The 55710-nt window shown below is 72.7% G+C and carries 45 protein-coding genes and 2 pseudogenes; 20 read left to right on the top strand and 27 right to left on the bottom strand.

Features of this window, described 5'->3' with window-relative positions; translation table 11 throughout:
* Positions 1-206: 206 nt before the first annotated feature.
* Positions 207-1586, bottom strand: coding sequence for an FAD-binding oxidoreductase (locus AB0J67_RS13190; protein ID WP_363480787.1), 1380 nt, complete (start codon positions 1584-1586; stop codon positions 207-209).
* Between the two features lie 146 nt (positions 1587-1732).
* Between AB0J67_RS13190 and AB0J67_RS13195 the strand changes: the two genes are divergently transcribed.
* Positions 1733-2386 carry a hypothetical protein gene (locus AB0J67_RS13195; RefSeq protein ID WP_363480790.1) on the top strand — a complete coding sequence of 218 codons (654 nt, stop codon included), beginning with the start codon at positions 1733-1735 and terminating at the stop codon, positions 2384-2386.
* 1 nt (position 2387) lies between these two features.
* Here AB0J67_RS13195 and AB0J67_RS13200 read toward each other — a convergent pair whose 3' ends face one another.
* Together AB0J67_RS13200 and AB0J67_RS13205 are read right to left on the bottom strand one after the other, a co-directional pair.
* Complete coding sequence (locus tag AB0J67_RS13200; protein WP_363480793.1) at positions 2388-2684, bottom strand: hypothetical protein; 297 nt, start codon at positions 2682-2684, stop codon at positions 2388-2390.
* A complete protein-coding gene (locus AB0J67_RS13205) occupies positions 2678-2986 on the bottom strand; it encodes a hypothetical protein (RefSeq protein ID WP_363480796.1) in 309 nt (102 codons plus the stop codon). Before AB0J67_RS13205 ends, AB0J67_RS13200 begins: the two co-directional genes overlap by 7 nt.
* Before the next feature lie 149 nt (positions 2987-3135).
* Between AB0J67_RS13205 and AB0J67_RS13210 the strand changes: the two genes are divergently transcribed.
* Positions 3136-5964, top strand: a complete 2829-nt coding sequence (locus AB0J67_RS13210) for an AAA family ATPase (RefSeq protein ID WP_363480799.1) — start codon at positions 3136-3138, stop codon at positions 5962-5964.
* 170 nt (positions 5965-6134) lie between these two features.
* Here the strand turns inward: AB0J67_RS13210 and AB0J67_RS13215 are convergent, their stop codons facing one another.
* Complete coding sequence (locus AB0J67_RS13215; protein WP_363480802.1) at positions 6135-7385, bottom strand: LCP family protein; 1251 nt, start codon at positions 7383-7385, stop codon at positions 6135-6137.
* 157 nt (positions 7386-7542) lie between these two features.
* Here AB0J67_RS13215 and AB0J67_RS13220 point away from each other — a divergent pair, with 157 nt between their 5' ends.
* The gene (locus tag AB0J67_RS13220) at positions 7543-7749 is read left to right on the top strand and encodes a CsbD family protein (protein WP_363480805.1); all 207 of its coding nucleotides are present in this window, start codon (positions 7543-7545) and stop codon (positions 7747-7749) included.
* Positions 7750-7849: 100 nt separating this feature from the next.
* Here AB0J67_RS13220 and AB0J67_RS13225 read toward each other — a convergent pair whose 3' ends face one another.
* Positions 7850-8029, bottom strand: coding sequence for a hypothetical protein (locus AB0J67_RS13225; RefSeq protein WP_363480808.1), 180 nt, complete (start codon positions 8027-8029; stop codon positions 7850-7852).
* A 131-nt stretch (positions 8030-8160) separates the two neighbouring features.
* Here AB0J67_RS13225 and AB0J67_RS13230 point away from each other — a divergent pair, with 131 nt between their 5' ends.
* On the top strand, positions 8161-8565 hold the full coding sequence (locus tag AB0J67_RS13230) for a hypothetical protein (protein WP_363480811.1): 405 nt from the start codon (positions 8161-8163) through the stop codon (positions 8563-8565).
* A gap of 92 nt (positions 8566-8657) precedes the next feature.
* Positions 8658-8798, top strand: coding sequence for a DUF6131 family protein (locus tag AB0J67_RS13235; RefSeq protein WP_363480814.1), 141 nt, complete (start codon positions 8658-8660; stop codon positions 8796-8798).
* Between the two features lie 62 nt (positions 8799-8860).
* Here the strand turns inward: AB0J67_RS13235 and AB0J67_RS13240 are convergent, their stop codons facing one another.
* Together AB0J67_RS13240 and AB0J67_RS13245 are read right to left on the bottom strand one after the other, a co-directional pair.
* On the bottom strand, positions 8861-9973 hold the full coding sequence (locus AB0J67_RS13240) for a hypothetical protein (protein ID WP_363480816.1): 1113 nt from the start codon (positions 9971-9973) through the stop codon (positions 8861-8863).
* 64 nt (positions 9974-10037) lie between these two features.
* Positions 10038-10484: a hypothetical protein gene (locus tag AB0J67_RS13245; protein ID WP_363480818.1), complete on the bottom strand. Its 447-nt coding sequence runs from the start codon at positions 10482-10484 to the stop codon at positions 10038-10040.
* A 115-nt stretch (positions 10485-10599) separates the two neighbouring features.
* On the opposite strand from AB0J67_RS13245, the gene AB0J67_RS13250 reads away from it, so the two are divergent.
* On the top strand, positions 10600-11238 hold the full coding sequence (locus AB0J67_RS13250; RefSeq protein ID WP_363480821.1) for a TetR/AcrR family transcriptional regulator: 639 nt from the start codon (positions 10600-10602) through the stop codon (positions 11236-11238).
* A 94-nt stretch (positions 11239-11332) separates the two neighbouring features.
* Here AB0J67_RS13250 and AB0J67_RS13255 read toward each other — a convergent pair whose 3' ends face one another.
* Together AB0J67_RS13255 and AB0J67_RS13260 are read right to left on the bottom strand one after the other, a co-directional pair.
* The gene (locus tag AB0J67_RS13255) at positions 11333-12208 is read right to left on the bottom strand and encodes a diacylglycerol kinase family protein (protein WP_363480823.1); all 876 of its coding nucleotides are present in this window, start codon (positions 12206-12208) and stop codon (positions 11333-11335) included.
* Positions 12208-13818: an FAD-binding oxidoreductase gene (locus AB0J67_RS13260; protein ID WP_363480910.1), complete on the bottom strand. Its 1611-nt coding sequence runs from the start codon at positions 13816-13818 to the stop codon at positions 12208-12210. The genes AB0J67_RS13255 and AB0J67_RS13260 overlap by 1 nt, the downstream gene beginning before the upstream one ends.
* A gap of 57 nt (positions 13819-13875) precedes the next feature.
* Here AB0J67_RS13260 and AB0J67_RS13265 point away from each other — a divergent pair, with 57 nt between their 5' ends.
* From AB0J67_RS13265 to AB0J67_RS13280, 4 genes are all read left to right on the top strand, one after another.
* Positions 13876-15390 carry a glycerol-3-phosphate dehydrogenase/oxidase gene (locus tag AB0J67_RS13265; RefSeq protein ID WP_363480825.1) on the top strand — a complete coding sequence of 505 codons (1515 nt, stop codon included), beginning with the start codon at positions 13876-13878 and terminating at the stop codon, positions 15388-15390.
* Between the two features lie 95 nt (positions 15391-15485).
* Positions 15486-17069: an FAD-binding oxidoreductase gene (locus tag AB0J67_RS13270; protein WP_363480828.1), complete on the top strand. Its 1584-nt coding sequence runs from the start codon at positions 15486-15488 to the stop codon at positions 17067-17069.
* Between the two features lie 164 nt (positions 17070-17233).
* Complete coding sequence (locus tag AB0J67_RS13275) at positions 17234-18115, top strand: DUF4132 domain-containing protein (protein ID WP_363480831.1); 882 nt, start codon at positions 17234-17236, stop codon at positions 18113-18115.
* Complete coding sequence (locus tag AB0J67_RS13280) at positions 18112-22869, top strand: hypothetical protein (RefSeq protein ID WP_363480834.1); 4758 nt, start codon at positions 18112-18114, stop codon at positions 22867-22869. The genes AB0J67_RS13275 and AB0J67_RS13280 overlap by 4 nt, the downstream gene beginning before the upstream one ends.
* 160 nt (positions 22870-23029) lie before the next feature.
* On the opposite strand, the gene AB0J67_RS13285 is transcribed toward AB0J67_RS13280, so the two are convergent.
* Positions 23030-24709, bottom strand: a complete 1680-nt coding sequence (locus AB0J67_RS13285; protein ID WP_363480837.1) for an AbgT family transporter — start codon at positions 24707-24709, stop codon at positions 23030-23032.
* 40 nt (positions 24710-24749) lie between these two features.
* A complete protein-coding gene (locus AB0J67_RS13290) occupies positions 24750-26282 on the bottom strand; it encodes a leucyl aminopeptidase (protein ID WP_363480839.1) in 1533 nt (510 codons plus the stop codon).
* A 258-nt stretch (positions 26283-26540) separates the two neighbouring features.
* Between AB0J67_RS13290 and AB0J67_RS13295 the strand changes: the two genes are divergently transcribed.
* The 4 genes and pseudogenes from AB0J67_RS13295 (at position 26541) to AB0J67_RS13310 (ending at position 30720) form a co-directional block, all read left to right on the top strand.
* On the top strand, positions 26541-26708 hold the full coding sequence (locus tag AB0J67_RS13295; protein WP_363480842.1) for a hypothetical protein: 168 nt from the start codon (positions 26541-26543) through the stop codon (positions 26706-26708).
* A gap of 394 nt (positions 26709-27102) precedes the next feature.
* Positions 27103-27462, top strand: a pseudogene (locus AB0J67_RS13300) (cellulose binding domain-containing protein); the annotation flags it as partial.
* Between the two features lie 681 nt (positions 27463-28143).
* A pseudogene (locus AB0J67_RS13305) lies at positions 28144-29439 on the top strand (glycoside hydrolase family 6 protein); the annotation flags it as partial.
* Between the two features lie 306 nt (positions 29440-29745).
* The gene (locus AB0J67_RS13310) at positions 29746-30720 is read left to right on the top strand and encodes an MEDS domain-containing protein (protein WP_363480845.1); all 975 of its coding nucleotides are present in this window, start codon (positions 29746-29748) and stop codon (positions 30718-30720) included.
* Between the two features lie 5 nt (positions 30721-30725).
* On the opposite strand, the gene AB0J67_RS13315 is transcribed toward AB0J67_RS13310, so the two are convergent.
* Complete coding sequence (locus AB0J67_RS13315) at positions 30726-31769, bottom strand: LacI family DNA-binding transcriptional regulator (RefSeq protein WP_363480848.1); 1044 nt, start codon at positions 31767-31769, stop codon at positions 30726-30728.
* 77 nt (positions 31770-31846) lie between these two features.
* The gene (locus AB0J67_RS13320; protein ID WP_363480851.1) at positions 31847-32386 is read right to left on the bottom strand and encodes a hypothetical protein; all 540 of its coding nucleotides are present in this window, start codon (positions 32384-32386) and stop codon (positions 31847-31849) included.
* Positions 32387-32616: 230 nt separating this feature from the next.
* Between AB0J67_RS13320 and AB0J67_RS13325 the strand changes: the two genes are divergently transcribed.
* Positions 32617-33870, top strand: coding sequence for an MFS transporter (locus tag AB0J67_RS13325; RefSeq protein ID WP_363480854.1), 1254 nt, complete (start codon positions 32617-32619; stop codon positions 33868-33870).
* Positions 33871-33937: 67 nt separating this feature from the next.
* On the opposite strand, the gene AB0J67_RS13330 is transcribed toward AB0J67_RS13325, so the two are convergent.
* The 3 genes from AB0J67_RS13330 to AB0J67_RS13340 form a co-directional block, all read right to left on the bottom strand.
* Positions 33938-34768 (bottom strand): alpha/beta hydrolase, encoded by an 831-nt coding sequence (locus tag AB0J67_RS13330; RefSeq protein ID WP_363480857.1) that lies wholly within the window; start codon positions 34766-34768, stop codon positions 33938-33940.
* Between the two features lie 266 nt (positions 34769-35034).
* Complete coding sequence (locus AB0J67_RS13335) at positions 35035-37869, bottom strand: CHAT domain-containing protein (RefSeq protein WP_363480860.1); 2835 nt, start codon at positions 37867-37869, stop codon at positions 35035-35037.
* Positions 37870-37967: 98 nt separating this feature from the next.
* Positions 37968-38120 (bottom strand): hypothetical protein, encoded by a 153-nt coding sequence (locus AB0J67_RS13340; RefSeq protein WP_363480863.1) that lies wholly within the window; start codon positions 38118-38120, stop codon positions 37968-37970.
* A 169-nt stretch (positions 38121-38289) separates the two neighbouring features.
* Between AB0J67_RS13340 and AB0J67_RS13345 the strand changes: the two genes are divergently transcribed.
* Positions 38290-38631 carry a metalloregulator ArsR/SmtB family transcription factor gene (locus AB0J67_RS13345; RefSeq protein ID WP_363480866.1) on the top strand — a complete coding sequence of 114 codons (342 nt, stop codon included), beginning with the start codon at positions 38290-38292 and terminating at the stop codon, positions 38629-38631.
* A 3-nt stretch (positions 38632-38634) separates the two neighbouring features.
* Positions 38635-39120, top strand: a complete 486-nt coding sequence (locus AB0J67_RS13350) for an SRPBCC domain-containing protein (protein WP_363480869.1) — start codon at positions 38635-38637, stop codon at positions 39118-39120.
* 181 nt (positions 39121-39301) lie between these two features.
* On the opposite strand, the gene AB0J67_RS13355 is transcribed toward AB0J67_RS13350, so the two are convergent.
* From AB0J67_RS13355 to AB0J67_RS13380, 6 genes are all read right to left on the bottom strand, one after another.
* The gene (locus AB0J67_RS13355) at positions 39302-42064 is read right to left on the bottom strand and encodes an ATP-binding cassette domain-containing protein (protein ID WP_363480872.1); all 2763 of its coding nucleotides are present in this window, start codon (positions 42062-42064) and stop codon (positions 39302-39304) included.
* 3 nt (positions 42065-42067) lie between these two features.
* Positions 42068-43225, bottom strand: coding sequence for an OmpA family protein (locus tag AB0J67_RS13360; protein ID WP_363480875.1), 1158 nt, complete (start codon positions 43223-43225; stop codon positions 42068-42070).
* A 111-nt stretch (positions 43226-43336) separates the two neighbouring features.
* Positions 43337-44218, bottom strand: coding sequence for a hypothetical protein (locus AB0J67_RS13365; protein ID WP_363480878.1), 882 nt, complete (start codon positions 44216-44218; stop codon positions 43337-43339).
* A 2-nt stretch (positions 44219-44220) separates the two neighbouring features.
* Positions 44221-44607, bottom strand: a complete 387-nt coding sequence (locus AB0J67_RS13370; RefSeq protein ID WP_363480881.1) for a hypothetical protein — start codon at positions 44605-44607, stop codon at positions 44221-44223.
* Positions 44604-45416 (bottom strand): hypothetical protein, encoded by an 813-nt coding sequence (locus AB0J67_RS13375; RefSeq protein WP_363480884.1) that lies wholly within the window; start codon positions 45414-45416, stop codon positions 44604-44606. The genes AB0J67_RS13370 and AB0J67_RS13375 overlap by 4 nt, the downstream gene beginning before the upstream one ends.
* Positions 45417-45438: 22 nt before the next feature.
* Positions 45439-47361 (bottom strand): hypothetical protein, encoded by a 1923-nt coding sequence (locus tag AB0J67_RS13380; protein WP_363480887.1) that lies wholly within the window; start codon positions 47359-47361, stop codon positions 45439-45441.
* A gap of 517 nt (positions 47362-47878) precedes the next feature.
* Here AB0J67_RS13380 and AB0J67_RS13385 point away from each other — a divergent pair.
* Positions 47879-48928 (top strand): macro domain-containing protein, encoded by a 1050-nt coding sequence (locus AB0J67_RS13385; protein ID WP_363480890.1) that lies wholly within the window; start codon positions 47879-47881, stop codon positions 48926-48928.
* A 900-nt stretch (positions 48929-49828) separates the two neighbouring features.
* Complete coding sequence (locus tag AB0J67_RS13390; protein WP_363480892.1) at positions 49829-50488, top strand: GNAT family N-acetyltransferase; 660 nt, start codon at positions 49829-49831, stop codon at positions 50486-50488.
* Positions 50489-50979: 491 nt separating this feature from the next.
* Here AB0J67_RS13390 and AB0J67_RS13395 read toward each other — a convergent pair whose 3' ends face one another.
* The 5 genes from AB0J67_RS13395 to AB0J67_RS13415 form a co-directional block, all read right to left on the bottom strand.
* The gene (locus AB0J67_RS13395; RefSeq protein ID WP_363480895.1) at positions 50980-51492 is read right to left on the bottom strand and encodes a hypothetical protein; all 513 of its coding nucleotides are present in this window, start codon (positions 51490-51492) and stop codon (positions 50980-50982) included.
* Positions 51489-52838: a hypothetical protein gene (locus tag AB0J67_RS13400; protein WP_363480898.1), complete on the bottom strand. Its 1350-nt coding sequence runs from the start codon at positions 52836-52838 to the stop codon at positions 51489-51491. The genes AB0J67_RS13395 and AB0J67_RS13400 overlap by 4 nt, the downstream gene beginning before the upstream one ends.
* Positions 52835-53173 carry a type VII secretion target gene (locus AB0J67_RS13405; protein WP_363480901.1) on the bottom strand — a complete coding sequence of 113 codons (339 nt, stop codon included), beginning with the start codon at positions 53171-53173 and terminating at the stop codon, positions 52835-52837. Before AB0J67_RS13405 ends, AB0J67_RS13400 begins: the two co-directional genes overlap by 4 nt.
* The gene (locus AB0J67_RS13410; RefSeq protein WP_363480904.1) at positions 53163-53492 is read right to left on the bottom strand and encodes a YbaB/EbfC family nucleoid-associated protein; all 330 of its coding nucleotides are present in this window, start codon (positions 53490-53492) and stop codon (positions 53163-53165) included. The genes AB0J67_RS13405 and AB0J67_RS13410 overlap by 11 nt, the downstream gene beginning before the upstream one ends.
* Positions 53493-54036: 544 nt before the next feature.
* The gene (locus tag AB0J67_RS13415) at positions 54037-54498 is read right to left on the bottom strand and encodes a hypothetical protein (protein WP_363480906.1); all 462 of its coding nucleotides are present in this window, start codon (positions 54496-54498) and stop codon (positions 54037-54039) included.
* A gap of 405 nt (positions 54499-54903) precedes the next feature.
* Between AB0J67_RS13415 and AB0J67_RS13420 the strand changes: the two genes are divergently transcribed.
* A complete protein-coding gene (locus AB0J67_RS13420) occupies positions 54904-55287 on the top strand; it encodes a hypothetical protein (protein ID WP_363480909.1) in 384 nt (127 codons plus the stop codon).
* Positions 55288-55710: the final 423 nt, after the last annotated feature.

Consider the following 55710-nt stretch of genomic DNA (forward strand, 5'->3'; position numbering starts at 1 on the left):
GCCTGCACGGCGACCCCGAGATCGACCTCAAGCCCATCAAGGGCAACCCGCCGAGCCTGATCAACGTGCCGCCCGGCTGCGCGTTCCACCCGCGCATACCCATACGCACGTGCGTATTGGTAAGCAGAGCAAAGCCGGCTGAAGAGTCCCCCGAAACCGCGGCGGGCCCTCCCGGCGGAACGGGGCGATGCGGCGAGTGCCCTCGCCTACTTCTCGGGGCGGATGTTGGGGTTGAGGTGGAAGACGTTGTCGGGGTCGTAGGCCGCCTTGACCTTGGCCAGGCGGCGGTAGTTCTCCAGGCCGTAGCCGGCCACGACGCGCTCGCGGCCCTCCTGGCCGATGAAGTTGCTGTAGACGGCGCCGGTGGACCACGGTTTCATGTCGGCGCGCAGGTCGCGGGCCCAGCGGATGCCGCGGTCGTCGTCCTCGGGCTCGGTCCACAGGCCCAGCGGGTGGACCACCCAGGGAGCGCGCCGCCACGGCACCGGGTATCCGGACGGGCCGGACGCGACGGCGCCGCCGTACGGGAAGAGCACGTGCTGGGACGGGGACGGGCAGACCATGTCGCGCGCCCGCGCGCAGAACAGGTCGACCGCCTTGTCCGGCAGCTCGTCGAGGTGCTCGGCGGACCAGTAGTTGCGGTAGCCGGGCGGGTCGTCGAACATGCACTGCAGCTCGGCGTAGGGCACCTCGGCGATCAGCTCGCCCTCGTGCCCCAGCGACAGCAGCGGTCCGAGCACCTGGCGCGCCCGGGTCAGCTCCCCGGCGTACGTGATGAGCATGGCGCAGGCCAGCGAGTTCACCAGGTGCGCCGGGACGAAGGGCTCGGCCGGGCCGGTGAGGTAGATGATGCCGCCGCCCACCTCCTCCGGCGCGTTCTCCATGAAGTCGCGGTAGGCGCGGGTCACCTCGGGGCCGGCCTCGGGCCGCCACAGCAGCAGCGCCACAGCGGCCGTGGGCAGCGGGTGCAGCCGCAGCGTCAGCGAGGTGACCACGCCGAAGTTGCCGCCGCCGCCGTGCAGCGCCCAGAACAGCTCTGGGTGGCTCTCCTCGCTGCACACCACGGTGTTGCCGTCGGCGGTGACGACCTCCGCGGCGAGCAGGTTGTCGCAGGCCAGGCCGAACTTGCGCTCCAGCCAGCCGGACCCGCCGCCGAGGGTGAACCCGCCGACGCCGGTGGTGGACACGCGCCCGCCGGTGGTGGCCAGGTCGAAGGGCTGGGTGGCCCGGTCGAGGTGGCTCATGGTGGCCCCGCCGCCGATCCGCGCGGTGCGCTTGGCCGGGTCGACGGTGACCGCGTTCATCCGGCGCAGGTCGATGACGATGCCGCCGTCGGTCAGTGCGGTGCCCGCCACGCCGTGCCCGCCGCCGCGGACGGCGATCTCCAGCCCCAGCTCGCGGCCGAAGGCCACGGCCCGCGCCACGTCGGCGCCGCCGGCGCACTGCGCGATCACGCTCGGCCGCTTGGTGATCATCGAGTTGAACAGGACACGCGCGTCGGCGTACGCCGGGTCCTCCGGCGTGAGCACCGAGCCGGCGAAGCCGGTCCGCAGATCGGCCACCGCCGTCTCGCCGAGGACTGTCATGGCGTGACCGCCTTTCGTCACTCGCGGGCAGGCGCACGGCGGGCGCCGGGCGCCCGACAGCAGCAGCCTAACCAATATCGCCGTCAACCAGCGCGGAAAGAGCGATCCTCACATATCGTGCGATCGGCGCATCTACCCTCGATCACATGGCGGTCCCGGAGATCGACGTGACGCGGCTCAACGTCGCGGTGGAGCGGCTGCTCGCGACGACGGTGCAGCCCCGGCACCGGTTCCTGCTGATGACGTACGCCCGCCAGCGCCTGCTGGAGGCGGCGGGCCGACATGAGGAGCTGTTCGCACCCGCGGAGATGGTCGAGGAACCGAGCTACCACCTGCGCATCCTCGGCGGCGCGTCCAGCGGCACGGGCCGCGGGCAGGTCGCGCGGCTCTACGAGCAGTGGGCCGCCACCGGCTGCTGCGTCAGCTGGCGCGAGGGCGAGCAGGTCGCGGTGGCCGACAACTTCGTCGCGTCGACGGCGTACGTGCACCGCTTCGCGCCCGGCACGGCGCTGGCCGCGCACGGCGTCGCCGTCGACGACCCCGCCGCGATGTACCGCTACACCGCGCCCGAGGAGAGCACCTGGCTGTACGACCAGCGCTGCCGCCTGGCCGGGCAGGACGTCTGGGAGGTCGACCCGGCCCGCGCGTCGGTCACCCGCTGCGCGCCCGGCGAGGTGATCACGCTGGACCGCTCGGCCGCCGCGCTCGCCCCGCTGATCAGGCCGCTGCCGGCGTACGAGGACTACCTGCGCGGCGCGGCCGAGGTGCGGGCCACGCCGCGCAGGGAGGCGGCCAAGTGAGTCAGCAGAACCAGCCGTCCTGCACCCAGCCGTTGCGGTTGACGTGCCCGTACGCGAAGCCGTAGATGTAGCCGCCGGTCCGCGGCCCCTTGACCAGGAACGTCTGCCCCGCGTAGAGGGTGCCCATCCAGGCGCCGAGCGGCTCGGTGCGGACGAACAGCGAATCCGCGCAGACGGTCTCCCGCACGCCGATCGTGCCGTTCGCGGCCTGCGCCGGGGCAGCCGTCGCCAGCAACGCGAGCCCGGCCGCCGCCGCGACGGCGGTGCGCAGCGCGGCCCTGGAGCGCGATCTCACCATGAGTCGTACCCTCCGATGCACTCGATCCGCATGTAGCCCCAGTCGTTGGGCCCGAAGTCGAAGGTCGCCGCCCAGCCGTTGTAAACCGGGTGCGCGCCGGGGGTGTGCCCGACCTTGTTGCCGTACTCCAGCACGCGCTTGAGGCCGTGCGGGCCGGAGGCGGAGTCGTAGTTGTCGTAGAAGCTCGCGGACTGGCAGACGTTGATCGCGTGCCGGGGCACGACGACCGCCTGGGCGGGGCTCGCGGTGGCGAGAACGCCCAGCACGGCGAGGGGCACCGCGATCCTCGTGAAGATTCGCATATCCACCTTCTTCACTTGATGTGATCGGGTCAAGCTACCAGCCGGTGAAGGTTGTGAACAAGATGATCGGCTCGACTGAAAGTTTTCTTGACGGGCGCCTATCCGGACTTCCCGCTCATCCCGCGCGTCCCGGTCATTACGCTCAGAACATGGGGCCGGGGGCGCCGGTATACGTGGGACGCCAGAGCGAGACGGACCGGCTGCGCGAGCTGGCGCGCCGGGCGGCGTCCGGGCACGGTGGCGCCGTGCTGGTCGAGGGCGAGCCCGGCATCGGCAAGACCACACTGCTCGACCACCTCGCCGCGGACTGCGCCGAGCTCGGCATGCGGGTGCTGCGCGGCACCGCCGAGGACCTGGAGCAGCAGCTGCCGTTCTCGGCGTTCGCGGCCTGCCTCGGCATCGGCGCGGCCACCACCGACCCGGACCTGGCCCGCGTCTCCGGGCTGCTGCGCGGCGAGGAGGCCTTCACGCACAGCCTCGCCGCCGCCAGCCACGACTTCGTGATCACCGAGGCGATCCTCGACCTGTTCGACGAGTGGTTCACCCGGGGCCCGGTGGCGGTGCTGCTCGACGACGCGCAGTGGGCCGACCGGCAGAGCGTGGTCGTGCTGCACCGGCTGGGCCGTGGCATCGAGCAGCAGCCCCTGCTCCTGGTGGTGGCCACCCGGTCCGCGCCGCGGGCCGAGGTGGTCGACGCGCTCGAACGCAGCCTCCTCTCACGCGGCGGCCTGCGGCTCGAACTCGCGCCGCTCCCGGCGGCCGAGGTGACCGCGCTGACCCGGGAGCTGCTCGACGCGGACGCCGGGCCGCGCCTGAGCCGGCTCGTCGCCACCGCCGGCGGCAACCCGATGTACGTCACCGAACTGCTGGCCGAGCTGGCCGAGGAGGGCGCGCTGCGCCGCGACGGCCGGCGGGTCGAGCTGGTCTGGGACACCGACGAGCTGGTCGAGGGCTGGGTGCCGCCGCCGCTGGCCGACGTCATCGTGCAGCGGCTCGGCTTCCTGGCCCCCGCCGTCCGCGACATCCTGCAGAGCGCGGCCGTCTTCGGCCGCACGGTCGACCTCGCGGAGCTCTCCGAGGTGCTGGACCGGCCGGTGTCCGAGCTGTCCGATGCGGCGGTCGCCGCGGTGGACGCGGGCATCCTCACCGACACCGGCACCCACCTGGAGTTCCGCCAGCCGCTCATCCGCGAGGCCCTGATCGCGCGGGTCCCGCCGACGGTGCGCGCCGCGCTGCACCAGCGGGCGCTGCGGCGGGTGGACGCCACCGGGCCCGGCACGCCGCGGGTGGGCGTCGAGCGCGTCGCCGAGCACCTGCTGGCCGGGGACACGCTCGACACCCGGATGACGGACTGGCTGACCGGCGCGGCCGACACGCTGACCGTCCGCGCGCCCGCGCAGGCCGTCACGCTGCTGCGCCGCGCGCTGGACACGGCCCCGCCCGCCGGGCGGCCCCGGCTGCGGCGCCAGCTGATCCGGGCGCTGCTGTGGCAGGGCCTGCACGCCGACGCCGAGCGCCTGGCGCGGGTCGCGCTGGCCGAGGACGACGACCCCGCGCAGGAGGGCGAGCTGCGCTGGCTACTGGCCCAGGCCTGCTACCGGCGCGGACGGCTGCGCGAGTCGCTGGCCGCCATCGAGGAGGCGCTCGACCAGGCGCCGCTCACCGAGGCCGAGCGGGGGCGCTTCCACGGCTTCGCCGCCGTCTGCCTGTGCTTCCTGGCCCGCATCGAGCAGGCGCGGGCCGCCGCGCTGCGCGCCGCCGAGATCGGCGAGGCGACCGGCGACGCCCGCACCACCGGCATCGGCGACTTCGCCCTGGCCATCACGTACGTCATCGACGGTGACCTGGAACGGGCGATGGCCGCCAACGACCGGGCGCTGGCCACCTTCGCCGAGGGCGTGCGGCCCGACCTGCAGGTCGACCCGTACACGCTGCGCGGGCTGTGCCTGATGGAGCTGGACCGGCTGCCCGAGGCCGATCGCGCGCTGGCCGCGGCGATCACCGCCAACCGCGAGACCGGCGGGGCGTACCTGGCCATCGCGCACACGCTGCGGGCCCGGCTGATGTACCTGTCCGGCCGCTGGGACGACGCGCTCGTCGAGTGCGAGATCGGGCTGGAGAACCCGGACCTGCTCGGCAGCGCCGTGCGCCTGCGCGGCATCGCCGACCTGATCGCGGTGCACCGCGGCGCACCGGCCGCGGCGGCGGCCCCGATCGCGAGCGACACGTCTTTCGCGCACCACTCCAGCCGCTGGGCCCGTGCCCTGGGCGTGGAGGTCCAGCAGGGGCCGGCGGCGGCGTACGAGCTGCTCGCCCCCGCCTGGGACCGGGCGCACGGGCTGGAGCCGCGGGCGCTGGTCTACCGGGTCTGCACCGACCTGGCCCGGCTCGCCGTCGCCGCCGGGCGTCCCGAGCGGGCCCGCGCCTTGGCCGACGACATCGACACGCTGCTCGCCGTGCACGACCACCCGAGCATGGCGGCCACCGGGCGGCTGTGCCGGGGCCTGGCCGACGGGGACGCCGACCTGCTGCTGGCCGCGGCCGCCGACTTCCACCGCGCCGGCTGGCCGCTCTACGAGGGGTACGCCTACGAGAACGCGGCGGAGACGCTCGCCCGCCGGGACCGGCCCGCGCAGGCCCGCCAGGCGCTGGACCGGGCGCTGGAGATCTACGGCGGGCTGGAGGCCGCCGCCGACATCGCACGGGCCGAGGCGCGACTGCGCCAGGCCGGCATCCGCCGCGGCGTCCGCGGCCCGCGCAAGCGGCCCAAGCACGGCTGGGAGGCGCTCACCGAGACCGAGCAGCGGGTCGCCGCGCTGGTCGCCGGCGGCATGTCCAACCCCGACATCGCGGCCCGGCTGTTCCTGTCGAGGCGCACGGTGCAGTCGCACGTGTCCAGCATCCTCGCGAAGCTCCAGGTCAACTCACGGGTCGAGCTCGCGGTCCGCGCCGCCGAACGCAGCGCCACCCAACCCTGACCACCCCCACCCACCCGGCCCGGCGCACCCGACCCCACCCGGCGCACCCGACCCCAACCGGCCGGCCCGCGCGGGTTCCGTCATAGACGTTGGCCTATCTGGATGAAGTTTTCGAGATCATCTTCATCCAGATAGGCCAACGTCCATGTAAAAGCGGGTTCGGCGAGGGGTCAGTCGTGGGGCGGTGCGGCGTGGTCGGGGGTCTCCGGCTCGTCGGACGGGTCCGGCTCCGCCGACGGCGCGACGCCGGGCAGGTCCGCCGCGGCCGGGGCGTCGGCGGTGTCGCCGATGACCGACTCGGGGTGGGCGGCGACGTACTCGTCGAGCAGGCCGTCGCGGGCCGCCTGGAACATGAGCAGCGTCTGCGGGCTGATCGCCTGGGTGCCCTTGACCTTGGCCCGGTGGTACATGCCGTTGTTCGTCTTCAGCATGATCACGTCGGCGGTGGCCAGGTCGCGCAGCGTCCAGAGGTAGTCGAAGAGCTCGGCGTGCCCGGTGTCGATCTTCAAGGTCCCGCCGGCCGCCCGGATCAGGTCGTTGACCTTGACCGGATTGGTGACGACCCCGGCGGAGGTGGCCTTGTCCGCGATCGCCTTGAGCAGCTGCTGCTGGTGGCGCTGCCGATCGTAGTCGCCGTACGGGCCGGACTTGCGCTGGCGGGCGAAGTCGAGCGCCTCCCAGCCCGCCATGTCCCGGCAGCCGGCGTGGTGGACGTAGCTGTTGGGCAGGAACACCCCGCTGCGCTTGCCGTAGGCGTACTGCGGCTTGCCGTCGACCACGACGTAGTGGTCGGAGCGGGTCTCCCGGTCGACGCACATGTGCACGCCGCCCAGCTCCTCGACCACGTTGCGGAACGCGTCGAAGTCGACGACCATCACGCCGTCGAACTTGAGCCCGGTCAGCTCGTGCACCATGTTCGCGGTCAGCGCCGCGCCGCCCTGCCAGCCCTGCCCGTTGCGCGAGCCGTACGCGTACGCCGCGTTCGCCCTGGTCCGCGCCCCGCCGAAGCCGGCGGGGGCGTACGGCGGGATGTACACCAGCGCGTCGCGCGGGATGGACATCAGGTAGGCGCGGTCGTGGCCGGACGGCACGTGCAGCACGATGATCGAGTCGGCCCGCCCGCTGCCCTCGGCCCAGCCCTCCCGGGTATCCAGGCCCAGCAGCAGGATGTCGATCGGGCCGCGCAGGGTCCGCCCCTCGATGGCCGGCTCCTTCTTCGCCTCCCCCTCCAGCGCCGTGCCGGTCTCCACCGAGCCGGCCAGGCTGTGCAGGTAGGACTGGGTGACCATGGCGCCGCCGAAGCCGAGGGCGAGCACGAGCACGACCACGCCGAGCGTCAGCACCGCCCACACCGGCAGGCGGCGGCGCGGTCGCACCGCGGGGATGTCTGACTGGCCGCGGGGGCTCTCGATCGGGGTCATCGGTCTCTCCGTGCCGGGGATCTCCTGGCGATGGACCATACCAGCCGATTGATGCACCTTCGCGTGTTTTGGGTGGTTCGCGGATCCCGGGAGGTTTCAGAACGTCTTGGCCGGGTAACCGAGGGGCAGAGATATCCGCATCTCGAAGGAGTTGACGATGGGTATCAAGGACAAGGTCAGCAACGAGGCCGAGAACATCAAGGGCAACGCCAAGGAAGCCACCGGCAAGATGACCGACAACGAGCGGCTCGAGGCCGAGGGCAAGATGGATCAGGCCGAGGCCAAGGCCAAGAAGGCCGGCGAGAAGGCCAAGGACACGATGAGTGACGCCAAGGACGCGGCCAAGGACGCGATCCGCCGATAGTCCTTGATGCCGAGCCGGGGGTGGGCCGCACGCCACGCCGCCGACCCCCGAACACCGCGAAGCTCCGCCCGGCCGGGCGGAGCTTCGCTCATCTGGCTGTTCAGTGCTCCGAGCCGGAGAACGGCTCAGGCGGGTTGCGCGGGTCGCGCCGCTCCTCGGTGAGCCGCTCGGTGTCCTCCTGCCGGCGCTCGTCGTCGCGGTGCGCCTCGTCGCGCGTGCGCTCCAGGTCGGACTCCGGCGTGGTGTTCGGCTCGTACTCCCCTGGGCTGTGATCGTTCATGTCCGGCTGCATACCCACGCCACGGCCTGCACAAACGCGAGCGCGGCCGGCGTCGGGTGTATCCTGATCATCTCGGCGACATCTCGTGTTGTCCCCGCTGACGCTGGTCGACGGCCCTATGATCTGTTGACATGACAGTCAGTGAGCAGCTCATCACGTCGAGCAGCGAGGAGCCGGACGCCAGGGATCTCCGTGCCGAGCTGATCACTCTGCTCGACCGCTGGCAGTACTGGCGCAACGATCCGGCGTACCCGGGCACGGGCCGCATCGGGCCCGCCTGGCAGGCCGGGCTCGACCAGGCCATCGCCGCCGCGCGGCGCTCGGTCGACGCGCTGCCGCCCGATCACGACCCCAGCGCGCTGGCCGATCTCACCCAGCCGCTGCTGAGCACGTTCTGGGCGCACCGGCCCGGCCCGATGGCCGAGGTCGTCAACCAGGTGGCGCTGCTGCGGCTGCGGGCCGTCGCCCGGCACGGCCGCACGGCCCGCCCGAGCACCCAGCCCGCGCCGGTCGCCGTCGGCAGCGCAGCGAACTGAACATCCGGTTTAGCCGCTCTCCGGCCGGGTACGTCATCGGCGACGGGGTGGACACCGCGAGAGTGGGGAGTTCGTAAGTGTTGCTTCTAGGCTTGATCCTGCTGCTGCTGGGTTATTTCCTGAACATCAGCATCCTCTGGACGATCGGCCTGATCCTGCTGATCGTGGGAGCGATCCTGTGGATCCTGGGAGCCGTGGGGCGCCCGGTCGGCGGACGAAGGCATTACTGGTAGGAGCACCGCGAAGGAATGATCTTCCGCGAGAGGGGCGCCCGGCGACGGGCGCCCCTCTCGCGTCACGCGGAGGCGGCGGGCTCGGCCGGCGGCGCGGCCACCGGCACCAGCACCACGGCGAGCAGCAGCCCGAACAGCGCCTGCACCACCGGCACACCCGTGTAGATCTCCGGCACGAACCGGGTGGCGGCGCCGTCCACCATGGGCGCCAGCGGCGGGGCGGTCAGCACCGCCGTGGCCAGGTAGACGGCCCAGGTCAGCAGGCCGGCCAGCGCCGCGTACGCGCGCAGCCGCGCGGGCCGGGCCGCCGACGGTCGCAGCCACAGCGCCGCCAGGTCCACCAGCACGCCCGCCACCAGCAGGCCGGCGATCAGCTCCAGGTTCTCGAACCCGGCGATGGCCGCGCAGAGCGCGCCGATCACGGCGTAGAGCACGGTGGCGCTGCCGACCGGGAGCGTCCAGCGCTTGGCCAGGGTCAGCAGCGGGATGATCAGGACCGCGTTGGTGACCAGGATCGAGGTCACCACGTTGGACGTGTGGAACTCCTCCAGGTCGGTCAGCGCCACCACGATGCTGCCGGGGCGGAACACCAGCGCGTTGGCGTACTGCAGGAACAGCAGCACCAGAGTCGCGGCCAGCGCCATCGACAGCACCGCGGGCAGCAGCGCGCGCAGGCCGGTCACCGGCTCGGCGGTGCGGCGGGCCCACGCGGTGCGCAGCGGCGTGGTGACGATCACCAGCATCGAGGTGACCAGGCCGAGGTGGCTCGGGCTGAACAGGATGTCGATGTTCTGCTCCACCCCGAACACGGTGTGCCACAGGAAGTCGAGGAAGCCGGAGAGCGCGAACGCGCCGAGCGCCACCACCGAGGCCGGGTAGCCGACCGGCATCGCCCGGAAGTCGGGCAGGCGGCCGCCGCGGAAGGCCGGGCGGCAGGTCCACAGGATCCAGCCCGCGGTCACGATGAAGCCCCAGTAGAACACCGCGTGCCAGGGCGTGAAGAAGGTCTCGAGCTGGGGCACGTTGTTGTGGGCCCAGGCGTCGACCATCAGCCCGACGGTGAACCAGGTGCCGAGCAGCACCGTCACCAGGTCGGTGCGGTAGGACGTGACCGGCCGGGCCGGGGTGTCCACCGCGGACTCCGTGGGGATCGTCTCCTGCTCGGTGCTGACCATACGAGTCCCCGTCCTGCCGCGCCATCGATGCGGCACAAAGGATATCGCCGGTCGAGCGCCGTCGTCAGCCGACCGGGCTCGGGGTGGGCAGGACCGGGGCGGGCGCCGGGATCGCGGGCGGGCAGGCGGGCAGCGCGCCGTCACGGCCGCGCAGCCGCAGCCGCTCCAGCAGCTGCCGCTTCAGCTCCTGGTCGCGCAGGTCCTGCAGCTTCTGCTGGTCGGGCAGCTGCCGCTGCTCGCGCAGCCACGGCTGCTCGCGCAGCCGCTGCTTGCGGTCGCGCAGGTCCTCCCGGTCGTCCTCGTCGAAGCGGACCTCGTGGCGGCCGCCGTGGTGCCCGATCATGACTCCCGCGGCCAGGCCCAGCCCGCCGCACAGCAGGCCGCCGAACAGGAAGGCGCCGAGCAGGGCGAACACCACGCCACGGCTCGGGCGGGGCAGCGTGCGCGCCGGTGCGGCCGGCTCCGGCTCGGTGGGGGTGTCGTCTGCGGGCGGCAGCGGCTCGGTGGTCATGAGAGCTCCAAAGCTGTGGGGGTACGGCGGCCCGCCGGTGTACGCGGCACGGACCGGGTACCACTGTGACACCGCACGGCGGGCAGCGGAAGCGGCCCGTGGTACACATGGGCCGGTGGACGCTGAGGAGGAGCCGGGCGGGCGGCGGGTCGAGGACCTGGTGCTCGATGCCGCACGCGACTGCGTGCTCGCGTACGGGGTGCGCCGCACGACGGTGACGGACGTGGCGCGCCGGGCCGGGGTGTCCCGGATGACGGTGTACCGGCGCTGGCCCGACGTGCAGAGCCTGGTCGGCGACCTGATGAGCCGGGAGTGGCACCGCGTGATCGTGGACGCGGCCAGCGCCGCCGCGGCGGCCGACGGCCCGCTGCGCGCCCGCCTGGTGGCGCAGTCGGTGGCGGCGGCGGGCAGGCTGCGCGCGCACCCGCTGCTCCGCAAGATCCTTGAGGTGGATCCGGAGATCCTGCTGCCATACATGCTGGACCGGCGCGGCGGCGGGCAGGAGGAGATGCTCGGCTTCCTGCACCGGACGATCGCCGCCGGGCAGGCGGAGGGCTCGGTGCGGCCGGGCGACCCGGCCCGGCTGGCCCGCGCCGTGCTGCTGACCGCGCAGTCGTTCGTGCTGTCCCTGCCGACCGTCGCCGACGGCCACACCGCCGCCGAGTTCGACGAGGAGCTGGCCCTGCTACTCGACCGCTACCTGGCCCCGGTCCCGGCCACGCGCCCCCGCGCCACCTCCCGCCGGACCGGCTAAGCCACCGTGGCACGCGGGCGTGGACCGGGTGACCGTGGTGGCCTACCTGGTTCGGGATGTGGGCACATCCGGAACAGGTAGGCCGGTCGGCTTGTCACTGTGCCGCGAGCACCGACAGGGCGCCGGCGCGCACCTGCAGCGACAGCGAGCCGAGCACCGACAGCGGGTCGCCGTCGGCGTAGGCGGGCACGGGCCGGTCGGCCGACAGCGTCACCGACGCGCCGCGCAGCACCGTCACCTCGGGGCGGCGTACGTGCGCGCCGCTGCGCATCTCGCGCAGGACCAGCGGGAACAGCAGTTTGGACGCGCAGCCGAGCACGATCACGTCGAGCAGGCCGTCGTCGACCCGCGCGCCCGGCGCGACGTGCAGGCCGCCGCCGTAGTAACCGGAGTTCGCCACCACGACCGTGTACGCGGTCAGCGCCACGGGCTCGCCGCCGTCCACGGCGATCTCGTAGCGGGCGGGCCGCCACCCGGCCAGCGCCCGCGCCCCGGCGAGCGGGTAGACCAGCCCGGACGGCGTCCACCGAGCGCGGTTGGCGCGCTCGTTGGCGGCCGCGTCGACCCCGGCGTACACGCTGCCCAGCACGGTCTCGGCACCGGTGTCGACGACGTCGATGCGGCGGGGTGCGCCGTGCAGCAGCAGCTCGGCGACGTCCTCGGCCCGGTCGGGCAGGCCGAGCTGGCGGGCCAGGTCGTTGCCGCGCCCGGCGGGGACGATGCCGAGCACGCCGCCGGTCCCGGCCAGCGCCGCGCCCAGGCAGCGCAGCGTGCCGTCGCCGCCGGAGGCGAGCACCACGTCACCGGCGGCGGCGCTGCGGCGGGCCACCTCGCGCGCCTGCGCGACGCCGGTCGTGTACTCCACGCGCACCCGCGCCCCGCCCGCCCGCAGCAGCTGCGCGACCGGCATCAGCCGGGCCAGCCCGCGCCGCGCCGCCGGCCCGACGACCGCCGTGAACGACCTGCTCATCAGGCCGGGTCTGCGGATCCGTCTGCGCCGGACGGCCCGGCGGACGGTGTGCCGCCGGGGAGCAGGATGCCCGGGTTGAGCACGCCGGCCGGGTCGAGGGCGCGCTTCACGCCGAGCAGGGCGTCGACGCCGAGCGGGCCGATCTCCCGGGCGTACCAGTCGCGGTGGTCGGTGCCGACGCCGTGGTGGTGGCTGATGGTGCCGCCCGCCGCGATGATCGCGTCGTTGGCCGCCGCCTTGGCCTGCTGCCAGCGCGCCACCGGCTCGTCCGGGAACGCGGTGACCACGGTGAAGTACAGCGACGCCCCGGTCTCGTAGACGTGCGAGACGTGGCACAGCACCATCGAGGGCACCGGCAGCGCCCCGAACAGCGCCTCGCGTACGGCGTCGTAGAGACCGGGCAGCGCGGACCAGAACGCGGCCGTCTCCAGCGTCTCGGCGAACGCGCCCGCGTCGAGCAGCGCGTCGCGCAGGTACGGCGCGTCGAAGCGGTGTGCGGCCCACTGCTCCCCCGGCTCGGGGCCGAGCTCCTGCCCACCGCATCCGCGCAGCACCGCGGCGGTGTCGGCGGCGGCGCGCGCCACGTCCGCGCCCTCGTGGCCGACGACCATCAGGCAGCCGCCGTCGCCACGGCCCCGGCCGGTGGCCCCGAGCATGGTCTCCACCTCGTCGGACAGCCGCAGCACGGTCGGGCGCGGGCCGTCCTGGGCCAGCCGCCGGGCCGCCGCGACGCCGTCGGCGAACGACTCGAACCGCCAGCCCTCGTAGCGGCGCTGCGCGGGCACCGGGCGCACCCGCACGGTCACGTCGGTGATGACGCCGAACGCGCCCTCCGAGCCGAGGAACAGCCGGCGCAGGTCCGGCCCGGCGGCGGAGGCGGGCGCGCGGCCGGTGGTGATCGTGCCGCGCGGGGTGGCCACGGTCAGGCCGACCACCATGTCGTCGAAGCGGCCGTACCCGGCTGAGGCCTGGCCGGAGGAGCGGGTGGCGGCGAAGCCGCCGATGGTGGCGTACTCGTAGGACTGCGGGACGTGGCCGAGGGTGAACCCGTGCGCGGCCAGCAGCTCTTCGGCGCGCGGGGCGGGCAGGCCGGCCTGCAGCACGGCGGTGCGCGACACCGGGTCGACGGCGACCAGCCGGTCCAACCGCTTCAGGTCGAGCGTGACATGGCCTGCGGCCCGCGGCGCGAGACCGCCGACCACCGAGGTGCCGCCGCCGAACGGGACCACGGCGAGCCGGTGCTCGGCGCAGGCGGCCAGCACCGCGAGCACCTGGTCGTGGTCGGCGGGGGCGACCACCGCGCCGGGCAGCGCGGGCAGCTCGCCCGCCCGCTGGTGCACCAGGTCGGGCGTGGACTTGCCGGAGGCGTACGCGGCGCGCGCGGCGGTGCCGGTGCGGACGTGCTCCGCGCCGACGATCCCGGCCAGCACGTCCAGCACCGCCGCGGGCAGCGGGGACGCGGGTGCGGTGACCGCGTCCGGCGCGGCGGCCGGTGGCGGCGGCGTCACGTCGAACACCTGCTTGAGCAGCCCGGCCACCGCGTCCGGCAGCGGCTTGGCGTGCTCCGGTGCGCCCCAGCGCGCCCAGCCGGAGCCGAGCCCTTCCCGCATCTCATCCATGTGTGACAGAGTTACATCAAGTGTCACTTCGGCGCAAGGAGGCGTACCGTGGACACATCGCTGACCGCGGCCCGGCGCGAGCGGGAGCTGGCCGCGCTGGCCGCCGGTGAGGTGGTCGACGTGCTGGTGGTGGGGCTCGGCGTGACCGGGGCCGGGGTGGCGCTGGACGCGGCGGCGCGCGGCCTGTCCGTCGCCGCGATCGACGCCCACGACCTGGCGTTCGGCACCTCCCGGTGGAGCTCCAAACTGGTCCACGGCGGGCTGCGCTACCTGGCCAAGGGCGAGCTGGGCGTGGCGTACGAGAGCGCCGTCGAGCGCGGCGTGCTGCTGACCCGCACCGCGCCGCACCTGACCCGCGCGCTGGCGATGGTGCTGCCCGCGACGGCGTACACCGCACCGGGGCACGTGCGCGTGGCCGGGCTGGGCCTGCACGCGGGCGACCTGCTGCGGGCCGTGGCGGGCACCCGCCGGGCGGTGCTGCCGGGCACGCGGCGGCTGTCCGCGGCCGAGGCGCGCGGGATGGTGCCCGCGCTGCGCGGGGCCGGGCTGCGCGGCGGCCGGCTGTCCTGGGACGGGCAGCTGTGCGACGACGCCCGCCTGGTCACCGGGCTGGCCCGCGCCGCGGCGGGGGCGGGCGCGCGGGTGCTGACCCGCTGCCGCGCCACCGAGCTGACCGGCGACGGGGCCACCGTGCTCGACACGCTGACCGGTGCCCGCCACGTCGTCCGGGCCCGCGCCGTGGTCAACGCGACCGGGGTGTGGGCCGGGCAGCTCGCCCCCGAGATCGTGCTGCGCCCGTCGCGCGGCTCGCACCTGGTGCTGCCCGCCGCGCTGCTGGGCGGGCTGTCGGCCGGGCTGACCATCCCGGTGCCCGGCGAGCTCTCCCGCTTCGTCATCGTGCTGCCGCAGCCCGACGGGCTGGTGTACGTCGGCCTCACCGACGAGCCGGTGGACGGCCCGGTCCCGGACGTGCCGACCGCACCCGAGTCCGACGTGGACTTCCTGCTCGACGTGCTCAACTCGGCCCTGGAGACGCCGGTGCGCCGGTCCGACGTGCTCGGCACGTTCGCCGGGCTGCGGCCGCTGATGGCCGCGGGCGGGCGCACCGCCGACATCTCCCGGCGGCACGCGGTCGTGCAGGGCCGCGACGGCGTGGTCACGGTGGTCGGCGGGAAGCTGACCACGTACCGCCGGATGGCTCAGGACACGGTCGACCTGCTGGCCCGGCGGCCGGGCCTGCGCGCCGGGCCGTGCCGCACCCGCGACCTGCCGCTGCCGGGTGCGGCGGCCCGCGACCGGCTCGCCCTGGTCCCGGCACCCGCCCGGCTGCTCGCCCGCTACGGCACCGAGGCCCCGTCCGTCCTCGCCGAGGCCCCGCCGGAACTGCACGCCCCGCTGGTCCCCGGCTCCCCGGTCACCGGCGCGGAGCTGCTGTGGGCTGTGCGCCACGAGGGCGCGCTCACCGTCGACGACCTGCTCGACCGGCGCACCCGCCTGGGGCTGGTGCCCGCACTGCGCGAGGCCGCGCTGCCGCACGCCGAACGCATCCTCGCCGACGCCTGAAAGGAAGGGCACCTTCTTAACGGACGTCGGTGTAGAAGGTGCCCTTCCCCACCTCCGTCGCGGCCGACGCGCGACGCTGTCCGGAAGGGAGCTTGATGAACGGCACAGAGGGAGCCCGCACCACGGCCGGGCGCGAGCGGTCCTGGTGGGGCTGGGGGTGGGCGGACCAGGCGCTCGACGCCGCGGCCTGCGCGAAACTGGCGCGGCGGGTCAGCCCGTTCCTGCCGCTGGAGGGCGGGCCGGCGCCGGTGCCGCCGGTGCCGGAGCTGCCCGCGTCGCGACTGCGGCCGCCCGCCGCGGTCGCTGCGCTGTGCCGCGACGACGCGCGGAGCCGGGCCGCGCACGCGTACGGGCGCGCGTACCGCGACGTGGTGCGGCTGCTGCGCGGCGAGCTGGCCAACCCGCCGGACCTGGTCGCCTACCCGCGCGACGAGGCGGACGTGGTCGCGGTGCTGGACTGGGCCGCGGCGGCGGGCGTGCCGGTGGTGCCGTTCGGCGGCGGCACCAGCGTCGTCGGCGGCGTGGAGTTCCGCGGCGGCGGGCCGTGGCTGTCGCTGGACCTGACCGGCCTGTCCGGGGTGGTCGAGGTGGACGAGGTCAGCCGGGCCGCGCTGATCAGGGGCGGCACGCTCGGGCCGGACCTGGAGGACGCGCTGCGGCCGCACGGGCTGACGCTGCGGCACTTCCCGCAGAGCTTCGAGTTCTCCACCTTCGGCGGCTGGCTGGCCACCCGCGCGGGCGGGCACTACGCCACCGGGTACACCCACATCGACGACCTGGTCGAGTCGCTGCGGGTGGTCACCGGCGCCGGGATCGCCGAGTCGCTGCGGGTGCCCGCCTCCGGCGCGGGTCCCTCGCCGGACCGGCTGTGGCTCGGGTCGGAGGGCGCGCTCGGCGTCATCACCCAGGGCTGGGCCAGGGTGCAGCGCCGCCCGGAGTTCCGGGCCGGGGCCGCGCTGCGCTTCGAGGCGTACGCCGACGCCGTCCGCGCGGTCCGCGCGGTGGCCCAGTCGGGCCTGCGCCCGGCCAACTGCCGCCTGCTCGACCCGCTGGAGGCGATGCTCGGCGCGGCCGCCGGCGACGGCGCGAGCCGGCTGCTGCTGGCCTTCGAGTCCGCCGACCATCCGGTGGACGCGCAGCTCGCACGGGCCGTCGAGCTGTGCCGCGCGCACCGCGGCGTGCCCGAGCAGGCCGCGCGCGACACCGCCGGGCAGTGGCGCGAGACGTTCGTGGGCGCGCCGTACCTGCGCGACGGGCTGGCGCGGCTCGGGGTCGTGGTGGAGACGTTCGAGACGGCCTGCACCTGGTCGGCGTTCGAGGCGCTGCACGCCGCCGTGGTCGCCGCGGTCGCCACCACGGGCGTCGCCGAGACGGGGCACCCGGCGCTGGTCACCTGCCGGTTCACGCACGTCTACCCGGACGGCCCGGCGCCGTACTTCACCGTCTACGCGGCCGGGCGGCGCGGAGCGGAGGTCGCGATCTGGGACGCGCTCAAGCGGGCCGCGGGCGACGCGATCGCCGCGCACGGCGGCACGATCACCCACCACCACGCCGTCGGCCGCGACCACCTGCCCTGGTACGCAGGTCAGCGGCCCGAGCCGTTCGCACTGGCGCTGCGGGCGGCCAAGGCCGCGGTGGACCCCGCGGGCGTGCTCAACCCAGGCGTGCTGCTGCTCTGACCAGCTAGGACAGGGCATGAAGAAGCCCGCTTCGGCGATCACGGGGGAAACCGTCGAAGCGGGCTTGGAGCGAAGGTACCTCGTTTTCGGCGCGAGCGCCATCCCTGTCTTCCGGAAAATCTGCTTACGCAACTGTCGGGCGGCGCTGGCATACTCCCCCGCACGTGACGGGGAGGATGACGATGGGCTGGCTGCCGACGGGCTCGGGCTACGACGTGGCCCTCGACAAGGGCAGGGTGGTCTGCCGCAACGCGCAGGGCACCCGGCTGCGGAGCCTGCCCGCGTCCCTTAAAGACGATCCGGTCGTCGCCGAGCTGCGGCAGCTGCGCGACTGGCTGGCCCGGCACGAGGCCGAGTGCGTGGCCGAGGTCGAGCGGTGGATGGTGCGCGGACTGCCGGTCACCCTGCCGGTGCTGACCCGCGTCTGGGCCGACGACGCCTGGCGGGGCGCGCTGCGCGACCTGGTCGTGACGCCGTACGCCGACGGCGTGCCGGACCTCGGCCGCGCCGGGTTCCTGCGCGACGTCGACGCCGGGCGCGGGCTGGGCGTGGTCGGCCTCGACGGCGAGTCGGCACGGCTGTCCGGGCAGCTGTTCGCGGTGCCGCACCCGGTGCTGCTCGACGACCTCGACGAGCTGCGCGAGTTCGCGGCCGAGCTGGACGTGCGGCAGGGCGTCACGCAGCTGTTCCGCGAGGCGTACCGCAAACCCGCCGACGATGCCGCCTGCCGGGCGGTGCTGGCCGGCTACGCCGAGGCGCGCTACGCGCAGCTGCGGCACGCGACCACCCGCGCGACGGCCCTGGGCTGCGTCGTGCGCGCCGGCACCGCCCGCAGCCGGTGCTGGGCGGACGGCGGCGCGGTCGACGCCTCGATCTGGCTCGGCGACGGCGACCCCGGCGCGGAGGCCATGCTCGGTGAGCTGGAGTTCACCGACGCGCAGGGACGCGGGCTGGGCTTCGGCGAGGTGCCGCCGATCGTCTGGTCCGAGGGCGTACGGCTCGCCGCGGCGCTGCACGCGGCCGCCACCGGAGGGCAGGGCGCATGAGCACTCACGATCGGCTGCTGGACGCGGGCGCGGTGCTGCCCGGCGACGGCCCGGCGGACCCGGCGGTCACCGTGCTGACCGCCCGCGACTACACCCATCCGGCGCTGCCCGGCCGCACCGTCGTGCGCCTGGCCAGCGCGCCGGTCGGCGCGGCCGAGGACCTGAGCATGGAGTTCCTCGGCTTCACCGCCGGGCCCGCCGGGCCGGTGGGCCACGCGCGGACCCGGACGCTGGGCTTCCCCGCCTGGGTGCTGGTGCACGACCCGGCCCACGGCCGCGAGGCGCTGGCGCTGGTCAAGGACATGGAGAAGCTGGCGCGGACGGCCCGGTCCAAACCGGGTAACGCCCGCGACGGCTACGAGGCGCTCGCGCGGCGGCTCGGCGCGACGGTGCCGCACTTCCTGCCCCCGTTCTGGGAGCAGGCCGGGCGGGCTTACCTCGCCGCGGACAACCTGCGCCAGGCGGCGATGTGCTTCACCGCGGCCCGGCGCGCCGAGCAGGTGCACGGGCTCGCCGTGGACGAGCGGCGGCTGCGCGACGTGCACCTGGAGTTCGCGCTGGCGGGCGCCCTGCCGGGCAAGGCGCTCACCGAGTACGCCCGCGACGTCGCCGGGCGCCGCCCCGGACCGGAGGCGTACGCGCTGGTCCGCGAGGTCGCCGTGCACCGCGTGGCGGGCGGCCTGGCGCCGGGCGCGGGCTTCGCCGCGGAGCTGCGCCGGCTGGCGAAGGCGGCCGGGCTCGACGGCGCGGCCGAGGACGAGTCGCTCGCCCGTGAGCTGCTCGGCCTGCCCGCGGTGGTGCGCGCGCACGAGAGCCTCTGGAAGGCGTACCGGCCCGCGTTGCAGCGGCTGGCGCGCCGCGAGCCGGCGGTCACCGCGCGGCTGCTGGCGATCGTGCCCGACCCGGCCGACGCCGGTGGCGAGGTGCTCGACCAGTGGCTGGAGCTGCTGGAGGCGACCGGCGCCGCGGACGCGCTGGCCCGCGGGGAGGCCGACGCGGCGGACTGGCTGGAGCGTTTCGCCCAGCACCGGGCGGCCCGGCACCGGCAGCTCCGCAAGCCGTGCCCCCGGCTGACGGCGCTGGTCGAGCGGCTGGCGCCGCGGCTGCGGGCGGCGGGCCGACCGCTGCGGCTGCACGCCGCGCACGGTGCGACCGACCTGAACCTGATGGACCGGTGCCTGTCCCTGGACGTGCCGGTGGCCGACCATCACGGATGGCCGGACGGGCTGCCCCTGCATCTGTGGTTCGACGCCGAGCCGGCGGGCCGCCGCGACCTGGCCGCGATCGCCGCGGACCCGGTGCTGCTGCCCGCGCTGACCCGCGGCGTGTGGCAGCTGCTCGACCGCTACTCGCACGTGTACGCCGACCGCACTCTCGCCACGGCTCGGCTGGCCGAGATCCTGGTGCTGCCCGGGGTGCGCGCCGCGGCGCGGGCCGGGATCGCGCAGGTGACCACGCGGGTCGACGACACCACCCTGGCCGGGCTGGAGCTGGTGGCGAAGGCGCTGGCGCCGCTGTGGTCCGCGGCGGGCGTCGCCGTCGCGCCCGAGGACCTGCGCCGGACCGCCGCGGCCGACATCGCCGCGACGCTGGCCCGCACGCTGCGGGCGGGCCTCGTCGACGAGCTGGGCTGGCCCGCGTACGACGCCGCGGTGACTGCGCTCAAGCGCGTCCACGCGTCCGACAGCTGGCCCGCGGCGGCGGTGACCGACGAGATCCGCGTGGTCGCCGTGCCGCCCGAGGGCGAGCCGTTCGAGCACGTGATCCAGACTCCGCCGGACTCCTCCTGGCACAGCGTGGCCATCGGCTGCCGCGAGGTCGACGGCCGCCTGCTGGTCACCGGCGACGGCTACCAGGGCCACTGGGGCTACTGGGCGGACCGGCCCGGCGAGCCCTTCGTCCGGCGCGGTGGCGAGCGGGTGTGGACCGGCGGCCCGATGCCGCACCTGCCGCTGCCCGGCGGCGGCGTCACCACCGGCTCCCGCCCCTGGCACGCGGGCGACGGCACCGAACCCCGCCGGTATCCGGTGAGCAGTGACGGCACCACCTACTGGCGGTGCGAACCGGACGGCGACGCGCCCGGCCCGGCGACCGGGTGGCGCTGGCGCGAGTACGACCCGGCCACCGGCCACGGCGGCCGGTACGGCGGACCGGCGTTCTTCGCCGACGGCGCACCGGCGGACGGGCGGCTGGCGCCGCTGTGGTCCTGGCTGCGGCCCGCCCCGGCCGCGTACGCCGGCTCGCCGCTCGGCTGTGCGGACGGCCTGCTCGGCTGGCGCCTGCACGTCCTGCCCGACGGCTCCCAGCTGGGCCGGTCGGTGGACGGGCGCACCGTGCGCCTGACCGCCGCCGCGCCGGGCCACCACCTCGTCGGGGCGCTGACCCTGCCCGGCGACGACCGCCCCCGTCCGGTCACGGCGAAGGACGCCACCTGGGTACGCGGCGCCCACCTCACCGTCACCGTGTGGGACGCCGACGGCACCAGCCCGGTGCAGGAGTGCGCCGCCACGCACACCCGCCCGCCGTTCACGCACTGGCACGCGCTGCGCCCCCGCGACGAGGCGGGCTCGGCCGCCCTGCGCGCGGTCACCACCGAGCTGGCCGCGGCCCTGCTGTCCGACGTCGCCGCGGGCGGGCAGGCCGACCTCGACGGCCTGATCGACCGGGCTGTGCAACGGCGGCTGCCGGCGCTGACCCATCCGGAGCCGCGCCGCGCGATCCGTGGCCTGGTGCGCACCGCTCTGCGCCTGACCGACCGGCTCGCCGGCCTGGCGAAGCTGGTCGAGGCGGCGGCCCCGGCTCCCGCGATGCCCGCGACGTCCGGACACCCGACCGCCGGGACGGCGGCGGCCGCGCCGACCGTGTCCGATGCGGAGCTGGCCGGGGCGCTGGAGCCGCTGGTCCGCTGGCACGCCCGGTACTACGACGGCACGACCGACGTGCGCGCCGCCGTGCTGGGCCAGGTCACCGGGCTCGCGGACGCGCTGGACGAGGTGCCGGGCGCGAAGCTGCCCAACGCCGAGGCGCCGTGGCCGCAGCTGCTGCCCGGCCTGGGCGCGCTGCTGACGGTCGCCGCCTCTCCCACGTCGAGCGACGCGCGCCGGCTCGCGGTGACCCGGCTGCTGCGGGCGTTCGCGGACTCGCCGTTCGCCGCGCCCGATTCGCGGGTGCGTTTCGTCGAGCTGGCGGTGGACGAGAACTTCCGGTGGGCCGGTCTGGTGCGCGCCGGCGAGCGCCGCATCGCCTTCCTGTCCGGCCGGCGCCGCCTGGTGGGTGACGACGGGCGGGTGCGGGCGTCCATCCGGTACGCCGTCGACCGCTGCCCGGAGGCCGCGTTCGCGCCGATCGAGGGCATCGAGGTGCGGCGGGAGATCCGCCGGGCGGGGTGGGGTGAGGCCGCGCGGCTGCGGACCGCCGCCGACCTGCTCGACCGCGAGGGTGCGGCGCCCTTGCGCCCGGAGGCGGCCGTGCGGCTCGCCGAGCTGACCGGGTTGACCCGCCCCGAGGCGGTGCTGCTGCTGGCCGGGCTGCCGATCGGCGATCAGCATGAGCCCGCCCTCACCCCGGCGTTGCGTAAGGTGCTCGGGCTGTCCGCGGCCGAGGCCCGGCTGGCGCGGGCCCGCTGGCACGACGTCGCGCATGAGCACCGCGTCGTGCTGCTCGACGCGGCCGTCCCGGACGACCCGGCGCGGCTGTGGACCGGCGGCCCCGACGTGGACGCGGTGGCGGCCCGCTGGACCGAGCTGTTCGGCAGGCGTACGCCGATCGCGGCGGAGCTGCTCGTCGAGGCCGGACGCGTGCTCCCCGGCCGGGACGGGGCACGGGTCGTGCAGGCCGTGGTCGATCCGCGCCCCGACGGCTGGATGTGCACCGACGGGGTGAGCGAGGCGCACGAGTGGCACCTGGTCACCACAGCCGGGCAGGGCGAGCCGTTCACCGAGCGGCAGCTGCCCGCGGCCGCGGCGGCGCTGGCCTGGCTGGCGTACCGGCTGCCCGCCGGCGATCCGCTGCGCGCCCGGCTGCCCCGCGCGCTGGAGCTGCTGCGGCAGCGCCTGGACAACCCGAAACTGGCCGTGGGCACGTCGTTCGTGCCGCAGGCCCTGGTGCCCGACGGGCTGCCCGGGCTGTGGCGCAGCCACGAGCAGGGCGGGTACGCGACGTACCACCTGCTTCCCCGGGAGATTTCCACTCCGGACGATCCGGCGCTGGTGCTCGGCCCGCCCGAGCTGAGCGCGGCGCTGCGGCTGCTGCGCGGCACCGCGCTGGACGCGGCGATCGACGAGGGCGGGACGCTCCCGGCGGGGGCGTACCCGCACGATCCGCGGCACAGCGTGCCCGAGCTGGTGGCGGCGGTGGCGGCGGCCCACGCGCTGAGCCCCGAGGCGGCCGCGTACTACCTGCAGTTGCTGGCGCTGCCCGACCCGACCGACGCGAACGCGGCCCGCTGGCTGGGCCTCACCGCGGCGGGGCTGAAGCCGCTGCGGGCCGCCCTGATGGCGGCGGGGCTGGTCGTCGAGGCGCGCCGGGCCCGCGCCGGGCGCACGGTGTTCCTGCCCGGCGGCTGGCGGGAGCTGAGGGCGCCCGCGCTGCCGCTGGAGTCGTGGAAGGCGGAGTCCCTGGGCCTGGGGCCCGAGTCCGCACCGCTGGGCACCGTGCTGGCCGGGCGGCCGGTCGCGGACCTGTTCCGCGCCGTCTGGACCCGGGTGTCCACCGGCGACGGCCCCCGCTACCAGGACCTTCCCGCACCCCGCTGACCTGGGGAAGATCGCTGTTCCGTGTCGGAACCTGCGCCTGAACCGCAGATCATGACACGGAACAGTGATCTCCCCACCGAGCCGCCGACCCGGCACCCGCCGGGCCCCACCCGACCGCGCGGGGATCGCGAACGCGCCCGCCGCCCGGCTCACCGCGGACCTACGACAGCTTGACCGGCGCGCCGGGGCCGAGCGGGATGCCGAGCAGATACCAGAGCACGAAGAACAGCGTCCACGCCACCGCGATGATCAGGGTGTACGGGATCATCAGCGAGATCACCGTGCCGACGCCGGCCTCCTTCTTGTACCGCTGCGCCAGCAGCACGATGAACGGCAGGTACACCATCAGCGGGGTGACCACGTTCATCGGCGAGTCCGCGACCCGGTACGCGGCCAGCACGGTCTGCGGCGCGACGCCCAGCCGCAGGAACAGCGGCACGAAGATGGGCGCGAAGATGGCCCACTTCGGGATGACGCCCGGGATGATGATGTCCAGGATCAGCACCACCAGGATGAAGCCGATGAGCAGCCACAGCGGGCCGATGTTGGCGCGTTCCAGGCCGTCGGCCATCTTGACCGCGGCGACCGTGGCCATGTTGGTGTAGTTGAAGTACGCGATGAACTGGGCGATGACCAGCAGCATGAAGATCAGGCCGCCGAGCCCGGCGAACGTCTTGGTGATGGCGTCCATGGCGGCGGCGCTGCCCTTGAGCGTCCCGGCGCCCTTGCCGTAGCACAGGCCGCACACCAGGAAGATCAGCATGATGATGAAGATCAGGCTGTCCATCAGCGGCGAGTCCTCGATGAGGCTGCCGGTGACCGGGTTGCGCAGGATGCCCCAGGGCTTGGGCGGCACGGACAGCAGCAGGAGCACGGCGACCACGGCGAGCAGCCCCCACAGCGCGTGGCGCAGCCCGCGTGCCTGCGCGGCCGGGGCGGCGTCGCCCTCGGCGGGGGCGGCCTCGGGCACGTCGGTCGGCTCGTGCGAGACGGCGCCGGTGAACTTCCCGAGCCGGGGCTCGATCACCTTCTCCGTGATGAACGTGATCAGGAACGCCAGGAAGATCGTGGAGCCGATGGCGAACAGCATGTTGTCGGTCAAGCTGATCTTCCGGGCCGGGTCGGCCAGCGCGATGGCCTCGTTGGTGATCTCGGTGATGATGCCGTCGGTCGGGGTGATCAGGATGTTGACCATGAACGTGCCGCCGACCGCGCCGAACGCGGCGGCCAGGCCCGCCAGCGGATGCCGCCCGACGCTCAGGAACGCGGCCGCGCCGAGCGGGATGAGCACGAGGTAGCCGGCGTCGGAGGCGATCGACGACAGGATGCCGACGAGCACGATGATGAAGGTCAGCGACCACGGCGGGGCGACCGCGACGAGCTTGCGGATCAGCGCGCCGATCAGCCCGGCCCGCTCGGCCAGGCCCACGCCGATCATCGCGACGAGGATGACGCCGACCACGCCGAAGTTGGTGAAGTTGCTGACCGCCGAGGTGAAGATGAACCGGATGCCGTCCGCGGTGAGCAGGCTCTTGATCTCCGTGGTCGCGGTGTACGTCTCGACCTTGGGGTGGTAGAGCTCGGCGGGCGGGATCTCGAGCGACGGCTCCTGGGTGCCGCCGGGGTAGGTCTCCTGCCCCACGATCGGCACGGGCGCGGCGGTCTCGTAGGTCACCTTGACGCCCATCGCGGCGAACACCGCCGACAGGACGATGATCAGGCCGATCAGGATCAGGAAGATCATCACCGGGTGCGGGACCTTGTTGCCGACCCGCTCGACCCCGTCCAGCATCCGCTGGGTGAAGGTCCGTTTCCCGGCGGGTACGGCGGCCGCGGTCATGCCTTCTCCTCGGGGTGCGCGGCGGCGCGGGCGGGCCCGCTCATGACCGCCGGCCGGCGGCGAGCGGGTCCGGCTGCGGGCGGGTGAAGGCCAGCGCCAGGTCCAGCAGCAGGCGCGCGCCGAACCCGGTGCAGCCCTGCGGGAACCAGGTGCGCGGCGTGTCGTTCTGCGCCGTGCCGGCGATGTCGACGTGGGCCCACGGGGTGCCCGCCACGAACTCCTCCAGGAACAGCGCGGCGTGGATGGCCTGCCCGTTCGCCCCGCCCATGTTCTTGATGTCGGCGACGTCGGAGTCCAGCTCGGCCCGGTAGCGGTGCGCGAGCGGCAGCTGCCAGACCGGCTCGTCGACCCTGGTCGCGGCCGCCCGCACCTGGTCGACCAGGCCTTGGTCGTTGCCGAACACCCCGGCGACCTGCGGGCCCAGCGCGCGCAGGCAGGCGCCGGTGAGCGTGGCGATGTCGACGATCGCGTCCACCGGCTCCTCGGTCGCCAGCACCAGCGCGTCGGCCATCACCAGCCGGCCCTCGGCGTCGGCGTTGACCACCTCGACGGTGGTGCCGCCGCGCATGGTGAGCACGTCGCCGAGCTTGACGGCGGTGCCCGAGGGCATGTTGTCGGTGCACATCAGGTACCCGGTGACCGCGACCGGGCAGTCCAGCCCGCGTAGCTGCGACATCGCGGCGAGGATGGCGGCGGCGCCGGACATGTCGTTCTTCATGGTGGCGTGCACGGCGTCGGCGGGTTTGAGGCTGATGCCGCCGGAGTCGTACATGATGCCCTTGCCGACTAGGGTCAGCCGGGGCGCGTCGGCGGCGGCGGGCCGGTAGCGCAACTTGATCATCCGTGGCTCGTCGGCGCTGCCCGCGTTGACCCCGAGCAGGCCGCCGCAGCCCAGCTCGAGCAGCGCGTCCCGGTCGTACACCTCGACGGACAGCCCGCAGTCGGCGCCCAGCTCGGCCGCGGTCGCGCCGAGCCGCTCCGCGGTGAGCAGGCTGGGCGGCGAGTTGGCCAGGTCGCGGGCGAGCGAGGCGGCCTGGGCGTACGCCAGCCCACGGCGCGCGCCGCGCTCCACCGCCGCGACCGCGTCCGGCGCGCAGACCAGGGTCACCGCGGTGACGGGCGGTTCCGGCTCCCGTTTCAGCACGCCGAAGCGGTACCGGGCGAGCAGCATCCCCTCGACCGCGGCCTGCCCGGCCGACTCGGGCGCGACGCCGGACAGCTCGGTCAGCGACAGCGCCAGCTGCTCGGCGGTGCCCGCCGCGCGGGCGTACGCCGCGGCGGCGTCGCGCAGCGCGTCGGCCCCGCCCCCGCCCGGCTCCCCGGCACCCACCGCCACCAGCGGCGGGCCGTCCTGCCGCGGCAGCACCAGCGTCTGGCCGGGCTTGCCGGCGAACCCGGCGGCGGTCAGATCCTGTCGGCCCACCGGCAGCACCGCGGGGAACCCGCCCGACGCCGCGACCGGCACCCCCAGCGGCGCGTCGGCGGGTGTCCGCTCGCCGGACGGGAGCACGGTCAGCGACACCCGGCGGTGCCAGGACGGTGTCGGGTCGAAGCCGTTCGCCTTCGTGCTCATGCGCGCGCTCCCGCCGGTCGAGTACTGATGCCCAGCATCACGAGTTCTTCGGCCCGATGTGGTGGTTTTGTGAGGATTCGTCGATGCACGTCCGGGATCGGCGGGCGACCAGAATGGAGCGATGACCCGCCGCACCGCCGTGACGTCACCCGGTGACACGGCGCTCGCCCGACGGTCGGGCGTCCGCCGCTGAAGGGATTCCGCGTACAAGATCCCAAGGGGGCGGTGGGAACGCTCACCTGTTCGTATAGTCCTCCCATGACTTGGCTCCTGGTGCTCGTGAGCGCGCCTTTCGCGCTGACCGCGCTGTTCATGGGCGCCCTGATGGGCGTGCGCGCCGCGACCCGGGAGGCGATCGAGCGCGGCCTGATCCACCGCACCTGCCCGGTCTGCCACGCGCAGCTCGCCCCCTCGCGGGCCCACTGAGCCGGACTCCGCCCCGTCGCGAGCGCGGTCCATCCGGGACCGGACGGCGGCCACGACGGCGCGCCGTAGATTCGTCGGGTAGACAAACAAATTCGTGCCAGAAACATCGACGCACGTTGTGCTCTTGTTGCGCCGGTGTGAAACTTCGATTACGGCGCGCAGGGAGCCAACCGCGCGACTCGGCACCAAGGGCCCCGGTCCCACCGGGTGGTGCCGCGCACCGCCGTCACAGCCGTCCGGGCTGTCCATTCCTTCCTGTGCCGCGCGCGCCGCCCCGCCCGGTGACCGCCGCTCGGCGCAGGCCGCCGTACCGATCTCCATCGGTCCGGCCTCTGGCTCAAGGAGTACCCGAGTGAGACTTCCGATCAGATCCTCCGCGCGGCGCGCCGTGGCGATGCTCGCGGCGAGCGCGCTGGCCACCGTCGGCCTCGCCACCGTGGCCGCACCCGCCCAGGCCGCCGTGTCCTGCCAGGTCACGTACACCAAGGCGTGGGACAACGGCAGCGGCTTCGGCGCCAACATCAACCTGACCAACACCGGCGACCCGCTGACCAGCTGGTCGCTGACCTGGACCTGGCCCGGCAACCAGGGCAACATCCAGGGCTGGTCGGCCAACTACAGCCAGTCGGGCCAGAACGTCACCGCGACGAGCCTGTCCTACAACGGCAGCCTGGCCACCGGCGCGTCCACCGGCATCGGGTTCAACGCCTCGTACAGCGGCACGAACACCAACCCGAGCAACTTCGCGGTCAACGGCGTGTCCTGCGGCGGCACCAACCCGCAGCCCACGCTCAGCCTGGTGGTCTCGCCGACCAGCGTGAGCGTGCCCGAGGGCGGCACGGCGACCTACGCCGTACGGCTGTCGGCGCAGCCGACGAGCAACGTCACGGTCACCACGACGGCCGGCTCCGGTGACAGCAACCTCACCGTGTCGTCGGGCAGCAGCCTGACCTTCACGTCGAGCAACTGGAACACCAACCAGAACGTCACCCTGGCCGCCGCCGAGGACACCGACACCACCAACGGCACCCGGCCGTTCACGGTGGCCGCGTCGGGCCTGACCTCGGTCACCGTCAACGCGACCGAGGCCGACAACGACTCGACGCAGACGCCGCAGTCCCTGGTCGTCTCCTCGACCGCGGTGAGCGTGCCCGAGGGCGGCACGGCCACCTTCGCGGTGCGCCTCAACCGGCAGCCGACGGCCAACGTCACGGTCACCACGACGGCCGGCTCCGGTGACAGCAACCTCACCGTGTCCTCGGGCGGCAGCCTGACGTTCACGACGAGCAACTGGAACACCAACCAGAACGTCACCCTGGCCGCGGCCGAGGACTCGGACAACACCGCCGGCACCCGGCCGTTCACCGTCGCGTCCAGCGGCCTCACCTCGGTCACCGTGACCGCGACCGAGGCCGACAACGACGGCGGCACCGGCGGCCCGCGGGCCGACAACCCGTACGCCAACGCGGGCGTGTACGTGAACCCGCAGTGGCGCGCCAAGGCGCTGGCCGAGCCCGGCGGCAGCCGGATCGCCAACCAGCCCACCGGCGTCTGGTTCGACCGGATCAGCGCGCTGACCGGCAACGGCAGCCCGACCACCGGCACCATGGGCCTGGCCGACCACCTCGACCAGGCGGTGACCCAGGACGCCGCCAACGGCGCCACGCCGCTGGTGATCCAGATCGTCGTCTACAACCTGCCCGGCCGTGACTGCGCCGCGCTGGCCTCCAACGGCGAGCTGGGCCCGACCGAGCTGAACCGGTACAAGACGGAGTACATCGACCCGATGGCGGCGATCCTGGCCCGCCCCGCGTACGCGAACCTGCGGATCGTGGCGATCATCGAGATCGACTCACTGCCGAACCTGGTGACCAACGTCAGCGGCCGGCCGACCGCGACCACCATGTGCGACACCATGCTGGCCAACCGCGGCTACGTCGACGGCGTCGGTTACGCGCTGAACAAGCTCGGCGCGATCCCGAACGTCTACAACTACATCGACGCCGGCCACCACGGCTGGATCGGCTGGGACGACAACTTCGGCCCGACCGCGAACATGATGTTCACGGCCGCGACCGCGTCCGGCAGCACCGCCGCCAACGTGCACGGCTTCATCGCCAACACGGCCAACACGTCGGCGCTGACCGAGCCGTACGTCGGCTCCATCACCGAGCAGCTGCGGCAGACCACGTGGATCGACTGGAACCGGTACAACGAGGAGCTGGCGTTCGCCCAGGCGTTCCGGCAGCGACTGGTCACGGCCGGCTTCTCGTCGAGCATCGGCATGCTGATCGACACCTCGCGCAACGGCTGGGGCAGCTGCGTGCAGACCCCCTGCCAGCCGACCCAGACCACCCGGCCCACGGCGCCGAGCACGTCGACGGACCTGAACACGTTCGTCAACCAGTCGCGCATCGACCGCCGCATCCACAAGGGCAACTGGTGCAACCAGGCCGGTGCCGGCCTCGGTGAGCGTCCGCGTTCGGCGCCCGCCGCCGGCATCGACGCGTACGTCTGGATCAAGCCGCCGGGCGAGTCCGACGGCTCCAGCTCGCTGATCCCGAACGACGAGGGCAAGGGCTTCGACCGGATGTGCGACCCGACGTACACCGGCAACCCGCGCAACGGCAACAGCATGTCCGGCGCCCTGCCCAACGCGCCGGTCTCGGGTCACTGGTTCTCCGCGCAGTTCCAGCAGCTGATGGCGAACGCCTACCCGCCGCTGAGCTGACGCCCGTGACGATGGTCCCGCATCCGCCTGGGTGCTCAGGAGCGGGGCCATCCTTACGCCGGCCGGGCCTGGCCCGGCCGGCGGGGAACCCGCCCGCGCTGGGGTGCTCCGGCGCGGCGGGCCCGTAGGGAGAGTGCCGCCGAAGCGGAAACTTGGGCCCCGCCGCGGCGGCACGGCCGCCGGTGTCGCGCAAGCGGCACCGGCGGTCAGCCGTTTCACCGCGGCGCGAGAAAACTCCGCAAACCTGGTTTACCGCGCGGACCCGCCGGGTAACGCTGCCCCTATGGCATGGCGACTGGTGCCTCGATGGCTCGTGCACAGCGGTTCTCCGACGCTCCCACCAGCATCGACGGCGACGTGACGGCCATGGCCGTCGCCCGTCCCGACCATGTGGGCTTCCCGTACCGCAGCGTCGCCGAGTATGTCGCAGGTGTCCTCGCGTTCGTCCACGCCGCTCTGCACTCCGGGCAGCCGGTGCTGGTCGCGGTGCCCAGCGCCAAGCTGGAGATCCTGCGCGACTGCCTCGGCTCCTCCGGCGCCCGGGTGCGCTTCGCCGACATGACCGTGGAGGGGCGCAACCCCGGACGCATCCTGCCCGGGGTGCTGCTGGCCTTCGCCGACCGCCACCCCGGACACCGCGCCGCCATCGTCGCCGAGCCGGTCTGGCCCGGCCGCAGCGAGCTGGAGTACCCGGCCTGCGTCGCGCACGAGGCGCTGGTCAACCTCGCCTTCGCGGGCCGCGACGCGGCGCTGCTGTGCCCCTACGACGCGGCCCAGCTCGAACCGCACGTGGTCCACGACGCACACCGCACCCACCCGTTCCTGCAGCGCCGGGGCGGGCTGCGGCCCAGTCCCGCGTACGCCGACCCGCGGCTGACCGTCGCGGACTGCAACCGGCCGCTGCCGCCCGTGCCCGCACACGCCGCGACCATGGGGTTCACGACCGCGGCCGAGGTGGGCGAGCTGCTGGCGTTCGTGGCGGCGCGGACCGGCGCGGCCGGGCTCAAACCCCACCGGCAGGACCTGCTCACCGCCGCCACCGGCGAGCTGGCCGCCGGCACCATCCGGCGCACCGGCCGGCCCGCCACCGTCTCCGTGTGGACCGAGCTGGACTACATCGTCTGCCAGCTCGACGATGCCGGCCCGCGCCACGATGCCCTGGCGGGCGTGCGCACCGGCGGATCGGGCGACGGCCTGCTGACCGCCAACCTGCTGTGCGACCTGGTCCGCGTGTACACGCACCCCGGCGGCTCCAGCGTCCGCCTCCAGCTGACCACCTGACCGGCTCAGGCCGAGTCGCGCAGGATCAGTTCGGTGGGCAGCACGGTCGCGGCCTGGTCGGGCGGCAGCTCGCCCGCGGCCAGCGCGAGCAGGCTGCGCACGGCGGCTGCGCCGATCTGCTCGATGGGCTGGCGCACCGTGGTCAGCGCCGGGCGCACCTGCGCGGCGAGCGCGTGATCGTCGAACCCGATGACCGCGACGTCGTCGGGGATCCGCCGCCCGGCCCGGCGCAGGTAGCGCACGGCGCCCGAGGCCATCATGTCGGAGGCGGCGAACACCGCGTCGAGCTGCGGGCGCTGGTCGAGCAGCCGCTGCATGGCGTGCGCGGCCGAGGCCTGGCTCCAGTCCCCGTACGCGATGGGCAGGTCGGTCAGCCCGGCCGCGCGGATCGCCTCGGTGTATCCGGCACGACGGTCCGCGCCCGGCCCCGTGTCCGGCGGGGCGGCCAGGTGCGCGATCGCGCGGCGGCCCTTGGCCAGCAGGTACTCCACCGCCTCGCGCGCGCCGCCCCGGTTGTCGGCGTCCACGTAGGGCACCTGGTAGGGGTGCAGCGGGCGGCCGACCACGGTCACCGGCAGGCCGAGCGCCGCCAGCGAGCCCGACAGCGGCAGCGGCCCGTGGTCGGAGACGACGATGACCCCGGCGACGCTGCCCGCACGCAGGTAGCGCCCGACCGTCTCGGCGAGCGTGCCGGACACGTTCGTCACCAGCAGCGGCATGTCGTGCTGGGCCAGCTCCATCTCGACCGCGCCGATGAACCGGGCGAAGAACGGCTCGGTGAAGACGAGCCGGTGCCCGGCGTGGATGACCGCCGCGACGGCGCGCACCTGCGTCTGCGAGCGGCCCCACGCGGCGCGGTGGCGGCGGTAGCCGAGCCGGCTCGCCGCGTCGCAGACGCTCTGGTACGCCTCGGGGCTGACCCGGCTGGAGTTGTTCAGCACGCGCGAGGCGGTCGCGATGGAGACCCCCGCCGCGCGGGCCACCTCGGCGAGGGTCGGTGGAGCGGCCACGCCGTCGCCGCCCGGCGTGGAAGCGCTCCCGTTAGTCATTGACGCACCATAACCCGCTGCTCCAGGGCAGCGGTAGGTCTGTGCACCCCCACCGGTCCGGTAAGGATGGCGGCCGCTCAGCCCGCCGCGTACACCAGGTCCATCGTGTCGGTGTGGCCCTTCCAGGTCAGGTCCAGCCGCCAGCAGCCCGGACCCGGCAGGTTGATGATGGACGGTCCCGGCCCGCCCGCGACCTGCTCGGCCACCGGCTGACCGCGGCCGTCCAGGCGGGCGACGATCCGCAGCGGCTCGCCGCCGCTGTCCGGGTCGCGCGCCACCCAGAGGATCTTGTTGTTGGCCCCGTCCTTCCGGTCGTGGGTCAGCGGGTTGGCGAACAGGATCGCCGCGATCTCCCCGCGCTCGCCGATCGTGTGCGCGATCGTGGTGTCGCCGCTGAAGCCCGCGTCCGCCCAGTCCGGCAGCTTGGCGACGACGACCCGCGGCGTGCACGGACCCGTCGGGCTCGGCGCCGCCGCCGCGCTGCTCGCCGCTGCGCCACTCGCCGCCGTGGCACCCGGCGTCGCCTGGGGCTGCTCCGACGTGCACCCCGCCACCGCCAGCACACCGACCGCGGCCACGGCCACCGGCCACCGACCGGCCCGGAAACTCCTCTGCATGCCTGCTCCTCGCCTCGTCTGTCGTCATCTCGTCCGTGCCGCGCCGTCGGCACCTCAGTGTCGACGGCGCGGCCGCTCTGGGCATACCCCCGAGCCGCCCGCACGTCCCGGGCGCGGCCGTGCCCGCGCCCGCCGCGGCGCGCCGAACGGCCTCACGGGTGACGAGTCACACCCGGACGGGCGGGTTCCGGGGTTGACCTCAACCGTGCTTGAGCTGGCAGGCTGTGCCGATGCGAGCAGCAAGACGGCTGGTCCCCGCCGCGTACCGGGACGTGCTGGCGGTGCCGGCGTTCCGCCGCCTGCTGGCGGGCGAGACCGTGTCCTACCTCGGCGACGGGCTGAGCGTGGTGGCGATCTCCTGGCTGGCGATCCAGATCGCCGCGCCCGACCGGGCCGCGCTGGTGGTCGGGGCGGCGGTCGCCGCGTACACGCTGCCCGCCGCGCTCGGCGCGCTGGTGCTGTCCCGCTGGCTGCGCCGGGCCGACGCGCGCACCCTGGTCACCGCGAACGCGCTGCTGCGCGGCGGCGCGCTGGGCACCGCCGCCCTGCTGCACGTGCTCGGCCTGCTCACCCCGCTCGCGTACGTCGGCCTGCTCGCGGTGTCGTCGCTGCTGATGGCCTGGGGCTCGGCGGGCACGTACACGCTGGTCAGCGCGCTCGTGCCGGCCGCACACCGGCTCAGCGCCAACACCCTGCTCGGCACCAGCCAGACCACCGCCATCATCGCGGGCCCACCGCTGGCCGGGGTGCTGGTCGCGGCGACGGGGCCGGCCACGGCGCTGGCCGTCGACGCGCTGAGCTACCTGGTGCTCGCCGCCGTGCTGCGCGGCATCCGGGTGCCCGCCGGCGCCACCGCCGAGCCGGACGCCGAGCGCGCGAGCGGCGGCTTCCGGATCCTCGCCCGGCGGCCGGACCTGCTGGGCCTGCTCGCCCTCACCGCCGTCTTCTTCTTCCTGTACGGGCCGGTCGAGGTGGCGCTGCCGCTGTTCATCGTCGACACGCTGGGCCGCTCCGCCGACTTCCTCGGCGCGTACTGGGCCGTCTTCGGCATCGGCGCGCTGGTCGGCGGCCTGCTCGCGGGCACGCTGCGCCGGGTCGCGCCGTGGCCGTTCACCGTCGCGGTCATCGCGGGCTGGGGCGCGGCGCTGCTGCCGTTCGGCTTCACCACCTCGACCTGGGTCACCATGGCGGGGCTCGCCGTGGGCGGGATCATCTACGGGCCGTTCCCCGCTTTCAACATCACCCTGTTCCAGGCCGCCGCCGACCCGGCCGACCTGCCCGCCGTGCTGGCCGCGCGCGGCTCGATCACGGTCGCCGCGGCGCCGATCGGAGCCGCGCTGGGCGGGCCGCTGGTCACCTGGCTCGGCCCCGGCGGCACCCTGTTCGCCTCGGGCGCCGCCACGCTCGCCCTGGCCGCCGCCGCCGTGACCATGCCCCTGCTGGCGTCGGCCCGCCGCCGCACCGCCGCACCGAGCACGTCATGAGCAGAGCTCCGCGCCCGCTGTTCGCACAGCGGGCACGGAGCTCCGAACGGCGAGCCGGTGCGCCCGGTCAGGGCTGGGGCTGGTCGAGGAAGGCCAGGGCGGTCGCGGCGAACAGCGGCGACAGGAAGCTGTTGTAGTGGGTCGCTCCGGGCAGGATCGCGAGCGCGTGCCCGCCCTTCGGCCGGCCCTCGCCCGTCCAGCCGCCGTCGCGCAGACCACCGTCGAGCAGCGCGAACACCTCGACGAAGTGGCTCGGCGGGGCCATGTCGGCATCACCGGCGGCGATCAGCGTCGGCACCTGCAGGCCGCGCACCTCCTCGGTGAAGTCGATCGGGATCGCCATCGCGGCGCCGATCTTGTCGAGCAGCCGCGGGAAGTCCTCCGGGCGCGGCGCGACCCGCTGGTAGAGCTCGTACATCGGGGTCTCCTTCATGAACTCGGCCGCCGCCGCGCTCACCTGCCCCTGCTGCGCGCGGATCTCCGCGTACACCGCGTCGCTGCGCATGTACGTCGACAGCACCACCAGCCGGCCGACCTTCTCCGGATGCTTGGCCGCGAGCGCCGTCGCCACGCCGCCGCCGAGCGAGTAGCCGGCCACGTCCGGGCGGTCCAGGCCGAGGTGGTCGATCAGCGCCGCGATGTCGTCGGCCATCAGCCGGATGTCGAGCGGCCGGTCGATGTCGGCCGTGCGGCCGTGGGCCTGCAGGTCGGGCAGGATCACCTGGCGGTGCTCGGCGAACGCCGCCAGCACCGGCCCGAACATCTCCCCCGAGCCGAGCCCGCCGTGCAGCAGGATCAGCGGGCTGCCCGAGCCGTGCGTCTCGTAGTACATGTTCAGGCCGTTGACCTCGGCGTACTGCCCGTTACCGGCGGCGTTCGCGGTCCACTCCGTGCTCATCGGGATGCTCCCTCGCGTCCTGCTGATGTGTGCTGACACCGGTATGACGATCGGGCCGCCGGGAACTCATCGGGGCCGGACGGAAAATCTTGCCCGGCTCGTTTGGGCAGGTCGATACGGCGGGGGCGGGGCGACGGCGGGCGGGCGGCCGGCGGGGCGGGTCGACGGCGACCGACGGGCCGCGGCGCCGACCGGGCGACCCCGACCGGCGGGGCGCGGCGACCGGCGTGGCCACCGGTCGCCGTCGCTGCGGACCGGACGTGTGCCTAGCGACCGGTGTGGACGAAGCCCGCCCATGCGTCGATCGCGGCCCGCCGCCCCTCGACGGCGGTGCGCAGCGACTCCGGCATCCCCTCGGGGATCTTCCGGTCCTTGGCGATCATCCACAGCTGGGCGCGGTGCAGCGCGTCCAGCGGGCGGCCGCCCTCGCGCCGCAGGTAGTGGTGGAACATGAACATCAGCGCCGAGGTCGGCGCGTCGGGCACGCTCCACAGCGTGCCGACCACCGTCCGGGAGCCCCCGGCCAGCAGCGCCGTCGCGAGGCTGAACGCCTCGTCCAGGCCGCGGCCGGAGACGCTGCTGTTGCAGGCCGCGAGCACGGACAGCCCGACCGGGCCGGGCGCCCGCGCGGCGAGCGCCCCGACCAGCTCCTCCGCGGACAGCCGGTCCCCGCCCGCCAGCGCCAGGTACGACGACTCCCCCGCGCCCGCGCGCCCGCCGTCGCCCTGCCCGGTCACCCCGTGGCAGGCCAGGTGCAGCACCGTGCCGGCGGTGCCGTCGAGCAGCCGGTCCAGCACCTCACGCCGGGTGCCGGCACCGGCGGGCGCCGGCTGCCCGGTGGCGGTCCGCCCCAGGTACACGCCCCGGCCGTAGAAGGCCTCGTGCACCGCCAGCGCCTCGGCGCGGGCCGCGGGCAGGTCCGCCGCCGTGGTCGTCGCCGGGTCGCCCAGCACCAGCGCGGTGTCGTCGAGCGGGACGTCGGGCGCCCACGCCGCGTCGCAGAGCAGCCGCGCCGACGGGGCGTACGAGAACACCGCCTGCTCCAGCGCGTACCGGTGCTCCCCGGCGACGGTCCGGCGGGCGGCGTGCCACGGCACCGCCGTCAGCTCGCGCATCGGGATCAGCACCACCCGCGGCGGGCCCCCGCCCGCACCAACCGCGGGCAGGCCGTGCTCCAGCAGCGGGCCGATCGCCGCCTGCCACGCCCAGTCGCACACGTCGTCCAGACCGAGCCGTCCCCGCGCCACCATCTCGCGCCCCGGCTCCCGCGCCAGGTCCCGGGTCCGGCCGGAGGCGAACCCGGCCGGCACCGCCGTCAAGCCGGGCAGCGCCAGCGTCACGGCGGGCTCGTCCGCCGGGAGCACCACCGCGAACCCGTCGCCGGCGCCGCCCGGCACCAGGTACACCAGGGCGTCCATGCCCAGCGCGCGCAGCGCGGCCCGGATCTCGTGCGTGTCGGGCGGGTCCAGCAGCCGGGCCGACGCGGCCGCCGGGCTGTCCAGGACGGCACCGTCGGCGTCCACCGGGATGCCCGCGAGCACGCTCATCACGTGGTGGCGCAGCCGCACCGGGGCCGCCTCTGCTCCGGCCTCCGCCACGGCCTGCCGCCACCGCTCCACCAGCTCCGGCTGCCCCAGCTCCGCCAGCCGCTCCGGGATCGCCCGGCGCTCCGTCGCCGCGTGCAGGATGAGGCCGCGCCCCATGTCCAGGGCACGGGCGGCCGGCTCGGGCAACCCGTCGGCGGCACACCAGCGGGCGGTGGCGATCGCGTCGTTCGCGGCGCTGCGGGCGGCGGCCTCGGCCGCCGAAGGATCGGCCTGCAGCAGTACGCCCCAGGCGTGACCGCGCAGCCCACCGAGCGCGGTGTCGCGCGCCTGCGCATCACGGCCCGCCGCACGGTACGCGCGCGCCAGTTGCATGCTCGCCAGCGTCCAGTGCCGGTGCACGGACGTGCCCATCGCCGCTCGTGCCCGCTCCAGCTCCGCGATGCCCGCCACGAGGTCGCTCGGCTGCCCGCTCGCGTCGTAGCGCAGCAGCCGGGTGTGGCCGAGCTGGAAACGGTAGAACGGGCCGCGTACATCGTGCTCGGGCGACAGCTCGACCGCCGCGGTCAGCTCCGCGACGGCCTCGTCGAGCAGCGCGGGGTCCACCGCTGCGGCACCCGCCTTCGCGAGGGCCGAGGTGCCCAGACGCAACGCCCGTTCGAAGGGCCCCAGTCCCGGCGCGTCGGCGAGCCTGCGCAGCGCGGCGAGCGCGTCGGGTCCGTACTCGGCACCGGCCGGCCGCCCAGCGGTGCCGTCGCCGTCCCCCATCAGCCCGAGCAGCGGCGCCAGCGCCGTACGGACGTCGTCGAGCTGGGTCCGCATCGGATCGTCGGCGGCCAGCCGGTCCTTCATCGCGATCAGCTCGTCGAGGGCCCTGATCGCGCCGGGCACGTCGTCGCGGGTGGTGCGCGCGTACACGTCCAGGAGCCGGGTCATGAAGTCGAAGTCCGCGGCCTGCGACGAGCCGGCCGGCAGCCCGTCGCGCACCCTCGCCATGTCGGCCACCAGGCGATCCGCCAGCGCATGGTCGCCGGACGTGCGGCTGAGCACGTGGTTCATCGCGAGCCTGGTCGAGTCGACGATGAAACGGTGTGGCTCCAGGTCGCCCACCACCGCGGCCAGCTCGTCCAGCTCGGCCAGCGCCGCCTGCGGGCTGAACCCGGGGCGGCCGTGCTGACCGGCGACGGTGAGGTCCATCGCGCGAACCACGGCACAGGCTTCGAGGCTGCCCGGCAGCGGCGCGGGGTCCGCCCGGACCACCTCGGCCAGCGACATCGCCAGGGTCACCGACGGCTCGTGCTCCGGGCGCAGCGTGTCGACCAGATCCGCCAGCAGCACGGCGGCCAGCTTCGCGCGGCCGGGCGTGTCCACGGGCAGGCGGGCGAACTCGGCGATCGCCGCCTCCAGGTCGGCGGGATCGCCGTCCATCTCGTACCGGCATTCCAGCAGCCAGCTGAGGGTCAGCCGCCAGGGAGCCCGCTCCTGCTCCGGCAGCAGCTCGACCCACGCGGCCGTGTAGCCGACGACGTCGACGAGCTGCGGCTCCTCCTGCTCCATGCGGCCCTCCGGTCTCGGCAATCCACACCGGACCCTGACGGACCGCCCGGCCGGGCCGTGGCGACCGCCGATGCGACGGTGCCCAGACCTCGGGCGCGTCAGCGCTGCACCACCGCCGCGAGCGGGTCGGCGGCCGCCGCGCGTTCGCGGCGGCGGGCGCGCACCGCCACGACCAGGAGCACCGAGGAGATCGCGCCGAGCACGACCGCGGCGACCAGGGCCTCGACCAGGTGCGCGGCCACCTGGGCCACGCCGATCAGGCCGCCCGCGAAGATCGCCGTTCGGTGTCCCGATGTGCAGCCTGACCTCACGTTGTGACACGAGAGAGCGATCTTTCCCTGTGCGAGGACGCCGATGGTTCGGGTCGGTCGGCGTGGCGGCGCTTGACAACGTACAACCGAATGGTTGTATGTTTGGAGTGTGACCGAGGAGAGCGACGAGCGGCTGGACGCGCTGTTCCAGGCGCTGGCCGACCGGACGCGGCGCGACATCCTGCGCCGGGTGCTGGCCGGGGAGCACTCCGTATCGGCACTCGCGGCGAAGTACGACATGAGCTTCGCGGCGGTACAGAAGCACGTCGCCGTGCTGGAGAAGGCGGGGCTGGTGACCAAGCGACGCAGCGGTCGCGAGCAGCTGGCCAGCGGCGACGTGACGGCGGTGCGGTCGGTGACGTCCATGCTCACCGAGCTCGAACAGGTGTGGCGCGGGCACATCGCGCGCGTCGACGCACTGATCGCCACCGAACTCGACCAGGAGGACTGAACGATGCCTGTCACCGACGTACAGCACGACCTCGACAAGCTGAGCCTGACCATCACCGCGGACTTCGCCGCGCCCGTCGCGCGGATCTGGCAGGTGTACGCCGACCCGCGGCAACTGGAGAAGGTGTGGGGACCGCCGACGTACCCGGCGACAGTCGTCGAGCACGACCTCACGCCCGGCGGGCGCGTCACCTACCTCATGACCGGACCGGAGGGCGACAAGCACGCTGGGTACTGGCTGGTCACGGCCGTGGACGCGCCCCGGAGCCTCGCCTTCGACGACGGGTTCGCCGACCTCGACTTCAAGCCCGTGCCGGACCTGCCGGTCTCGAAGAACACCTACACCTTCACCGAGCACGACGGCGGCACGCGCGCGGTCTACACGAGCACGTACGAGACCGCCGAGGCGCTGCAGCAGGTGCTGGACATGGGCATGGTCGAGGGTGCCACGGGGGCGATCAACCAGATCGACGGGCTGGTCGCCTCCTGACCGGCGTGGCGATGGGGGGTGGGGCACGGCAGTCGACGAGCCCCGAGCATCGCCGAGGACTCCCGCCCACCCCCATGGCCACGCTTTCCCAGTAGGGTCACTCAGACCGGCCTACTCCGGCACAACGTTGACCCCGGCTCCGACGAGTCCCCTCGGCTGGGCCGCTGGGACAATCCCGACGTCAGTCGGGCCGGTTGAGCCGCCGGCTGAGACGCACGATGGTCAGCACGAAGAACGCGGCGGTCAGCCCGCCCAGCCAGATCAGATCCAGGTGCCACTGGCCCGTGGTGTGCCGCCACAGCGCGTCAGGGGGCGAGCCGGGGCTGCCCCCGCGCAGGTCCAGAGACGACGCGGCGGCGGCCAGTCCCCACCGGGTGGGCAGGAGGTACGAGATGATCGACCCCGCCCCGCCGTCGGAGAGGTCGGCTGCCGCCCCATTGAGCGCGATCTGCCCGATCGCGATGAAGGTATTCCAGTTCACGGCCTGCTCGACCTTCGTCGCCAGAACCGAGATGAGCATGCCTAGGGTCATCGCCGCGACAGTCATCGCAGCGAGGTTCACAAACAGTTCCATGTTCGGATCGAATACATGTCCCTTGGCCGGGCCGGGTTTGAGGGCCACGAAGATGGCGGTGATGACGGCCGCCTGGATGATCGCAGTCACGGCGAAGACCAGCCACTTGGACACCACGACCGCAGCGGTCACTGCGCCGGTGCGGTGCTCCCGTTTGATTACATGGAACTCCGACACGATGTCGCTGTAGGTGAGGGCCTGCCCGGCGAGCATGCACAGCGTGATCAACAGGCTGAGCGTGCCAAGCGCGGAGCGGCCCGGCCCCAGCCCTTCGTCCTTGGCCACAAGCGCCGCGACGACCGCGCCGCCGACCGCTACCAGCAGCGGCATGGCCGCCACGAGCAGCGGCAGCAGGGCCGACAGCACCACCAGCAACGGGTTGCGCCCATTGCGCTCGCCGCGGTTCTTGTCCGAGCCGCGCGCCAGCACCAGGGCGACCTGACGTTGGATCAGGACCGGAAGCTGTCGAGGTAGGCGCTTGAGCGGTCCGAAACGCTGTGCAAGCCGGTGCGCCGACGAGGGGTGCGGCTCGTCCCTGAGCTGTCGGGCTTCATGGCGGGCCAGGTCGCCGGGCGCGCCCTTGGCGTAGCTCTCGGCCAGGAGCGCGACTTCACCTTCACGCGCATCGTCGGCCAGCAACCGCATCAGGTCGGCATAGTTGTCGACGGGCAGGGTGTTCATCAACTGGTCCGGCGGCCCGGAGTAGACCGGACGCCCACCCGTGGCCAGCACCAGCAACTGCTGGGCGTGATTCAGGTACTGGGTGGTGTGAGTAATGACGATGACCACTCGGCCCGGTTTCTCGACCGCGTAGGCCTCGAGCATGCCCATGACGGCACGGTCCATGCCCGCGTCCAGGCCGGAGGTGGGCTCGTCGAGCATGAGCAGTTCCGGTTCGGCCAGCTTCTCAAGCGCAATCGAGACACGCTTGCGTTGCCCGCCCGACAGCGTGCCGACTTTCTGCTGCATCCGGTGTGCGATTTCCAACTCCTCGCACACCTTGCGAATCCGCTCGTCCCGGTCCCGCTCGGAGGCCTTGGGCCGGCGGAGGCGGTCGGAGTACCGCAGCAGCTTGGCCACAGTGAGCGTGCGGTGCAGGTGGTCGTCCTGCGGCACGAACCCCAGCTTCTCCCGTAGCTGATCACCCTGCTCCCGCATGTCGAAGCGGCCGTAGTAAAGCTCGCCGGCGGAGATGGCCAGCTCCTTCATGAGCGCGTGAAACAGCGATGTCTTGCCGGCGCCGGACGGCCCAAGGATGGCCAGCACGGTGCGCTCACGTTGCACGAGGTTCATGTCCGTCAGCCGGTCGACGACGCCCGTACGCGCGGACACGCCGCATACCACGAGCTTCGCCTCGCCCTCGATGAACCGTTCGAGGTTCGCGCCGTCGGCCGAGATCCGGTAGCGATAGCCGCCGAAGTCGAAGTGGTCGCCGGGTGCCAGCCAGGCCCGCACCACCTGCTGCTGGTCGATCCAGGGCCCGTGTGACCCGGCGAATACGTTTAGCCGGAGCTTGGCCCCCACCCGTTCCAGCGCGAAGTGACGCGGTTCGGCGTAATAGAAGTCGACCCGCTCGACATCAGGGGCATGCTCAGAGCCGAACACGGTCACGGCGCCGAGTGAGATGACCGGCTTGGTCCAGTCGATCGGCTCCGGTTCAGTGGTCCCCGACCCACCCCGCCAAATCTCGTCCGGAGCGCCTTCGAGCTCATTGCCCATCCCGGTGTTCGCCCACCCTGGAATGTGCGGCTCGAGCACCCCGAGCACGCGATTCACCCATGGACCGTCGCGGTGAGAGCGAGCCAGTCGGCGGCGGTAGGCGGCGATGCGGCGCTGGGCGTGCTCTTGGATGCGGATGACCCTGGTCCGCGCCACCACGTCGTGCCGCAGCGCCTCGTGGTCTGCCGCCGCTGAGGCCGCGGCCGCGTTGTCCCGGGCTTTCCGCGCCCGGTGCAGCTTGCGCTCCAGCCGGTGGATGCGCTGCTGCCGGTCGCGCTCACGGCGGGCCCGCACGAACGCCGCAGACCGGCCTAATTCGACGGCTCGACGCTCGGTCGCCTCGGCCTCGGTGAGCGGCGCCGACCCCGCGGTAAGGGCCTCATCGGCGCGGTGCACATCCTCCTCCGCGCGCAACATCCGGACCCGGGCGGCGGCGCTGCTGCGCCCGGCCGTGAGCCTGGCTTCTTCCAGGGTCAAGCGCTCATGCTCGAACGCATCCTGCGCCATACGGATGAGGAATTCACGGTGCGGGGTGGTGGCGGTCTGGTGGGCCCGCCCGGCGGGTTTCTCGGGCAGGCCCGCCATACCGTCGCGCCAGCCGTGGTACCAGTCGGCGAAGCGGGCGAAGGGGCCGTAGAGGATCGTTTTCACCGGTCAGCCGTTCTTCTGGCAGATCGTACGGATGATCACCGAACGGTTGAAGGCTGCCGCCGCGGGCTCCAGCGGCCCTTCCGGCCCGTTGTCGTCCCGGTAGTAATCCGAATAGGAGCCGACACCCTTCGTGGTGATGGACCCGGCCAGCACGCCGAAGGAGACCAGGATGTCCCGGACGACGTCGGCCCGCCGCCTGCTCATGTCCTCCTGGTCGGCGCGAGTGCTCCAGCGGGCGGTCGTACCGACGATCTCCATCTTCGGCTCGCCGGGCATGCCGAGGAACTCCTCCGCGTAGCCCTTCAGGATCTTCCGGGCGGCCGCCGGGTCTCGCAGGTCGGCGGTCCGCGGGTGGAAGCCGACATCGCCGCCGTCGGTCAGTCGAACCTCGCCGCACAGCACCAGGGGCTTCTCTTTCGGCACCGCGATCTCGCTTACCGGCTTCACGTCCGTCAGCGTCCGGTCGCGTTCGGGCGGGTCGGGCAGCGTCTGTACGCAGGCGGCTCCACCGGCAGCGGCGACGGCCTGCCAGATGTCGGTCACGTTGGCGCGCACGGCAGGACTGAGCTGATCCTGCGGGGCGGCGGTGTCCCCTAGCCCCATCAGGATCAGGCGGCGGCCGGTCAGGTCGGGTATGGCATCCTCGCCGAGCGCGGCGACGACGTCGTCCGGGTCGGCGGCCAGCATGCCCTCGGCTCGGAAGTCGAGCGGCGCCGCGGTCTGCAGACCCGAGTCGAACAGCACCACGGTACCGCCGCGAGGGGTGTCCCGGGCGGCCTTGTGCAGCGCCTCCAGCGGGTCGGCCTCGTCCTGCCGGGATCGTATCCCCGCGATGGCCGTCAGCAGTTCATCGGTGAAGGCGTCGACAGCCGCCTTGCGCGCCGCAGGCGCCTTGATGGTGGTGGTGAAGTGTTCCCGGATGGCAACCGACGGCTGGCCGTCGACGCGGTAGACCACGACGGGCCGCTCGGCGTCGACCGCGGCGGCGACCAGGTCCGATAGGGTGTCGGGCAGGGTGGGCGCCGGCATGTTGGCCCGCGCGCCCAGCGCGAAGGTCACCGGTCCCGGTGCCTTCGGGCAGTCCGACGAATCGACGACAGCCGCGTCGCGGTCCAGGTACAGGTAGCCGCCACCGCCGGCGAGCAGCGCGATGACGGCCACGGCCAGCCACGGCCAGACGGCGGGGCGGCCACCGCGGCGGCGGGAACGGCGCTTACGACGTGACACGATGGACGCTCCTCGACGAAAGAAGGTGGGCCGGTTGCTGGCTCATCACTTGCGGGGCAGGTAGACCTCGGTGAGCGCGGCATCCTGCGCGCTCTGCGCGATCCGGGCCCGGACCAGTTCCTTGAGCTCCTCGCCGACGTTTCGCCGCTCGACCTCCTCGGCCCAGCGGATGACGTCGGCGATGGCGCTGCGCCGCTGGAGCAACTCCAGCTCGGCCCGCTTCTCGGCCAGTGTCTCGGCGGACTCGGCCAGGGCGGTGACGGCGGCGATGTGCTCACGCCGCGCCTTGGCGAAAGCCGACCGGGCCGGATTGTGGGTGGCGTACGCGCCGAGCATGGCGACAAGCCCCGTGCCAAGGTAGAGGCTCAGGAACAGCAACGAGGCCCCCAAGGTGGGGGTGGGCTCGGGTGTGGTCGCGGCCTGTGCATCCGCCTGGCCCATGACCTCGACCGGCCCGGAGTCGACCGATGGATCGTGGTGGGTCAGGCGCAGGTAGAGTCCCGCCCCGCCCAGCGCTAGGTAGACGGCCACCGCCAGTCCGGCGAAGTATCCGGGCAGCCAGGTCTCGCCGGCCTTCAGCGAGCGCAGGATCACGCCGGTGAAGTGCGCTAGGAAGATCACGCACGCGGTGAAGCCGACCACTGCGGCGTAGTGCACCCACAATTCCTGAGTCGGCATCACGAACTGGATGATCTGCAGGAAGTTGACGAGGTCGGCCAGCGCGGCCAGGCCGAGTGCGACGGCATACACCCAGATGCCGATCGGCCGGCCGGCGACCAGAGCGGGGTCGACGAAGTCGGTTCGAGCGGGTTCCCCAACCGTAGGATCGCTCTCCGCCCGGGGCATGAGCTGCACGGACGGTGGCGCCTGGGCCGGCTGGTAGGTCGGCGGCTCGGTGTGGCCGTCGACGGTGGGCTGCTGCGACACGTTCACTCCTCGGTGTGTCGGGGGATATCGTCGCGGCCGCGCAGGCGGGCATGCGCCGCCTCTCGGGCGAGCCGGAGTTCGAGCAGGTCACGCTCGTCGGCTTCGTACATCACCTGCTCGTAGGCGAGTTCGGCATGCGCGTCGACGAGGTCCGGCATTAGTTCGTGCTGGTACTCCGCCCAGGCCTTGATCAGCCGGGCGAGCTGGACCTCGGTATACCGGTCGACCAAGCCGTCCAGGACGTCCGGCGTCGCCTCGTCGACGGCTGCGGGCAGCAGCTCATCCACCGCCTTCTCCAGCAGCCGGCGCATCGGTGCGGGGTCGAGCGGGTCAGGCCGAAACGGCTGGTCGGGGACGGGCTTATCGTCCCGTTGCCAGAACCACTTCACGGGTTCACCTCCAGGTCCGCGTCGTCGAAGTCGAGCCACGAGGGCAGCTGCGGTCCGGCCGGACGCAACTGAGTGTTCAGGGCGGGGCCTTGCTGATGGTGGAGCACCAGGTATCTCCAGTAGCCGGCGATCCGCCGTTCGGCGTGCGCGCACGCGCGCCTGACCCGAGCCACCGCGACGTGACGCTCAGCGAGGATCTGCGCGTGCAGGTCGACGATCTCTGCGGCTAGCTTTTGGCAGGCCGTCAAGGTCCGGAGGTAGCGTTGCTCGGCCTTTGCCAGCTCGCGGGCGTGGTCGCTGAGGCGGCGGCGGCGCGACAGGTACTCGGGCCGGTCGTTGGCGATCTCGACCGCGCGCCGAACCCGCCGGCCGGCCTCGTCGAGCGGCTCACCGGCCGCGCCGAGCTGCCGGCGGTGCTCCGCCAGCAGCTCGGACAGCTCGGCCAGCTGCTTCTCCTTGGCCTGGCGTGCACTGTCCAGGGGTCCTCGGCGCTCGCGGTATCCGATCCGCTCCTCTTCGGCCTGCTGTTTGAAGATTCCGGCCAGCATTCCGATGTATGCCGTGTTCACCGGTGCAGGTGGTGTCATCGCCGCCGCCGAAGCGGGCACCAGTTCGTAGCGGTCGGCGCCGGGCAGCGTCGACTCGGCGTCAATCTGCGCCTTCTCGTCCACCACGACCTCCGGGATTCCCTTGCTGGCGTCCCGGCGCCCGTTGCGGCGGTCGGCCCAGCGCTGCCACAGGCCGTACCTGATCGGCCGCGCCGGCGGGCCGGTCCACCCGCGCCGGCCGGCGCTGCTCCATGCCGTCATCGCCGCCCCCTGTCCGCTCTACTCACTGCCGGTCGGTGACATCGAAGGCGGCGATGCTCAACGCGTGCACCACCAGCGATGCCGCGTTGCGGGCTGCCAGGGCCGGTTCGTAGTGGGTGTCGCGGGCCATGCCCCAGTCGGAGATCGCCTTGACCACGATCCACGGAACGCCCGCCTCGGACGCCGCGGCGTAGAGGCCGTGACCCTCCATCTCCCCGCCGATGGCACGGCTGTTCTCAGCGATGAGCCTGGCGCGGTACTCCTTCGAGCTGACCAGTACGCCGGAGGCCAGCATGAGTCCAGAGAAGACCTGCACGTCCCCGTCGGCCGACTCGGGCCAGTTGTACCTGGCCGCCTTCAGCCGTGTGACCATGACGGAGGGCGCCGGCACCCGCGCTCCCTGCGGCTCCTCACGTTCGTCGAACACGACCTTGCGGTCCAGATCGTGCACGGTCGCCGAGATGAGCACGTCACCGAGCCGCTGCGGCGGGGTCCAGGCATCGCCGAGGCCGTAGCAGATTCCGACCATGATCACGTAATCGGGCTGCCAGCGGCGGATGGTCTCGGCCGCGGCCAGGATGGTGTCGGTGGCGCCCTGGCGGGGAGCCTGGACCACGCCAATCCTTGCCTTGCTCACTGTGCCGGCCTCGAAGATCACATGGTTGCCCTCGAAACGCGGTTGGGGCTCCTGCCCATTGGCGGTGCGGACCGTATCGAGCACTGCCGCGAGCTCGGTGTCGGTCACGGTGAGCAGCAGTACACGTGAGTGGTTCAAGTGCTCTCCTCTTGTCTTATCGAAGGTGTCGTGTGAGACACGTTGCGCCCCGACGACGGCGCTGGCCGATACGAACGCCACGACCAGGGTCATCAACCCCAGCGCACTCATCAGCCAGCCGAGCACCAGCGACGGCATGGCCTGCGCGGACAGCCCGGGCGGGTCGCGAAACGCCAACTGCCAGGCAAGCCAGTGCACCGCCGAGCCGAAGTCCGCGGGCCGACCCACGCAGGTCGTGGCGGCGCACAGCCGCTGCTCCTCTCCCATCACCACCATCGCGCAGACGGGCAGCACCACCGCCACGCCCAGCAGGTAGACCGGCAGGAAGCCGCCCCGGTCCGGCCGTGGCCTACGCAGGCCCGTCGCCGGGTCGTCCGGCAGCCGCACCAAAACTCGGCTGTCCGCCCCGTACGGTGACTTCAGCACCGCCCGCACAACCGAACGCATCGCCTGGGTGGTGACCCCGTCAAGCTGGAACACCAGAACGTCGCGAACGTTGATGGCTTCGGGCTCGCCGCCCCACTCCTGACTCCCGCCGCGGGCGTAGAGCCGGACCAACTGCCGCATGTGGGAGACGGTCAGGTCGACCATCCCCCGGCCGGCGCGGTCTCGGGCGTCGTGCAACAGCGGCACGGACCAGTTCCAGCCAGGCAGCGACTCGGCGGCGATCTCGTCCTGCGGGCGCGGCGTGCGGCCGAGGACGCGAGCCATCATGGCCCCGTCGGTGAAAACCCGTGCGGTCATCGCTAGAGCGATGTAGGCGACGGCGCCGACGGCCAGCCAGAGTCCTATCCAGAGGTACACCCCGAGCATGGCCAGGACGAATGCCACGAGCAGCGCCAGGACCGGTGGAGCGGCGAGCATCAGCACATCCCAGTGCCGGTCGGCGATCCGCAGCAGCCATCGCTTGAGGCCGGTCGGCACGTTGGGCGGGCGCCGCCCGCCGGGCAGCTCCAGCACGGCGAACGCCGTCGGACTCTGCCAAACCAGCCGGTCCTCGAGACCAGCGCGGTAGAGCACCAGCGACAGCGGACCGCGACTCCGTGTCAGGCCTCGCGCGCTGCGCGGGCGCAGGTGCGTTATCGCCTGCACGCCGCAATCCGCGTAACGCACCGAGCGCGCGGCCTGTCGGCATTTCGCGTAGGAGACATGATCCATGAGCTGACCCATCGCATCGTCGAGGCTGGGGATGTCGGTGTCATGAGAGGGTGGAGATCGGCTCCTCGCGGGAACGCTCCCGTCGCTGCCCTGCCGCCGACACTAGGCGGCAGGATCTTTGCCGAGGCTCCGCCACAGGTGCACGGAAGTGAATATTTCGCTGCGTGATCGCGGATATACGGCGCGCAGTTGCGCCGTTTCGCCGGGGCGCAAGGGGCCACCGGCCAGGGACCCGTGGGCTTGCGGGTGCGCCTGCGGGCGCGGTCCAGCGGCGGTGCCGGGCCGATCGGCGAGGCGCCAACGGATGAGCGGTCGAGGGGGTACGTTCCTTTCGCCAGGCTGACGCGCGGCCTGGCCGACCCAGGATAGGTGGGCCTGCCAGCCGATTGATCAGCTCTGAGCATCTCGGCGATGCTGAGTCGGAGCACCTGATTCCGGACACCGCTTTCGCGGCACCGGCGAAATCCAGCTCCACCCCGTCCGTCCGGCGACACACGCCGGACGCCCCCGGACATCGAGGAACGACGACATGACCCCGACTCCTCGCGACCACGATCCGGCCGCGTCCCTCCTGCGTGCCTTCTGCCTGCGACTGGGCCGCCTGCGCACGGAAGCAGACCTTCCTGTGGTGCGGCTGCTCCAATACCCGGAGATCACCGTCAAACGGAGCCGGCTCTACGAGATCTTCCGGGGAGACGTCAAGGAGCCGCCGGAATGGGAACTGGTCGACGCGATCATCAACCGGTGCCGCGACCACGCCATCAAACACGGCCGTCTGCTGGGCATGAGTACCGACCCGAGCTACTGGAAGCCGCAGCACAGCATGCTGGTGGAGTTGCGTGGGCACACGCGCCACGCCGCGCGCGCCCCGGAGGCGCCGACGGGCCGAGCTTTAACCGCACAGGTCGTCCATCGCGGTTCGGTGACGGCACCAGACGGCACGATTCGACACCTGGGCATCATCACCGGCGACATCCGCCACGTCCGCTGTGCGGAGGTCTGGGTGAACCCCGAGAACACCGAGATGGTCATGGCCCGAGCGCAGGAGTTCTCGATCTCTGCCATCATCCGCTACGAGGGCGCCGAACGCGACGACGCGGGCCGCATCACCGTTGACACGATCGCCGACGAGCTTGAGAAGAAGACCTCGACGATCCGGCCCATCGCGCCCGGATCGGCCGTCATCACGGGGGCCGGAGCCCTCGCCCGCCGCAACGACGTGCGCCTCATCGTTCACACCGCCGCTGTGCAGGGCGAACCTGGCACCGGGTTCCGCGCGATCGACGGCATCGCCCAGTGCGTGGACAACACACTGCTCGAACTGGGCCGCCTCGACGATCTTCCGGACGAACCGCTGCGGGTGCTATTCCCCCTGCTGGGCACCGGAGTGGGCGGGGGCGACGTACCCAGGACGGCGACCGCACTGATCCACGCTGCCGCCAACTACCTGCGCTCGGTGCGCTCCACCAGGATCAGTGCCGTGCTGTTCCTCGCCTACACCGATGTCGAGCTGCGAGCCTGCCTGGACGCGCTGACCGCGGCAGGCGTCATGCCCACCACGGGCCCGGCGCCAGCGTGAACCGCCGCACACCGAGCCTCACCGAACACCCTCAGTGACCGTGCTCCATGTCCCCCGCGCTGCTGTCCGCCCTGGCCGGGAGGAGCGGCGCAGTGATGCTCACGGCAACGGACTGGACCACCCCGGTAATGAGCGCCAGGCGCATGCCGTCGAGGGTGGCGGCGGTTGCGGCGGCACCGCAACCGCGGGCCAGGGCGAACACCGGGTGAAGGAAGTGAGCACTGATTGTCAATGGCACCGACAGCCACGGCGACCCGTCCGGCACCGGTCATGGTCGCGCTGTCCCCGCGTTTGTAGCCGCGGCCTGAGGCCGAGCCGACACGAGTCCGACCGCCGACGACTTCGACTGCAAGATCAAAACCGAGAAATGGCGGCGCCTGACGCCGCGTGCCACCAGGTCACGGCGCATCAAGAACACGTTGAGCGGATCCCACCCAGGCCCAGCCATCCCTGGATTGCCAGAAGCCCCGTCTGACCAGGTCAGACGTGGCTTTCGCTGTGCACCGTGGTCAACGGAACGCGAACCGGTTTCTGCTGGTCACAGGAGACCCGTTGCCGGTCACGCCGATACGCCGGAGTGGTGCTGACGTTCCATGACCTGAGTCGGGCCAGCACTCGAAGTCGACATGCGCAGGTTGAACTCCAATCAGCGCCGCGCGCACGCCCGAACGACCTGCATCAAGGAGCTGGCGCCTACTTCCTTTCCGGCGTATGCCGGGGGACGGCGCAAGTTAGCCACTCGGCAGAACACATGCAACCGCGGGGCTTCTCCTCGGTCACCAACGGAGCCATACGCACCAGACGGGCGTTCGGCCAAGTCTTGTACTGTCGTGCGCCAGGTGCTGCGCGATCCGGAGATAACGAGTTGAGGTCAGCCGAACGGCGGCTCACTCTGAGACGGTGATCACCGAATATTTTCCCCTGTTGGGCCTGCGGATCGAGGTGGCCGACCTGCAGCTGCGGCTGCCGAGCCCGGAGGAGTTGGGGCAGCTCGCCGACGCAGCCGCTGACGGTGTACACGAGCCGGACATGATGCCGTTCACCGTGCCGTGGACCGACCAGAGCCCGGCTGATCGGGCCCGGTCGGTGGTGACTCACCACTGGGCGGTGCTCGGCAGGTGGACGCCGCAGGCATGGTCGTTGCCGCTGGCCGTGCTGCACCGCGGGACGGTCGTGGGGCAGCAGACGATCAGCGGCAAGGACTTCGCGATCAGTTCCGAGTGTTCCACCGGCAGCTGGCTCGGACTGCGCTACCAGGGTCGGGGTATCGGCACGCTCATGCGCATCGCAGTGGCGCATCTCGCGTTCGAGCACCTCGGCGCGAGCGACCTCGTGTCGGCGGCGTACCTGGACAACCCGGCGTCACTACGCGTGTCGGCCAAGGTCGGCTACCAGCCCGACGGCGTCGCCCGCCACGCGGTGCAGGGCCGACTGCGCATCTCCCAGCGGCTGCGGCTGACCCGAGACGATTGGCTGGCCATCAACCGCCCGTATGTGCAGGTGCATGGCCTACAAGCCTGCCTTCCGCTGTTCGGCCTACTCGACCAAACATCAGCGTGACCACTTGAGCGGCAGCTGGGCGAGCCTGCGCGACGCACACGGATGATGAAGTGCAAATGGACGAGGGCTGAGCCACTCACCACCTTCCAGGTGGCCCCGCCACCGTCAGGCGGCCCAGCGATAGAGGAGACCATGAACCCGCGCGTGTCATGGCAAGACCTGCATTGATCACATCAAACATGATCCCCCATGGGCTTGGACAGAAAAAGCCCCGCTTGAACAGGTCAAGCGGGGCTTTCGCCGTGCACCGTGGTCACCAGAACGCGCACCGCTACCTGTTGATCACGGGCGACCCGTTGCCCGTCCGACCCGTCGAGTCGACGAGACGGACGAGCACGGCGAAGCCTTCACCCGCATGAAGCCGGTTCGCTTACTGAAGCACTCGGGCGCCATGGTCAGCCGACGCGCGCTGGATCGCCTGGGCTCGGCAAACTCGCTACCAGTGATCACCGCTCCCGGTTTCGTATGCGTGATGCCGGAAATCGGGCGTGTCACGGCCTGTCGAGTGCATCGAGGATGTCCGCGTCGAGCTCCACGCACGCATCAGTCGTGAGGTGGTGATGCAGGTCTCCCCGCTCGACGTAGGCCGAGTGGATGTCGATATAGCCGGTGATCAGGGTGAACCCTCCGCCTCGTTCGAAGAACAGTAGTAGCGGCTCGTACGGGTCGGCGAGGTCGGGCAGGGGGACGGCCGCGTGGTCGCGCAGGGTGTACCAGTGCAGACCGTTGACGGCGGCCTCCAGGACCGGGTCAGGCGCGAGTGCGAGCAGGCGTTCGATCTGCGTGACGAGAGCCGGATCGGCGCGCACGGTCGGGTCGGCGCAGGCAGCCAGGTCAGGGAAGGGCCATTCCGCGCAGTCCAGTTGTCGGGCCCACCAGGCAGTGCGCCGCAGGTGCTCGGCCATGAGCCGGTGGCGGGATCGGGTGCGGGTAAAGCCGCCCTCGGTCCAGTCGATCGCCGTCAGCCGGGCCGTGTACTCGGCGGCGGTGGGCAGGACGGTCATGGCATCTCCCGGAGGACGGCTTGCAGAATCTCGTCGATGTTTGACAGGTCGTCGGCCATGGTGATGTCCGGCGGTGTCTTGCCCAGCGACGGCCAGTGGCTGAACATACCGAACAGGGCATCTTCGTACGGTGCCAGGTCGTGGGCGCCGATACGGGTCTTGTCGACGACGTCGAGCGGGGCGCTGGGGTCTCGGTAGGGCATGCCGAGTTCCATCAGATGGCTCTCGACATACTCGTGGACCAGCAGGCGCTTTAATTTGATCTCCGTGGACCAGGGCAGGGTGTCATCGGCCGCTTTGGTCCACCACTCGCCGATGTGCTTCATCGGGGCGAAGTAGCCATGTTCCATCGCGCCTTTTACCGGCACGTCGTGGGTGGTGAGGAACAGGTGCTGCTTGACACGTTCCACGACATGGCGGGGAACGCCAAGCAGTTCGGTGATGTTGTCGACGTCGTCGGCGCGATCTCGAATCTGATCATATTGGCGCGCGGCCTGCGGACTCTGCGGCGTGTCGACGTAGCCCGCCCCGCCCCAGCGGATCTCCGGAGTTGAGGAGCCCAAATGCGGAAGGCCGCCGCGTCGGGCGAGGACGGCCATGATCGATTCGATGGCCTCGTCGAGGCCGTGCAGCGCCGGCATGAGGTTGCGCAAGCTGGCGGTCAGCGCTCGGAGCAGTCGGGTGATGCGGGCGCCCCACTTGGCAACCAGCGCGGTCACCTGCGCAACGACGTACGGCGCCGCGATGCCGAGCGTGCCGACGGCCTCGGCGGTCCACAGCGGCAGCCGCGCGAGCAGGATCGACACGAGTTCGCCGATCAGGTCCCGGACCAGCGTGCGCACCAGCGCAACCACGGAGCCGCTCATGGCGACGATCGCCTTCATGCCCTCCTCGGCCCGGGTCAGCCCCGCCAGGAGGTCGAGGGTCTCGCTTGCCTGCTGCCGGTAGGCGGTCGCGGCGGGCCCATCCCAGTCCTGGATCTGGCCGGCGACGGCACGGCCATACAGGTCGGCGATGTCGGCGTGCTCGACGGCGATGTTGTGCCAGGTCTGGGCGTTGGCGGCGACCTGGTCCGGGTCGCCGGCGAGCCAGTCCAGCACCCGCGACAGCGGCTCGACGTGCTCGACGCACCAGCCGAAGCCTGCGGTCACCAGCGCGCCCACCGGGTCGAGCACCCACACTGCCGTCTCGGCGACGGTCCCGACCCCGCCGAGCGCCCCGTCGACCCACGAGCCGTTCTCGACCCCGGCGACGATCATGTCGACGGACTCGGCGATCCCGACACCGGAGAACCAGGTCGTCGAGTCGACCCGCGCGGCGACCAGCGCGTTGCCGCCGTCGCTCACCCCGGACGCCCGTGAGCCACCGCCTCGGTCCGGGCAGACGCGGCGAGATCAGTGTCCTCGTACGTGACGGCTGTCGTCCGCAGCGCTTCGCCACGACCGTGCAGGTCTGCGGCTGCCGCACGCATAGCCGCCGCGATCCGGGCCTGCAGCGGCATCAGCTTGAGCGGGAGGACCGCACAGATCACGCCGTACGCGTCGGCGTCGAGCGTGACGTGCCGCGCAGCTCCATACGCATGTTCAGCCCGGTCGGCGAGACGGGCGACAGTCCGTGCGTGTTCACGGATCTGCGGCAGAAGTGCTGCGACGCGCGGCGCCGCATGGCGGTCATCGGTCATCGCCGAAACCCACCTCGACCGCGAGTTCCCGCACATGTATGGCGAGCGCATCACGTGCGGCCCTGGTCGCCTCGACCACTGCTGAGGCGATGCGGTCCGCCGGAAGCTCACGCACCCGCTCATGAAGCTTCAACCCGACCAGATGGCCGTTCTGATCGACGGTGGCCGTGACCATGCCACGCAGCACGGACGCGTCCACTACCAGATCTCGCGTCCGGGCGGCGAGGTCGGCGGCACGGCGGACCCGGTCCTCCAGCATCCTCTGCCAGTCACCGACCTGTTGATCGACCGCGTCGAGATCCGTGCCGAATACGTCCATCTCCGCCCTCCCCCGACGGCTGAAACCTGCCCACGAGCCTAAATGGACGGATCACCAGCGACAAGGCGGTTACAGTCGGCGACCGTACACGTGCATGTGAACGCCGTTTGCCCGACCGCCGAGCGCGCTTCCCACCGCATCGCATGAAGACTCGCACCACTCACCCACGCCAACAGCGAGCGTCGACGTCGCTGAAGCGGTTCGCGTGCCGCATCTTCAGGCGCCGCCAGGGACTCGAACCCCGAACCCGCGGATTAAGAGGGCTCCCTCTCGATCACGGTCGGGCACCCTGACCTCAGACCAGCCAGCCGAGCGGACGTGCTCGCTGCGCTCAATTTGCAGTCGGTTGGGGTCGGGAGGGGGTCAGACCCCAAGTACGTACTACACGCTGTCACGCCAGCGGGTGGGATCCCCTCGATGCGAACTATTGGGGGCTCAGTCGCACAAGGTGTTATGCGAGGCCAGATGCTGTAGTCCGGCCCAGCTCGACCCGCTACTGTCGGCTCGGTTGCTGTACTGCGCTGCTGTATCCAAGTCGCGACGACTAGATCCTGGCCATGATCTGCCGCACCGGATGGCCAAGCGTCTCGGCCAGTTCAGCGAGTTCCTCCTCGGTCAGCCAGCCGCGGTCGGGGCTTCGTGCCGACAGCTCGAACCTGGCAAATCCCGTCGGCCAGTCGTAACGCAAGTCATTGAGGGAGACCACCACACCGCAGCATGGCACCGCCACGTCCAGCCCAGTCCATCCCTCTTCCTCGTCCTCGTACGCCGCGTCCACGAGGTCGTCCCACCAGTCCATGTCCACCTGCCCGGCACACGACGGACACCGGATCTCGGCTAGGTTCGAACCGGCCTCGACGAGCTGGATCCGTTCGTGCCACTTGGCGTCCAGTTCCTCCGTGTCGGGGACCATGCGGGCGAACACTCGATCCGCCGCATGCCCTGCTTCCAGCGCCGGCTGCCACGTTGCATCGGTCGGGATGACCGACAGATACGTCTCGCTCATACGAAGTCCTTACTATGAATCCGCGCCGGCGCGCCGCGTGAGCACCCGAACGCAGTACAGGCCCCGAAACAGCCCGCGCAGGATAACCGGCCCGCCCCGACATACGACACTCGCCGGGTTGCTCGGTCGTCTGACTGCTCAGCGAGGGCCCACGAGCCCGGGACGTAACCCAGCACCAGCACCTCGGGAGACAGATTCCGGCGTACAGGTCGACTCGTCCGTCCCTGTACAGCGCGCTGGCCCGGGGACCGGCTTTCACCTGCTGTTACACCGGTCGCAGTCAGGCGTAGGCGGTCATCTCTGGTCATCATCTGACGGCCCGGCGACGGCCCGCGCTGCCTCACACGGCCCGAAGACGGCCCGAGACTCGGTCTGTTGAACGGCCAGAGGCAGTACGGTCACGTTGTGGAACGGGACCGGCTGATCCAACTGCTTAGCGAGGACGCGGGTGCATTCTCCTATTGCCGACAGGCGCTGCAAGCCGGCGCCAACTTTCGGGTCTTCGACGCTCACCCGCCCGTAGCGGCCAACCACTTCGCGAACGTCTATGCGGGGCGGGAACGAAGGATGCGTGCCGCTGGTACTCCCACGCTCGGCTTCCCGGACGCTGTCCAGCGTCTCCGGGACCTGGGAGATCAACCGCTTCAGCTCGGCGAGGTGGGCGTCGCCTCTCCGGCGTACCACTTCCAGCTGTTCCTCACCGGGGACCTGTCCGCAGTCGTGGCCTGCCTCGGGGTGGACCTGCACTGGCTCGCGTCACGGAAACCGCAGCAAAGCGACACGGTTTAGGAATTATCGATCAGCGCTGAGAGCCGAGTTGCTGGCCTGGTCCAAGCCCAGCTAGCGGGGAAGTCGGGCCGCTCCATCGTGGCTCCGGTTGACCCTCGCTGACCGCCGCATCGGGCACGATCGGGCACGGCGCTTCCTTCCCATCTCCACCTTCGGTCAAAGGCGAGGCGCCGTAATGGCCATCGAGGGACGGTCCTGCTTGCGTGGACGTCTTGCCGCACGTCCTCTGTTCAGAGGAACACCGTCAAGTCCCGCTTGACGGTGTTCCTCACTTTGACGAACTCGGGGACACGTGGCTGGTGTCAACGACGGCCGAAAACTGACCCTCTAGTACGGCAGTGCCGGTTCGTGCTCTGAGCTGCCCGGATGCGTGAGGGCGGCCACCGCCTGATCATCGAATGTTGTGGACAAGTCGATAAGCAA

The organism is Catellatospora sp. NPDC049609, assembly GCF_040675365.1.
Lineage (GTDB): Bacteria > Actinomycetota > Actinomycetes > Mycobacteriales > Micromonosporaceae > Catellatospora.

What these genes read in the sequence shown, in the direction of transcription:
- AB0J67_RS13190 (WP_363480787.1), bottom strand. Translation starts at nt 1,586, where the DNA reads ATGACAGTCCTCGGCGAGACGGCGGTGGCCGATCTGCGGACCGGCTTC.
- AB0J67_RS13195 (WP_363480790.1), top strand. Translation starts at nt 1,733, where the DNA reads ATGGCGGTCCCGGAGATCGACGTGACGCGGCTCAACGTCGCGGTGGAG.
- AB0J67_RS13200 (WP_363480793.1), bottom strand. Translation starts at nt 2,684, where the DNA reads ATGGTGAGATCGCGCTCCAGGGCCGCGCTGCGCACCGCCGTCGCGGCG.
- AB0J67_RS13205 (WP_363480796.1), bottom strand. Translation starts at nt 2,986, where the DNA reads ATGCGAATCTTCACGAGGATCGCGGTGCCCCTCGCCGTGCTGGGCGTT.
- AB0J67_RS13210 (WP_363480799.1), top strand. Translation starts at nt 3,136, where the DNA reads ATGGGGCCGGGGGCGCCGGTATACGTGGGACGCCAGAGCGAGACGGAC.
- AB0J67_RS13215 (WP_363480802.1), bottom strand. Translation starts at nt 7,385, where the DNA reads ATGACCCCGATCGAGAGCCCCCGCGGCCAGTCAGACATCCCCGCGGTG.
- AB0J67_RS13220 (WP_363480805.1), top strand. Translation starts at nt 7,543, where the DNA reads ATGGGTATCAAGGACAAGGTCAGCAACGAGGCCGAGAACATCAAGGGC.
- AB0J67_RS13225 (WP_363480808.1), bottom strand. Translation starts at nt 8,029, where the DNA reads ATGAACGATCACAGCCCAGGGGAGTACGAGCCGAACACCACGCCGGAG.
- AB0J67_RS13230 (WP_363480811.1), top strand. Translation starts at nt 8,161, where the DNA reads ATGACAGTCAGTGAGCAGCTCATCACGTCGAGCAGCGAGGAGCCGGAC.
- AB0J67_RS13240 (WP_363480816.1), bottom strand. Translation starts at nt 9,973, where the DNA reads ATGGTCAGCACCGAGCAGGAGACGATCCCCACGGAGTCCGCGGTGGAC.
- AB0J67_RS13245 (WP_363480818.1), bottom strand. Translation starts at nt 10,484, where the DNA reads ATGACCACCGAGCCGCTGCCGCCCGCAGACGACACCCCCACCGAGCCG.
- AB0J67_RS13255 (WP_363480823.1), bottom strand. Translation starts at nt 12,208, where the DNA reads ATGAGCAGGTCGTTCACGGCGGTCGTCGGGCCGGCGGCGCGGCGCGGG.
- AB0J67_RS13260 (WP_363480910.1), bottom strand. Translation starts at nt 13,818, where the DNA reads ATGCGGGAAGGGCTCGGCTCCGGCTGGGCGCGCTGGGGCGCACCGGAG.
- AB0J67_RS13270 (WP_363480828.1), top strand. Translation starts at nt 15,486, where the DNA reads ATGAACGGCACAGAGGGAGCCCGCACCACGGCCGGGCGCGAGCGGTCC.
- AB0J67_RS13280 (WP_363480834.1), top strand. Translation starts at nt 18,112, where the DNA reads ATGAGCACTCACGATCGGCTGCTGGACGCGGGCGCGGTGCTGCCCGGC.
- AB0J67_RS13285 (WP_363480837.1), bottom strand. Translation starts at nt 24,709, where the DNA reads ATGACCGCGGCCGCCGTACCCGCCGGGAAACGGACCTTCACCCAGCGG.
- AB0J67_RS13290 (WP_363480839.1), bottom strand. Translation starts at nt 26,282, where the DNA reads ATGAGCACGAAGGCGAACGGCTTCGACCCGACACCGTCCTGGCACCGC.
- AB0J67_RS13295 (WP_363480842.1), top strand. Translation starts at nt 26,541, where the DNA reads ATGACTTGGCTCCTGGTGCTCGTGAGCGCGCCTTTCGCGCTGACCGCG.
- AB0J67_RS13310 (WP_363480845.1), top strand. Translation starts at nt 29,746, where the DNA reads ATGGCTCGTGCACAGCGGTTCTCCGACGCTCCCACCAGCATCGACGGC.
- AB0J67_RS13315 (WP_363480848.1), bottom strand. Translation starts at nt 31,769, where the DNA reads ATGACTAACGGGAGCGCTTCCACGCCGGGCGGCGACGGCGTGGCCGCT.
- AB0J67_RS13320 (WP_363480851.1), bottom strand. Translation starts at nt 32,386, where the DNA reads ATGCAGAGGAGTTTCCGGGCCGGTCGGTGGCCGGTGGCCGTGGCCGCG.
- AB0J67_RS13325 (WP_363480854.1), top strand. Translation starts at nt 32,617, where the DNA reads ATGCGAGCAGCAAGACGGCTGGTCCCCGCCGCGTACCGGGACGTGCTG.
- AB0J67_RS13330 (WP_363480857.1), bottom strand. Translation starts at nt 34,768, where the DNA reads ATGAGCACGGAGTGGACCGCGAACGCCGCCGGTAACGGGCAGTACGCC.
- AB0J67_RS13335 (WP_363480860.1), bottom strand. Translation starts at nt 37,869, where the DNA reads ATGGAGCAGGAGGAGCCGCAGCTCGTCGACGTCGTCGGCTACACGGCC.
- AB0J67_RS13350 (WP_363480869.1), top strand. Translation starts at nt 38,635, where the DNA reads ATGCCTGTCACCGACGTACAGCACGACCTCGACAAGCTGAGCCTGACC.
- AB0J67_RS13375 (WP_363480884.1), bottom strand. Translation starts at nt 45,416, where the DNA reads ATGACGGCATGGAGCAGCGCCGGCCGGCGCGGGTGGACCGGCCCGCCG.
- AB0J67_RS13380 (WP_363480887.1), bottom strand. Translation starts at nt 47,361, where the DNA reads ATGGGTCAGCTCATGGATCATGTCTCCTACGCGAAATGCCGACAGGCC.
- AB0J67_RS13385 (WP_363480890.1), top strand. Translation starts at nt 47,879, where the DNA reads ATGACCCCGACTCCTCGCGACCACGATCCGGCCGCGTCCCTCCTGCGT.
- AB0J67_RS13395 (WP_363480895.1), bottom strand. Translation starts at nt 51,492, where the DNA reads ATGACCGTCCTGCCCACCGCCGCCGAGTACACGGCCCGGCTGACGGCG.
- AB0J67_RS13405 (WP_363480901.1), bottom strand. Translation starts at nt 53,173, where the DNA reads ATGACCGATGACCGCCATGCGGCGCCGCGCGTCGCAGCACTTCTGCCG.
- AB0J67_RS13410 (WP_363480904.1), bottom strand. Translation starts at nt 53,492, where the DNA reads ATGGACGTATTCGGCACGGATCTCGACGCGGTCGATCAACAGGTCGGT.
- AB0J67_RS13415 (WP_363480906.1), bottom strand. Translation starts at nt 54,498, where the DNA reads ATGAGCGAGACGTATCTGTCGGTCATCCCGACCGATGCAACGTGGCAG.